This window comes from Pseudoalteromonas sp. MMG033 (assembly GCF_057197785.1).
In genome coordinates this window covers 4,685,560-4,743,230 of the sequence record NZ_CM170070.1, presented here as the reverse complement: position 1 = coordinate 4,743,230, position 57,671 = coordinate 4,685,560, and the positions used below count along the sequence as shown (strand labels likewise).

Genomic DNA, 57,671 nt, shown 5'->3' with positions numbered 1-57,671 from the left:
CAGATCTATTTGGTGAAAAGAAGCTGATTGTTATTGGTTGCTTGTTACGTGCAGTTGGCTTTTGTCTGTTTTTATTCTCAGACATAACCGCGTTATTGTTTCTTGCTGCATTTTTAACGGGCTTTGCTGGTGCGCTATTTACACCAGCGGCACAGGCTTATTTTTCAAAGCAACAAGTGCTCAGCCGCGCGCAAATGTTCTCTTTAGTGGGGGTTGCGCGAAACGGTGGCGAGCTTCTTGGCCCAGTTTGCGGTGTGCTTCTACTCAACATTAGCTTTGATATGTTATGCATTGTCTCTGCATTACCTTTTGCATTGTTTGCACTGGTATTCACTGTGTTGATCCCTGAGCGTCAAAAGCAAGATAAAAGCGGCAATGATGATAAGTCCTCTGCGACCTCTCAAAATGGTGGCGTGAAAGCAATGGTAGCTGGTGTATTGGGTAATCGTGCATTTTTAAAGTTCTCTGCGGTAATGGCAGGGTATTTTATGCTTATCAACCAGATCTCATTCGCAATCCCCATGCATATTGTTGACCAACAAGGTAGTGCGAAAGATGTCGCTTGGGTATTGACCCTATGTGCATTGATCTCGATTTTTTTACAATTTCCTGTCACCAAACTATGCGAACGTTGGTTATCACCAAAGCAGTGGATAAGTATCGGTATCGCATTGATGGGTCTGTCTTTTGCAACGCTCATCCCCGCTTGGCCATATGAACATGGGGTGTTGTATTACCTGCCACTGAGTGTGTTAGCTGTGATTTTTACCCTAGGTACCATGGTGAGCTTCCCGTTTATTATGAGCGAGATCTCTGAATTGGCAAAAGACAAGTCAGTCGCTACGCACTACGGTTTTTTCTATTTATTCGCGGGAGTCGGCTTAATTGCAGGCAGCAGCGTGGTCGGCGTCGCGTTTGATTTATCCAATATCAGTGAACATCTAGCATGGTATTGCCTAATCCTAATTGGCCTAATTACGGCAATACTGAACACAGTGTTGAGCGCTTCTGTAACCCAAGAATCGCAAAGCAACGCAACCAGCACATCTACCCAATAAGTAAGGAACTTTAAATGATTCATCTCACCCCACAGCAGCAACGTGCTTATATGTCAGACTATTTAGAAAATGGTTGGCGTGAAGAACGCATGTCGTTTAGCTCGGTGTCGTTAGAGCCGGGTTATATCGACGGTAGAATTAATGTCGAGCACTTTCAGATGCCAGGAGACGGTCAATTTCATTTCAGTGCGCAAAGCGCGATGATTTGGATTTCTCAGCTAGGGATTATATACGGTTGCTGGGACAATCAGCTTAGTGAAAAAGCTGGTGAAGTGTATATACGAGGTTTAGATATTAAATTTAAACGCACAATTAACACCACAGAAGAAGTCCGTTTTGAAGGTTTTTTCCCAAAACACTGCAAAAAACACCTTTCAAAAGATCTGGTGTACTACAAAAATGCACAGATCCATGTTGAAGGTGGCGCATTTACAGGCACGGCTAGTTTCTTAGTGCCGACAGGCTAAATGATAAATGTTTCTATTTAATCAACAAATGTTATGTTATAACTAAGCAATATTGACGTAGTCGTCTATTTTAAGTTCCGCTCGAGCGATGAGAAATGCCTTAATTATGGGCGGTTATCGCTTTGGCGGAATTTTTTAGTATAAGGAGTGTTTTGTGTTAGAAGCCAAAAATTTAAAAAAATCCTTTTCAGATAAGCAGGTAATTAACGACCTTAGCTTTAGTGTTGAAGAAGGCCAAATCATGTGCCTGTTAGGTGCAAATGGTGCAGGGAAAAGTACCACGCTGAATATTTTTCTGAATTTCTTACAGCCAGATAGTGGGCAAGCTTTGATTGATGGTGTGGATGTACACAGCAGCAAAGGCTCAAAAGAAAAGCTTGTGTACTTACCTGAGCAGGTCAATTTATATCAAGAGTTTAATGCCATTGATAATCTTAAGTATTTGGCGAGTTTATCCGATTTATCTGTGACTGAGGCGCAAATCAATGCTGCTTTGGACGAGACAGGGTTGGAGCCAAGTGCGCGCTCACAATCTTTAAAAAATTACTCGAAAGGCATGAGGCAAAAAGTCGGCATTGCCTTTGCGATCATTCGACAAGCAAAGGTACTTTTATTGGATGAGCCGACATCAGGCCTTGATCCAAGTGCGACCTTAGAATTTATCCGCATCATCGAGCAGCTTGCGAAAAAAGGCGCTGCGATTTTGATGGTAACGCATGACTTTTATTGTGCGCACACGTTAGCTGACAAAATTGGGATCATGGACAAAGGCACATTGCTGACCTTGCTTGATAACAAGCAACTGCCATTGCAGACACTTGAAAATACTTACCATGAGTTGATTTCAGGAAAAAGTGTTATCCGCGAAGCAAGCTAAGCAGTCGTCGTGATAGTAGGTTAAACACTACTGTGTTCATACAGGAAATATAATTACATGATAAATCACAGAGTAATGAAGATATTTCGCCACGAATTAGCCAGTAAGCGTAAAAGCCCTAGCTTGTGGTTGATCTTCATCATGATCCAATTGTTGCTGGCAATCGCGTTATTCACAGGTTGGCAGCAGTATCAACATAACGCGCAAACGCAGGCAAAAGCCCAATCACTTGTTGAGCAGCAGTGGGAAGCGCAACCTGATAGACATCCACATCGAGTGGCGCACTTTGGTCACTTTGCTTTTCGTACGCCCAGTGCATTGAGCTTTTTTGATTTAGGGGTAAATTCTTGGGTTGGCAACAGCATTTTCTTAGAAGCGCATAAGCAAAACAGTGCTAATTTTGCCAATGATCAAGATGGCGGGACCTTACTGCGATTTTCAGAGTTAAGCAGTGCCAATATCTTATTAACGATTTGGCCGTTACTCATTATTGCGCTTGGCTTTGCAAGCATCAGTGGTGAGCAAAAAAGCGGGACTTTACGCCAACTTATGTCTATGGGCGTGTCATTTCGAGATTTAGTCACGGGAAAAAGCTTAAGCTATCTATTCTTGTCCGTGATCTTTATTTTGCCTGTTTTTATTTTGGCGTTGGTATTGGCAGCAAGTACAGGTGCAGCATTTTCATCTGAAGCGCCACTTCGACTATTGTTGCTATTCACCGTTTATGTGCTTTATTGCTTATTTTGGATTGGCTTAACGTTGTTTGTTTCTAGTTTAGTGAAAGCGCCGAAGCAAGCTTTGGTATTATTAACGTCGATTTGGTTTATTTTGACTATTTTGATGCCGCGTATGCTGGCTGAAATTGCACATAATCAGTACCCTCATCAAAAGCGCAATGACTTTGAATTAGCCATTAAACTGGATAACCGTAAAGTCGGGGACAGTCACAATCCGAACGATCCTTACTTTAATAAGTTCCGTGAAGACACATTGAAAAAATATGGCGTGAGCACGGTCGAGGAGCTGCCAGTCAATTACAAAGGGTTGGTAATGCAAGAGGGCGAAAAGCTTAATGCTGAGATATATAAAAAGCATTACGAAAAACAGCTTGAGCAATTCTCAGCGCAGCAGCGTTTTGTTAGCCAGTTTTATTGGTTGAATCCTTATTTGTTCGTACGAGATTTTTCAATGGCGCTCACGCGTACAGATACGAGGCATTTTTTAGATTTTGAGCAACAAGCAGAAGCGCACCGTTATGCGCGTATTCAAAAACTCAATAAGTTGCATACAGAAGAAATTGATCATCACAATGACAGAGATCAGCGCATCGATAAATCGTACTGGCAGGAGTTTGAAGCCTTTACTTATAAATCACCTGTGCTTGGTTGGTCATTGAGCCCGTTTTCTTTGGCTTGGTTGCTGCCTTTATTGGTAGTTTTAGTGATGTTTGGTTCATTAAATTCTAAAGGGATGCAAAGGAGAGTTTATGCTGCTGTTTAAACTTGAGTGTAAGCGACTGTTCTCAGGGGCTATCAATAAACTTGTATTGCTACTTTTTGTGATAGCGGGTGTATTTGCAATTTATCAAGGTGCGCAAGGGTATAAAACGCTGCGTATTGATCAGTACAAATCTAAAATCGTGTTTCAAAAAGAGCGTGAACACGTTAATAAAAGGGAGACTCTGCCAGCTCCAGGTTCTTTGGCTTATTATGCCAGCGCACCAACAGAGTGGAAACTCAGTCCGTGGGCTGCGTTGTTTGTCGGTGAAAGTCATTCATCTATGGTTGCCTCTAAAGTGCGTGCTACTGCATTGCAAAGCCAAATATTTAATCGAGAAATAGTCAACCCTGCGCAGCAGCGAACAGGGGGGTTAGATCTTGGCTTTGTCTTAGTGTATCTGTTGCCCCTTGTTATAGGTATCTTAACCGTTACTTTGATTTCTGATGAGCAACATGCAGGGCGCTGGCGAATGTTAAATGCACTGCCAAAAAGTGCATTTAGTCAGGTTGCAAAGCAGCTGGCGCTGCGCTTTGCTGTGATCTGGTTATTGGTGATCTTATTATTGGTTAGTGCGGCGATGCTCTTATCATTGCCATTTGATGGCATTTTTTGGACTGTGCTACTGGCAAGCACCTTATACATGGTGTTTTGGTTTGCCATTGCTACCTTGATCATGAGTTTTGGTAAAACGAGTGTGTTTAACAGCTTGGCTTATCTAAGTAGTTGGGTGGTTTTTGCCATGTTAGTACCAAGCGCTGTGCACTTATATTTGTCTAACCAGTACAAGACTGATGCTCCCCTTGAAATGAGTCTGACACAGCGTGTCACGCTAAATGATGGTTGGGATAAAGATAAGCAGCAAACTTTAGACACGTTTTTACAGTATGAGCCTAATTGGCAAGATACCGCGCCACTTGGCGAAGCATTTGATTGGAAATGGTATTATGCACAGCAGCATTTGAGTGATGTTGAGGTCGCTCAGTTATGGCAACAGTATCGCGACAATAATCAAGCGCGCCAGCAAACACTACAAACATTGAGTGCGTTGTCACCGGCCTTGTTCTTCCAGCTTAAATTAAATCAGCTCGCAAATACTAGCAGCGCTGATCAAGCTGATTATCGTTTGCAGGTGGCTGAATATCATCAACAGATCCGTCATTTCTTCTATGACTTTATGTTTTTTGACAAACCAGTCACTAAAAATGATGTTGAAAACTTCCCATTGTTTGAAGCCAAGCCACTTAATAAAGAAATCAATATTTGGCAAATATTGATCAGTGCCTTAGTCATTTTTGCATTGGCATTCTTTTCGGCTGTCCGTTTGAAGCAGTTACGTCCTATCTAAATTTATACCCCAAAGGCAGCTATCGCTGCCTTTATTTCTCTTTTCATATCTTTTGTCAAACTGACACAATACCGGGCTGGTTGAATTTTGTTCATTATTGTGGTTTTGTATTACTGGGTACATTTAATGCCAGAAGTCATGGCATCCATAAAAACTAGATGAGGGATCAATATGAAACGGCCTTGTTTCCTAAATATTTGAACTTCTGACCTTTTGCGTGATCAGATCAAAAAACATAACGCAACTCAAGCCACCATGACAAAGAAAATTAAGAACTGGTCTGCCTATAACCGAGCGTTGATACAGCGTGGCAATATTGCTATTTGGCTCAGCGACGACGCTATTCAACAATGGCAAACCGCAGAAAAACACGGTGGGCGTGGTCGTTCAAATAAATATACTGACTTGGCAATTGAAACTTGCCTGACACTTCGGTCTGTCTTTAATTTGCCACTTCGAGCACTTGAAGGGTTCGTTAATTCACTCCTCAATTTAATGGATGCACCTATTCACTCCCCTGGTTACAGCTGTTTGTGCAAGCGAGGAAAGACACTAGATGTTCAATATCGAACCAAGCCAACCACGCAGGGATTTATTGATATTGTTGTCGATAGCACTGGCCTAAAAGTTTATGGTAATGGCGAATGGCATACCCGAAAACACCGAGCCAGCAAGCGTCGGACTTGGCGTAAGTTGCATTTGGCTATAGATGCAGCCAGTCATGACATTGTCAGTGCAGAGCTATCAATGGTGAATGTATCGGATGGTGAAGTGTTAGGTGATTTACTACGGTCACTTCGGAGAAATGTTGACAGAGTAACAGGTGATGGTGCTTATGATACGCGTGATTGCTATGATGAAATTGCAGCCAAAGGTGCCGTAGCTCGTATTCCCCCAAGAGAAAATGCCCAATATTGGGAGAAAGGTCATCCGAGAAACAGCGCCATAATATTAATGCATCAATTTGGTTTAAAACACTGGAAGGAAAAGTCAGGCTATCATGAGCGTTCGCTGGCTGAAACAGGCGTTTATCGTTTTAAACAGCTTACGGGTGACAAATTAACAAGCCGCACCTTCAACAGCCAACACACAGAAGTAATGATTAAAGCCAAGGTGATCAACACGATGAACAGGCTAGGTATGCCTGAATATAGGTAAAAATAACAAGGCTGTCAGTAAAGGCCTATTTGATCAACAAGGCCACCCATATATGTCATCTCAATACAAATTTATGTGCCCCCTGCTCATGACAAGGTGCATTGAAAGTATGATACCAACAACAGACTTACTGAAGACGATTATATTTTTTGGCTGCTAACCAAGCACATGGTAAGGTGAAAGCTATTACTCCAATCAAATGCCAGCTCAAATCAAAACCTTGATGTAAAGATAAAATACTCAGTCCCAATTGTGAAAGGTGATAACTGGGTAACAACCATGCAACGAGCTGCAGTAATTCAGGAAACATGGTGATCGGTAACCACAAACCTGACAGCATTGAGATGGGTAAATAAACTAAATTCACCAGCGCTGGAGCGGCTTTTGCAGAGAAGCTCAACCCCATACACAGTCCCAACATGCAAAATGGAATTGTGCTTAAAACAGCCAAAAAATATAGCTGAATCCATTGCCCAAAAGCCATATTTACACCAGCAAGCACCACCGCTAAGCAGCTTAACAACACAAATATCAGGGACGAAAACACAATAGCGGTAAAGGTTTTGCCTAATAGATATTGGCTGGCAGGCATTGGCGATAACTGCTTGAGTGTCAGAAGGCCATTTTCTCGCTCGGTCGCAACATTCACACCGAAATTAAATAAAGCTGGGCCCATCACACCAAAAATTATGTAATTGACCAACAAGTAGCTGCTTGTTGTGGGGTCGCCCATCGCCACACCAAAAAATAAATAAAACGCACACGGAAAAGCAAGGGCAGGGATCACAAACCCTAAACTCCTAAATACACTTTTTAAGTCACACCATGCTTCTTGACGCAAGCTGTACAGGGATAAGTTGGTCATGCAGCTTGCTCCTGCTCTGTTAAAGTAATAAACGCCTGCTCTAATGAACTGGGTTTAACACTCAGTTGCTGACATTCAAAACCAGCATTAAACGCGGCTTTTAATAACTCATTAGGGGCCGGGCAGCACGTTTTAGCTATGCCCTTATCGAGCTGCCAACGCCACTTATACAGGTGTTTTTGTAACGACTCTAAACTATCGTTATAACGAAAACTTACTTCACTCACCTGCATGCTTTGACTAAGCTCAGCAGCACTCCCATGCGCTACAATATGGCCTTCATTTAGAATGAATAACTCATCACTTAAGGCTTCTGCTTCTTCCATATAATGTGTGGTAAGTAACACTGTTTTTCCTTGAGCTTTAAGTGCACCAATAGTTTGCCACATCTGTTTGCGTGCACTCACATCCATCGCTAGGCTTGGCTCATCTAAAAACACAATTTCAGGATTGCCAATAATTGCGATAGCAAATAGCAGTCGCTGCTTTAATCCGCCTGACAATTGGTTAAATGCTTTGTCACTATGCTGATTTAAGTCACACAAACGCAGTGCTTTAGTAATCTTCAACGGGGCACTATGATAGCTTGCAAATAGGGTTAGTTGCTCCTCTACGGTTAAATTACCAGGTAAGCTGCCTACTTGTAACATGGCGCCTACTCTCGCTTTTGCTTGCACAGATCCAGCTTGCATATTTAAGATACTTATCTTGCCTGCTGTGGGTTTTAAGCGGCCTAATAAAAGATTTATTAATGTCGTTTTACCAGCACCATTAGCGCCTAATATGCCATACACTTTGCCTTTGTCTAAGGTAAATGAAAGGTCATTTAGCACCGTTTTACCTCCGTAGCTGTGGCATAGCCCCTCTACGGTAATGGCAGTGTGTTCAGTCATAGTCTATCCCCTCATCATGGTTGCTTTTTCATACTTTTTATTGTCTCAGCAAGAGCCTGTATGTTTGCTTCTATCAGCGTCTTCTGGCATTGGCAGTTCGACCCAATTAAGTGCTTGAACTATATATCCTCTGGCATTCTGTCATCTTGTTGGTAAGGTTAGTGTGGCAATATATTTGCAATGGGGTTAGTGAGCATTGTCATTGATTTTTATGACAAATGTCATATTGAGGTAAGAAATAAACACTCCATTTATGTCAAGGTAAGGAAATCTCTCGGGGCAGCTTTTACTGCCTCGTTATCGTTATTTTATTCTCTACCAGCTGCATTTTGATGATTAACCACATGCAATAAAGCATTTTCTATCCTAGTTGTAAAATTGCTCACATACTGACTGTTTTACATAACCGCCACATTAAAGTAGCTATTCAAGTGTGGCAGAGGGGTCGGGTAGAAAGCGCGAGTGGTATGTGTTTAGCATTGATAATAGGAGAGGGGGAAAGCTCACCATAATGCTCTATACTGAAAATGTGTTGCTCGGCAAGTTTGTCATATGATCGAACATTTTAACCTCCTTTTTAGCAATTTTATCAATATTGGTTGCGACAAAGACGATGTCTATGCGCATAAGATCCGAGTGTGTAACATTTTCGCGCTCTTGTCTTGTACCATCGTTGTATTGGATGCCTGTCTGTTTGTCTTCTTTTATACATCTATTACAGCCGTTTTAATGATTATGCTGTTGGTAGTCGCTTGTTGCGTGGCACTGACTTTACAATTTTACAAGCATCACTACTTCGCTGGGCTACTACTTTTTCTCAGCGTTATAAGTTTTATTTTTATTCAGGCTTATTGGGTTATTGGAAACGAGGTTGGAATTCAAAATACTTTTTTGACCCTCTTACCTATGCCATGGCTGTTACTTGAAGGAAGCCGGCGAAGCACAAAAATACTCTTGTCCGTTCTTTGCTGTAGTTGCTACTTTTTTATTGAGTATCACCAGCCGATTGAGCCGATAATAACTTTACAGAGTGCACATAAAGGCGCTTTACAAATACTGTATGAATTGCTGGCTATGTTTGTGTTAATTTTAATTGCAGTTACATTTGATAATGATCGCTATAAATTTGAAAACGAGCTGAAAAAGATGGCGATGACAGATGGTTTGACTGGCATTGCCAATCGAAAAAAGCTTTTTATCGAGGGTGCCAAGGCACTGTGTGCGGTTAAGCGACACAAGTTGCAATTTTGTGTTGCACTCATGGACATAGATCACTTTAAAAAAGTAAATGATAATTATGGTCATAGCCATGGAGATGCTGCGTTGAAAATAGTGGCAAAATTATTAGCAGAAACTACACGAGAAAGCGATATCATTGGACGATATGGCGGTGAGGAATTTGCCATTATATTTCAAGGCACAGATATAGCTTCAGCAATCGATAAGTTGAATTTAATACGTAAAAAAATAGAAGTAGAGCAGATTTGTTATGGTGGCGTTTGTATCAATTGCACTGCAAGCTTTGGGGTTACTCAACTGAAGAGCTCAGGTCAAAGTTTAACCGAACTATTTGACCAGGCAGATGCTGCATTATATGACTCTAAAGATAAGGGGAGAAATTGCGTATCTGCTTACTAATTCCCTTATAAACACTAAACGTACCTATCATCAGCTGCTGTATTAGTTGAGTGTAAAACACAATAGATGATATAAACTGAGTGTATATATGTTAACTAACCTCCTTTTAAAATATATTGCTAGCTGGGGTAAGTAAAAACTCTGGTTGGTATTTGCATTGGCTGCTTTGCTGTTGATGAGTGTTCACAGTGCTCTAGAGATAAGCTAGCTAGGGGAAAAGTAAAACCACATATTGGTATAAGGTTTTAAATGAGTAAGGGAATATAAAGTATTGTGAGTATTAGGGAGAGCTTCCTCAGCCCTAATACTTAAACTTTGAAAAGTTATACTTCGCCAACGGCCTGACAAGTGACTACACCTACTTTGTAAGCTGGTGGGTATGTTACTCTAAAGCATTGCGCGATACGTACATTTCTAACGTTTGGGTAGCGACGCTTTAAGTTGAGTATGGCACTGCCTCTGGCAGTATCATAGTTTAGGTACTCAGCTCCACCCCAAGCGCTAACAGTCGCTGCTTGAGCCGCATAGCTGGCTAGCCCAAGCATTGAACCAGCAATAATAGATAACAATTTACGTGTCATTCTTACTCTCCTTGTTTGATATCTGAAGATTATATGTAGTACATTTTGACTACTCGTTAATTGGATTGTATATGTTCTTCCATTTCTCATACGAGGCTTGGAGGTGCAACCCAACCAAGCCCTAAGTATTTATTTAACAGTCTCGATGAAATCAACTAAATCTTTCTCTAAAGATAAGTCAAGTAAAGAGGATTTAATGATGCGAGAAGATAACTTTGATGTGGCAAGTTCATTTTTATTTGTACTTAATACTTTAATCGTTCCTTCACTAATTAATACTTGGTCGCCGGGATTAAAGTACACACCTTTAGTGTCATTGATCAATAAACCTTTATATCCCAGTATACTTGGCACAAAGTCTTCTCCAGGCTGCGCTAGTTCTTTACGCAGGATTGAAGTTTCTTGTAATTTGGCAACTTCAGATATGCGATATTGCAAATAATCACTTAACTTTTCCAATGGCAGAGAAGGGTTTTCACGTCCAGAATACTTGAGTACCGTGACTGTTGAAGTTGTACTGTCTTGTTCCGCTATCTCTGTCTCAATATTTGAGTTTGCTGATTGAAATGTACCGGTGACATAAATATTTCCTTTATTTTGTTCTATGTACGGGCCAACAAAATCAGCAGGAACAAACGAGTAGTTTTCAAAATAACCACAAAACTGGGTGTAAACACCGCGATCAGCACGTTGAGGATCATAAATTGTTCTGTTTGAATTGTCTAAATTAGTCGCATTTGTTGAACCTGGCTTATGTGACCACCTTTGATTGCTATCTCGGCGATACCAGTGATAGTCATAATGGGGTGCTAATACCAGTGCACTCAAAGTCAAGCTATTGCTAAAGTTAGATTTTTTGTAATTCCATAATGAACTAGGTACTTCCCTAAAACCGTCTGCTTTGGCACCTGCGATGACACCCGCACAACTCGCCCCATTGTCAGAATTGAACCCTCGGTGGCCCTTAGCATAGCCAGGTTGAGATTTGGCATTTGTTGGAGAGATACGATTAGCTGCATAATTGTAGCAGTTATTGTAACGCTGGTGGTTGCCTCCAGTGTTCCAATAAGTTGGGTGATATCCAGGGATAAACGGATATATCCTAGAAGATGACTCTGAAACTAATTCTGCCAAATTAAATTGTGTACTACTTACTTCATTTGCACTGACTGCTTGGGCTGCAGCGCTACTAAGCAAGGGGATCAAACAAAGACCAATAAATTTATTCATAATTAAATATTCCTTTTTCATTGAATTTAAACTTCGATTTGAGCATCAATTATCTTTTATGTAAATGATTTGTGTGTTTTTTGATGTGAAAAAATTTCTACTAAATTTTTCTTATTTTTACCACAGAGTTGAAAGTCACCCAGTTATCACTTTAATGTGAATTTAATAACACGTGGCAAGAGTCAAAATGTTGGTGAAAACTTAATCTCAATATTGATTTGGCACTATATTGTAGTAATTTCGGACTGTGTCTTTTAGCAGAATAATAATATAGGGAAGTGAGATCTAGTGATACTAGGGCAATAGCGAGTATGAATTCGTTATATTGTCAAAGTAGTTGTAATTAATTTTACAGTTCAAATCTGCATCCGGTGAGTAAAATATTAACGTCATAATTGGCTTGAATTATGCTTTGAATAAGTATATTTAATAGACTATGTAGGAATTACATGTATATCCAAGGAGTGGGGCAAAGTTATGCCGCAAATGAGCATTACGCCGCTCAGAATAAATCAGACCTAAAAGCCAACACTCGCGTAGTTGGTACAGAAGCTAGTCGTGATGAAGTGATTAAAACTGAGCAGCGTATCGATATGCGCAATATCTCACCTAATGAATATAACGAATTAGTTCGCACTGGCGTGGCGGAGTTACCCGTTCCCATGGTGTTGCCCGGCGGGCGTATTTACCTTGACGGTCGTCAGGCTGATATGGGGGACGTTAAAACAGACTATATCGGTCAAATTGAACAGTCTATTGAGTTTAATCAGGGGATCGGCGACTTTGATCAGGTTGCGTTTTTGAAGGACAGATTGGCAATTGTAAAAGGATTGCATGGTCAAACTTTTATCCCTTCAACGTTTAGCCAAAGCGTAGACATAACAGCATGAATTAAGTCTTTTGAGTGAAATATTGAGTCGGACTTGGCGCAACTTTGTAGCGGATATTGATAGGATTGAAAAATGAAATTGTGTCTCAATCTGCTTTTTATAACGTGCCTTTAGCGCTTTCTTATTCTGGCTCTTTTGTATTGCACCCTCCTTATATCAATAGTCATAAAAAGCTACCTTGTTCTTAGTTAATAGCCTTTCCTGGCATATTAACTTTTCTTAGTACTTTTAAAGGCTTACTATTTTATGAGTGCTGATGTCATACTTTGTAGAACTTGTACATCACAATCTACAGTTACAAGATAAGATATAGCCTCATCATTAATTATCCTCGAGATAGATTATCTATTCGCTAGCCTTCGATGCTAGCTGTCATCGTTGGAAGAGTCCAAACCTTCTAAATGATGTACCTATGATGAGTTTTTTAATTTGATGTTTAATCGAATACATGATTTTGGAAAAAAGAAAATAATTTATCAACTGAAGTGGATTTCGGTAAACTTTTAGTTGAGTTACTTTTTAATAAAAACCATCAAGGAAACGTTTTTGTAGGAGTACCTAAACGTGGATATCTCAAGAGTTTAAATTCAATTAATAATTACATGTATAATAAAGATTCGGTGATAAAATTTTTTGTTCAATAAGGTTGTGAACTTAAGGTGGCATATAAGGGATTTTGAATTTTGGGTGTTCTTAAATCTTTTTATGGATTAGATGGCATTGTTATAAACTTAAAAATGTATTTTAAAGGGGTGATGCAGGCCGTAAAGATAGAGCTAGGGGAGAGGTTAAATTTGTTTGTATTTTTATTGTTTATAATTCGGGCTATATAAAATATATTTTAATTTGGGCGGTGATACTACCGTGACTAACATTTAGAGTGTTAATGAAGTTGGTTAGCTTCCATTTTACAGTGATTGGATTTTAACCTTCATTTATAGCGATGGACGGTATGCCAGAACTTACCCCGTACATGGACGCAGATATTACTGAGGATTTAGCTCAATTTGAGAAGTAAAAATATAAATATAATAAATTCAGTAATTTGATGGTTAACGGTGTTTATATGGTGGGTTGGTTTTTTATATTTTTGGTGGGTTAATTGGTTTTGCTTTTTAATGTTTTATGATGTTATTAATGTGCGATGGTTCTTTAAGCCCCATTTTATCAATGGGGCTAGGTCAATATTAATGAGGGTCTATTGGTACTGGGCATTGATCACTGGGGTTACCACCGGTACCACTGCAAGAGTAACCATTTCTTGATAACCTATATGATGAACCACCTGCGATATTTGGGGTTTGTTGAGAGTTTATAGAGAAGTCTTCATTTAGCTTTTTAAGCTTTTTCTTTTTTAATGCTAGATTCATTTTTTTTCCTTAATTTTAATATAACGCTCCTAATGCGTTGAGATTAAATTACATCAGATTTTATTGGTTGTAAATATTTAATTTTGTTTTTTAAATTTCGGTTTCTTATTTGTGTGTTTTTTAAGATGTGGTGGGGTGTGGTTGATTTGTTTATTTAATGGGTTTTACTTATTTTTAATAGTTTTAGGAGAGTAACTTTAAATTAACCTTATCATCTTGACTAGGGTTTTAAAACAATCTTCTCAGAAAAAGGTGATGTTTATGAAGGGGTGGGATAAGGGAATTTGACTTAATATTTTTTGTATTAAATGATAATATATAGTGTTTCTGGGTGGATGAAGTTCAGTGAAAGAAAGTGAAGAAATGAGGCGTAAGTTTTATGGTCATCTTTATAATTAAATTAACCTTTCCATATTTTTATGGCAGTGGATAGCGTTTACTAAGATTGCCGCTTACATAGCTTTGTCCAACGCGTGTGTATATGATTGAAGAACCTTCAAAAATGTTAGGTGATTGTTGAAGGTTTATAGGTGATAATTGATTTAATTATTTAAATATTCTCTTGTTTTCTGGAGAGTGTTTGGCGATGTTTGTGTGAGGTATTTAGGATTTTTATGATTATTTAAATAATAAACCCTGTCATGCTAGTCATCAGTTTAATCATTTTTTTACAACCGAAGTTATGGGCATACCGAGTCGCGCTTGTGTGTTACTTGAGCCTTTACACTCTCCGAGTCTGACAGAGGTTACTAATACAGGTTTGCCAAAACTGAGTCATTATGTTGATAATTTTTGGGGACAAAATGGCGACTTATTTGCCTCACAGTTTTGTAATAAAGGTGTACGTCTAGCGAATGGTGGCCCGGGATCTGCTGAGTGTGATTTCTTATTTGGCGATAAAGGGCAGCAGCCTAAAGCCTATCTGGAAGAAAATCACGCGTCACCATTTACCAAGATGGTGGTTTACCCAGTTTGGTATGAAGAAACCGTGTCTATCCAAAATACGCTCATGATGGGAGTTTGTCGAGATACGGCCCCTGGTCAGTTTGTAAAACAGTGTGATGGTACGTTTGGCTTATCATATCCACAGACACTAGAGATTGATGGTAAGTATGAAGGGGGTATGGGCGATTCGATCAATACAGCATTAAATGCTTGGAAAGAAACCAATACTGCCAACTTGAGTGAAAACGACCAACGCAAACTGGCGCGTTTTAAAGGGTATTGCTGTCCACTACATTGCAGTAATAATACGCAGCGTACATTGGTTGCAAACTCGAATGTTGAAAACGAACATTTTGATGTAACTTATGGCATGACTCCGCATCCATTAGGCGGCTGTGTGCTAGGTAAAGCATGTAATAACTATGGTGCACTTAAAGACGCTAGGGGCGCTGTTACTCCTGGGTTGTACGTGGTTGATGGTTCACTCATCCCAGGTAGCACTGGTGCTTGTACGCCAGCTTGGACAATCGCAGCTGTAGCTGAGCATTGTATGGCTGAAATTGCGCCGGAAATTAAGCAAAAAATTACCCGTTAACACTAAGTAGGGTAAAAACATGACTGTTGATTTTGAAAATTATACTAAGCTACCAAGCAAGCATGGCTATGACGGTGATTACGCAAATGCACTGGCTTAATTGAGAAGTGGCATTAATCAAATAGATAAGCAACTTATCAGTTTGTCGCAGAACGCTTCTCTAAGATATCAGAAATCGGCGATTAAAAAGCCATTTTTCATCAGCCTGTTGAAGACAGTAATCGTGAGCATTGGGTATTAGCTCAAGCGATTGAAAATGCAAAAGAAATGGCGTATCTGGGTTTTTAACAAGAGAGCTAATGGGTGTATTGCTAAAGCATTCAAAAGCCACGCAAGCTAAACGCGTTCGAGGTTTGTAATTACCTTACTCACTTTATGCTACCGCCTAAGTATTTGGGCGGTTCACACCATGTTAGCTGCTTTCATTTTAGGGATTTTAATTATAAACCTTGCACCATTCGCCTGATGCTCATAGCGGATCTCGCCATTTAAAACATGGACAACTGAGTTATAAGCGATATTCAGACCCAGCCCTAAATTTCCTTCGCTGAGTTGGCTAGTATAAAAGGGGTCAAACATATGCTTTTGATCGTCCTCAGAAATACCTATGCCATTGTCTTGATAGGTAATCAGCACATAATTACCATCATTCTTGACCTTAATATCAATGTACTTAGATGATTGCTGTATAAAACCGTGCGCACAAGAATTGTTTACAAGCTGAGAAATGACCTTTATCAAGGTTTCTGGGTGAGAGTGAATATCAACGGTATCGCCAGTAACTGTCAAAACAATGTCAGGTTCGATGCTTTGTGAAATGAGTGTGCACCTTTGAGTCAAAAAGCCAAATACTTCAAAGTTGGAAGCGTCACTGGTATCTAAATTCGCTGCGATTTGTTTAAAGCGAGCGATCATATCAGCAGCGCGCCCTGAATTGTTAGCGGTCAAAGCCAGCATTTCGGATGCTTCTTCTAAGAAGATTTTTAATTGTGTTGCACTGAGCGTTTGATCCGACAGCAGTTGACGTATTTCTTTTAGCTTTTCTTCAAGGCATGAGGCTGACGTGACAACAAGCCCTAACGGTGTATTAAGTTGATGAGCCATGCCTGATACTAAAGTTGTCATTGCTGCCATTTTTTCGGCTTCTAGTAATTGGTTTTGGGTCGCTTTCAAATTGTCTAGCGTTTCAATTAAGATGAGGTTTTTTGTTTTTATTCGCCGTACAAAATAGCCAGTGAGTAATATAATTATCACCATGGCGATGAGCATGATGATTAACTGTGTTTTAACCGCTTGGGTATTGAGCTGGTGAATCGCATTTTCTTGAGTCAGTTTGGCAATATCACGTTCCTTTATGGCTAAGTTCATTTGGGTCGCATGAAAAGCAACGCCTATTTCAGCCTGTCCTTGTAAAAACTTGAGTTTGCTTTGCATCAGCAAAGCGGATGTGTCGAGTGCACTTTGTAAGTCGTTGACTTGTTGATAGTACATTTTGAGCAGCTGATAGGCTTCTGACTTTTCTTTGTGCCTGATGTGTTCGTCACTTAATTTGATGATTTCTTTTAAGTGTGTTTCCGTGCCTTGATACGCTTTTTGTGAAAGCTTAATCTTCATGAGGTCTATTTGCGGCCCAATGCTATCAGCGATGGCATTGCTGTTCTTGCGTATTTTTGTCGCGCGTTCTAAGTGTTGTTTTGCAAGTTCAAGCTCACCCAACGCGATATAGGTTTTACCTAGATTATGGTGAGACCAAGAGCTATGGTATGTGAACTCGTTTTGCTCTCTAAGGTTTAAGCTTTGCTTATGAAATGCCAATGCTGTTTGATATTCGCCTAAGCCAAAATGCGCTTCTCCGAGATTGTTCAAACCAACAGCCATTTGTTGAGCGAGGTCTCTTTGTTTGGCGTCTTGATAAAATCGTTGAAAATAGGCCTTTGCATCTTCATAGCGACTTAATTTTAAATAGACATTACCGATGTTGTTTTCGGTTTGTCGAAGAAATAGCTCAGTGTCCATTAAGGCCGCAAGTTTGTAGCTTTCTAGGTAGTTCTCAAGGGCCCTTTCATATAACCCCATACGAGTTAATGCGCCTGCTGTGAGGCTATAATAACTGTATAAAATGGTGGGGTCTGAGACTTCAATACTCATTTTTTTACACTGTGACAAAGTCGATATTGCACTGTGCATGTCATCAGTTTGAATTTGAAACCAAGCCTTACCATATAACAAACGGATTTTTTGTCTGGTACTCAGCTGTTTATCAAACTTAAATAAAAAGTACTCGGTGGTCGATATCGCTTCTAATGGGGATTGAGAAGATGCACTGCGTATTTCTGCTCTGATTTCTTCAAATTCAGCCTCGGTGAATGATGCAGCGAGGGCATTGAGACTAACAAACAACAATATCCAAGTAATACAACGTAACAACATCAAACGTTGGCTCTCTAATCAACTACTGAACACTAAGCATAGCAGCTAGGCTTTTTTTAACACGTGTCTATTTGAAGAAAACTCATTTAATAAAAATATTAATTTATAAGTACTTATACTTTGGATTAATTAAGCGCTGAAAGTTACTCAGCGCTTTTAATGATGACTAGGCTATGATTTTTTTTAATGCTGCGACATGGGTGTTAAATGCCGTTCTGCCATATTCTGTGAGGGATACCCAAGTACATGGGCGGCCTTGGTTGCTGCGTTTTGAAGTCACAATATACTCAGCTTCTTCTAATACTTTTAGCTGCTTTGATAACACGGAATCGCTGACATCTAGCTGTAATTTAATCAGTTTAAAGTCGAGCTCTGCGCTGGTGGCCAGCATAGCGCAGATCTGTAAGCGGTTTGGCGCGTGGATAATGGGATCTAGTTCACTCATTAGGGCGCTCCGCATTGACAACTTCACCTGTCGGATACATTCGTTGTAACCAAACAAGCACACCACCACACATTAGGCCGCATACCCAAGGAATAAAACTCAACTCAGTAAATAGCGTAAGCTCGCGGCTTATAACAACCATTACTGCAAAAAATAGTGCGCTATAAATGTTGAGTTTTTTACTGGCATTGGAGCGGGGCAGTATGACAGGCTTGATCCCTAATAAATGACAGCGGTATAAGTAAATTACGACAGAGAACGCAAATACGGCCCCGCCGACGATCATCATGAGTGCCCATTGATTTTCGTGTCGCATTAAGCCATACCCTGCGACAATCGCGCCATAGCTCAAACCTGTAATGGCACTTAGCCACATTGGCGGGCGGCTATGTTCAATGGTTTCTTGCTGCGTGGATTGAATGCTTGCAAGCGCTTGTTTCGCTGCATCTTTATCTATTTCTGTGATGTTATTTTGTGTATTTTTCATTGTTCGCTCTCCTTAACTTTCCACAATGGAAACTAAAACTTAGCCTACACTTTCCAACTTGGCAAGTAAAAGCTTTCCATAATGGAAAGTTTAAAAAGCGATATTTAATGAATCAGCTATGAAAGTAGATTAGGAGCGGTTAAACCTTGCATCCAAAGCATACGCAATTTTTCAGGGTCCATTTTTACCGGCTGCTGAGGTATGTCAGAGAAAAATTGCTTAGCCAAATGCCGACCTATTGATTGTGCTGTCGTAGTTTTGTTTATTCGCGTTTGGTAAAAGTGATTTAGTGCGTCAGGTATCGCTTCATGCTGATTGAGCAAGTGGGTTAAATGCCACACATCTTCGAGTGCTTGGCTCGCTCCTTGGCCAGAAGTTGGCAGCGATGCATGGGCAGCATCACCGATCAGCACCACGTTGTTTTGATGCCAATAAGGGAGTGGCTCTAGATCGTGGACAAAAATATGATTGCAACTATGTATATTTGCCGTATGCAGTATTGTGTTAATCGCCTTTGGCCAATGTTTAAATCTGCATTGTGCTTCGTTGAACCACTGTTTTGTTGTGTAATTTTTATTTATGTCACAGGCCCAAGCAGCAGCCCAATAACATGAGTCAGCTGTTGCTGGGACAATGCCAAAGCGCACGCCATTTTCACGAAATTCCTGAATAGGGTTGTTCTTGACACTTGCTGGGGTCGCACTGGTGCCAATGAGGTTGATAAACCCTTGGTAAATAGGTTCAATGGGTGTTTGAAAAATCGCAGCTCTTACTTGAGAGTGCATTCTGCCATCGGCACCGACCACAAGGTCAAACTGACTAGAAAGCTTAGCTATATCTTGGCTATTAATTGGTGTATTAAAGTGACACAAGATGTTGAGCTGCATGACCTGATCATACAAGCAAAGCATTAAGTCTTTGCGTAAAATACTGATGCTTGGATAGCCACATTCTTGGCTGAGTTGTGAAAGATCTAATTTTGAGAGTACTTGCCCTTGCTGGTTCATTTGCTGGACACCGCATGGTTGCACTCCAATTTCAGAGATGGCCTTAGTTAACTTCATTTTATCCAACACAAACATGGCATTAGGCCATAGCGTCACGCCTGCGCCAATTTGCGATATTTCACTGCGTTTTTCAAACACCTCTACATCAAAGCCTTGTTGTGTGGCAAAAATAGCCATGCTTAGGCCTGCGATACCTGCGCCAATAATTGCTATACGTCGAGTATTTTGCATTTTACATATCTCCATTTAAATCTTAGCCAGACTTTGACAAATATAAATAGTGGGATAAATTGGCAGTTATGATTTTCATAATCCCAAATTATGAGTGAATAGTGCTGGATAAAATTGAACTAAAATGGCTAAAAAGTTTTGAAGCTGTGTTTTTACATTTAAGTTTTAAACAGGCGTCTGAGCAACTGGCATTGCCAACGTCTAATGTTAGTCGTCATGTTGCGTTATTAGAACAGCAATTAAATGTGCGCTTATTTGAGCGTACAACCCGAACAATGCGCCCTACAGAGGCTGGAAAAAAACTCTATGACTCTACCAGTTCGCTGTTGGATTCCTTACAAAGCGCTTTACAAGAAACGTCTTCGCAAACAAATCATGTGTCGGGTCATCTAAAAATCATAACGCCAGACCTTCCGTTTATGGGAGAAGTACTCGCAAGCTTTGTCGCTCAATACCCCTCAATAGCGCTAAGTTGTGATACGCAGTTGGAGGCGAAAGAAGGCATCGTTGATGGCTTTGATATTGTAATGAGCTTTAATCGTGGCAGCATGGCGGACTCGGGTTGGGTGGCAAAAGAGATAATCCGATGGCCAAGTTGTATAGTCGCTTCTCCAAAGCTGTTGGCGCTTTATCCGAAACCGAAAAGTTTACAAGAGTTGAGTTCACTGCCTTGTATAACCACGCTAAGCGTGATGCAAGGGGCGCCTTGGCGTTTTAAAGGGGATTATTTATTAACAGTGCAATCAAGTTATAAAGTGAATAGCGGTAATATGGCCAGAGCGGCAGCTATTCAAGGGCTTGGGTTTGCAATATTACCTTTTCATGCGTGTGAAAAAGCCATTGAGCAGGGCCAACTCATGGAGGTAAAATTAGACCGTGAGCCTGAAGATTTAGTATTAAATGCTTTTTACTCGGGGCGGAAATATCCGCTTGAGAAAGTGAAATCTTTTATATCGCATATGAGTGAACATTTATTGCGTAGTATATAAACAGGTTGAGGTTAAGTAAAAAGTTAACTTTTATGAGGATATTGCGATATGCGTTGCAAGTGTGCAGTGTGATTTAAATATCTCTATTGAATAATTAGGGGCTTATACAGTATAAGCCCTTTAAATTAATTTAATCGATTATGGCTCGAAGCCACAACGAAAGACTCTCGTTACACGTCTTTCTGTACGGCAATTGGTCTCAACTTCACGTGTACGAGTTTCAGTACGGCTTGTTTCCAATACTTTGTTCAGCGTACCGCTGTAATGCACAAAGTCAGTTCTAAGAACCCCATAATCATCTCTATACCAATATACTTGTTGTTCCGTTTTAGTTTTACTGCTTGGGCAGCTTGAAACGGAACGTGCATATTCAGTAACCGATTTTGAAAATGGCACTTGAGAAGGATATATAGGTTGATTCCAAAGGTAGCCTCTATGAAGTACGCCATCGTATTGACAGTCTTTTAATGTCACTGTGTAGGTTTCTGTTTTTTTATCACACACGCGGACATTGCGTTCAATCTCTTCCCAATATCCCATACCACCAGGGCAGTTTGGCCGAGCATTTGCTAAGCCACTCGTTAAAGTTATTGCTGCAACAGAAAGTGCTAATATTGATTTCATATTTTTTCCTTAATTATTATTTATCAATCAGAGTTAGAATCTGATTTTGTATTCAGGCATCTCAAGTATTGGAACAATACAGAAAGAACAGCGATGAATTTTTTACTTATTGCTTTTAAGAGCCAAAGAATAATTATTATCCGCTCTATGTAAGTGACTTTTGTATATATCTATAAACTATCGCCTTGAAGATAAATGTTGCTATTGAGTGTCAGTTTCGGTTGTGTATAAATTAATCCAAAATATCGTCAAGTTATCTAAACCAACCAATTTGCTGCTTTAAAAGTAACTAAAGACATTCATCTTATGAGTGATTTCATCTTTTTAATTATTGTTTAACAACTTTTTCATTATTAAATATTGATATATAAAAGTTATATTTTCAATAGTGTTAAATGTTAAAATATCTTATTTTAATAAAAGCAATATAAATCATGCTTTTACTTAAGAATATTATTGGGTAGGGATTGATAATTTCGATAGTAACAAGAATTGGGGGAATTCTTGTTGCGGAAAAGTCTGTTGGTTTGGTGGTTCTGCACTTATGTTTGTTGAACTGTAACCCTTGCATTGTGCTTTAGCTAATAACCGGACTTTCAGTTATTTACATTACAATACAACATAGCAGTAAGGATAAAAGCATAAGTTGTTATCATTTTTATTGGAGGGCTTTGAATCTTTGGTATTAATAAAAAGCAAACCCTGATTATCTTTGTAAGCTGAATAGGGTTTGCTCACTTTAGCTTTAACGTTCTACATGCCAATATACTTTTTCAACGTCTAAATAACCGTTTGCAGCACGGCATCTAGGCACCCATGCATTATCCCAGTACCTTGAGATATCGAACCACAATTGTGTGTGAGTTGTTTTATCTAAGCAGGTAACAAAGTAGTAGCGAAAATTAGGATCACTGTGATCAGAGGCACTCACGTTTGCGCTGATTAACATAGAAGCGCTAAATAACGACAATAGTATTTTTCTATTCATTAATTTTCCTTTTAATTTTTGAACACAAGTAGGGTAGAACCCAAGTACAGGTTAATATGTATAAAAAAAGTAAGTCAATAGTGTTCTTGCTCTACCAATTTGCAGCTGACAATGTGGATTGAAATTTTGTTATTTATATTTAAACCTTTTCGTTTTTATTAGCGTCAAATCTTAATGTAGTTAAAGAATAATAAGGATAAAAATGAAGTATTTATTTTCTCTACTGTTGTTATTGTGTGGTTTGCTATCTTTTGATGTATTGGCTGACGATAGAAAAAAAGTACTAATTATCACGTCTAATTTGGTACATATGGGAGATCCAGACAAAAGTGATGCAAGAAACAATTTATGGGAAGTGGCACCGCCATATCATGTTTTTGTAAGTCATGGAGTTGATGTTGATTTTGTCTCCCCAAAAGGCGGTAAAGTCGAGTTTCAAATGGAAGCCTATGGTATCAGTGCCTATACCATGAAATATGAAGGCTTTACTGAAAAAACCAATAATACTTTGAGTCCGTCTCAAATTGACCCAAGCCAATATTGGGGCGTGTACATAGGTGGTGGCTACGGCCCATTATTTGACGTAGCAAGCAATAAAGATTTGCAAAAAATCATCGCCGATATCTATGAAGCCGGAGGCATTGTTGGCTCAGCGGGACATGGTGCGGGTGCATTTTCAAATGCAAAGTTGTCTTCAGGTGAATTTATGATCAAAGGTAAAAAAGTCGCGGGCTTTCCAAATTCGACTGAGCGACGCAAAAGCTGGGCAAAGCAAGGGACCTTATTGCCATTCTTAGTTGAAGATCAATTAAATAAAAATGGTGCGATTGCGCAAAACAAAACCACGATGAAAGATAAAAAAGCAGTGATTAAAGATGAGCGTATTGTCTCTACGATGTTTATGTATTCTGCTGCGATTGTGGCTAAAGAAATGATGTTGTCTAAGTAATGACCGATATTATAATGCTCAGCAGCATCTATGTTGCTGAACATTATATCGTTGTTTTAGTTTACGGTGATAAATTGAAAGGTTTCATTGTATAGCCCGTCATTGTCTCTAACTACAAACGCCACTCTGTATTGCCCTGCTGCTGGGAAGGTAAAGGTCTCCTTCACATTACCCGGTAGGTAGTGAGCATCGATACCGAAGCGCCATAATCGTTCAACAATGTGACCGTCAGGATCTGATGCACTAGATGAATCAAACTCACATGTGAGATTGCTGCACTGATAGGTAAAGTTGGCAATTGGTAGATATTTACCATCCAAGTCGAATACGGCATGTTTTACTGCGGAAATATCATTAGCATCTTCTACGACGAGTGTGACGTAATAAGTGCCTGCCATTTCATGAACATATTCTATCTTTTCACCTGAGTACTCTTGGCGGGATGTTTCAGCGCCAATAAACCAACGGTATTTTAAGCCTGGTTTATCATCCGTGCTTTTTGATGCATCAAATTGGCAAGTACCATAAGTGCAAGTCGGGGTAAAATCGGCAACTGGCGCTTGGTTTTGTGCACTTGCATCATCGTCAATCGTCAAGTACTTCGCATATTTAACGCCCCATTGACCGGTAACATCTTGGGCTTTGAGTATTAAAGTGTAACGACCATCACCCCAGTCACTTGTATCGAGAGCGTAGTTTAACTGTTCTTGCGGTGAGTCATAAATACCATCGGCTGCAGGGAGTTTAAGTCTTTGCACAACGCCTTCGCCTTGCTTTTTAATTATCAGTTTAACTTTTTTGACCGCTTGGCTTGGTGGTAATGGTGATAAAGTTTGGTAACCAAAAAAGTCATCATAAATGCCTGCGGTTAAATTGATGGGGGTGCCTGGTGGTACTGCAACATCGCCGGCTCCCTCTAGTTTATAATCAAGTATCTGAGGGCCGCCAGATATTTTATAAGGTGCTTTTGCAACTTTTGCGGCGTAAATCAGGGACTTTAATGTATTTGGGAAGATCTCACCTTCAAAGTTGCCACAGTGCTCAAAAAACTCTCTTCCCAGCTCATAGGTAAAAGATGCAACACCTAATTGACCATAGGCATAGCCTCCGGCAGAGCCGCCAACATGAAAGCGGTTGCCTACCTGATAAGCCGTATAGCCATTATAGGCAGCCAGTCGATGTCCTAACATGGACAAACCCGCTGAATTGGGTGCAGGAGTGCGCAAGTGTGACCATGGCCACATGATCATACCGCCATGACTATGAATATCAATAAATAGCCCTGCGGTATCCAGCGGTGCTGCGTCTGTGTCTAGCTCTCCGCGATTATCTTCAAAAATACTGTTGATATAGTTTTGTATAACTTGTGTTTCTGGTTCTGATGCTGCTACAGGACCTTGGTATGTATTGGAACATTGTTCATCTGAGGAATAGGGTGTTGAGTTCCAGGCAAAGTCGAAATTACGATTTAAGTCTGCGCCGATTTGCTCTTCGTTCGTGGCGCAATAGGCGGTGTTGGCGTTCTTTCGCCATTCCTTACCAAGCTCTGCATATTTTCGACCGTCAGGGTTGGCTATCAATAAAATATGGATTTCACGCTGGTTTAAAATCCACTTGATGTCAGGGTTTGTGCGTCTATTTTCTAATAGATGCTGTGCAAACTTGATGGTTGTTGCCCCAGCTGTATATTCTCTGGCATGCAGAGCACCTTGCATGTACATGGTGGGGAGCTTTTTATTTTTGTTTCTTTTTTTATTTTTGATCACAAGTACAGTGAGGTCGTGGCCGCCAAGACCTTGTTCTTTTTTCCATGACTGTCCAATCTGCTTTAACTCGACAAAGTTTGGATATTTTTCTGCGAGTTGTTCGGCAAGTTCATATGTTTCTTCAAGCGTTGGATAACATGGAAAATTAGGTATTCCAGATTCTTGGGCCGTAGTTGGCGTGCTTTGGCTCGCTTTAATTAATGCATTTGCAGCACGGTTTACCGGTTGAGGTGGTGTGTGTTCTAAAATGATGGCACCGGAGGAGCGGGCGGATAAAAATTCTGCTTCGCTGAGTGAAACAATAAGCGCATTGTGTAAGGTATCGACAATTTGTCCATGGTATTTTCTTGCATATTCAATCCTTTGCTCCTCATTGGCAAAATAGACAGAATAGTCTTTATACATGTGTTGAGATGTGCTGACACTATCTGTTGAACTAGTGTGCGCATACAAGGGGAATGTTACAGAGCTTAGTGCTAGCAGCATGCTTGTTGTTATTAATTTTTTTAACATTTTATCTCCTTCAATTGTGAGCGGGTAGTGTAATTACTTCAGGTAAATAGACCTCCTTTTTGATTTATTTTGTTACATACATTGATGGGAGTGTAAAATGTTATTTTCTATTCGCTTGGAATGTGTTGATTAAAAATACGCCTTTTTAAGGGCGGTATTTTATCTTTTTTAAACGGCTGTTTAATTTTTATATCTCACTTTATCAACATATTGCCGTTTTTACTTTTCCTTTTTTTATATCATGTTCATTCTGTGGTATGTCATAATTTCAGCTGTGTTTTTATTAATATATTTATTGGTATGGCTGCTCTTAAATGTACTTTAATTGATTTTTATCTTTTTTTATCGCGATAGGGTACATGGTTTTAGACGGCGAGGAGGGCAGATATCGAAGTTTATTTTTGGATTTACCTAATTAGAGTGATTACTCAATTATGTACTTTTTACCTGAAAGTAATGCTTAACTCATTTATAATCTAGAACAACTTTCTTGTTAGGCGTAACCTAGTCTATTGTTACCCTGTTTTGACGGATATTCAATTTTAGTGGTGGTTAAGTATGCTCAAGGGTATTCATCATATAGCAATTATTTGTACTGATTATGCAGTTTCTAAGGCTTTTTACACAGAGGTACTTGGTTGCAAAGTACTGGCGGAAAACTATCGTGCGCAAAGGCAGTCGTATAAGTTAGATCTAGCATTACCCGATGGCCGTCAAATAGAGCTATTTTCATTTCCTAACCCTCCCAAACGCCCAAGCCGACCTGAGGCCGCAGGGCTGCGCCATTTGGCATTTCAAGTTGAAGACATAGATGCTGTGATTGCGCATTTACACGCACATGATGTTGAAACTGAGCCGGTTAGAGTAGATGAATATACACATCAGCGCTTCACCTTTTTTCAAGACCCTGATGGGCTACCATTGGAGTTATATGAGGTGAAAGCTTGATTGGTCTGAAGTGTTAACAGTACTGCGTTTGTCGAAAAAGATAGAGGGCAAAGTTTAGACCTCTATCTTTTAAGCGCAGATGTATTACCTAGTGCGGTGTTTTAACATGTTCAATGCGCTATTTGTTGATCTTAATCCAAGCTTGCTCGCCGATATATTTACTTTTCCAGCTGTCGTTTAGATCGGGTTTTATGGCGGTGATCTGTCCCATTTCATTACGCACGATTTGAAATGTTTCGCCTTCCTCACCATCTAATAACCTGAGTGTGTTTTGTGATATTGCTTTGAGGCTGAAAATAAAGTGATTTTCACTTCTTGCAATTACGGTCTCTCCTTGAAGAATGAGCTCAAACGTGTGTCCTTGCTGGGTTTTGTAAAAGCCAAGTAAGGCACTTTTGTCTTGTTTATTCAGCTCGTACGGAGCCGCTTGTATAAAGTTTGTGATGGCACGAATTCGATGGATCGGGTTAAATGCTCGGTTAGGAAAGTGCAGCTTGAAGAACGAAGTAATTTGCTCGTGTTGCGCAATTTTCTCTGGATTTAATCCTTGATTTACTAACTCGGTCACTAAGCCTTTGAGGGCATAACTGTGCTGTATTTGCTCAACAATATGTGCTTTGTTAAAAAGCAGCTCGTTTTTATAGGTGCCACCTGGAACGATCACCGTGTTTTCGTCGATGAAGTTGAGTGTTTTTTGCAGGCCATTTATGTGACCACTTATACCTTTAGGACCCAAATAAGTGAGCCAATCATGCCTAAAGCTATCGGCGGTAAACATAACGTTAGCTTCTTCTAAGAGAATATTTATCTGGCCATAAGAATGTCCCTCACTTTTGATCGTCCGTATATTTTGCCCGCCAAAATACATACTAAACTCATCTCCAATGAGCATTTGTGTGTAAATATCGCGATATTTCAACGCTTTGTGCGAGATGATTGTGGCCCCTTTGTTCGCAAAGTGTTTATTTAGTTGGGTATTGTTACCATCATAGTTACTGTTGATAACGTATTTAACGGGTAAAGGGGATATCTTTTTTAGCTCAGCTTCAAAGTTTTTCACGTCATAGGCAACCATACTGTTGATCAATAGCAAACCATCTTTGCCGGCGACGACGCCAAATCCTAAATTCATGGTTTTCCAATGTTTTGTCAAAATATGTACATTGTCGCTTAGTTTTTTGTGCGAATAACTAGCATGTGCTTTGACCCAAGGTGCGATCATAAGCGATGCCATAATTGCCAGTTTGAAGAATGTATTTCTCAAAGATGTGTCCTCTATGTTATCTCGTTGCCACTATTTTCAATATGATGTTTAACAGTGCAATGAAGGTAGGCTGATGCTTTGCTGTGGAAAAATATTTATATTTTTATCATGGGCTTATTGATTATTTGTTTAAGCATTTAGGGCGCAAAAATGATGACATAGAGGTACAAGCGTGTTAAAAAATGGTCGGTATTGGGCCGCAGTGGGATCAGGTTGGCTAGCGGTTAGGGATATGATTGAGTTAGAGAGAGCCTTGCTTTGAAAGAGTTTTACATTAATGAGTTCCACGTAGATATGTACCGCTCTCAAATTCGTGTTGACGGCAAAGTGCATAGTGTCGAGCCAAAAGTCTTGCAAGTGTTGGCTCTTTTGGCAGAGCATCAAGGCGAGGTTGTCACACATGAGCAATTTTTAGCGCAGATATGGCCAAACATGGTTGTTGGCCCAAATGCCATCCAACGCTGTATTGCACAGTTACGCAAAGTACTCAATGATGATGTCAAAACGCAAGCCTTAATTATGACTCACCCAAAAATTGGGTATAGTCTAATACCAAGTGTGCAATGGACTAAACGAGCCGTAAAAAACGACTTATTAATGAATGCGTGTCCAAGCAAACAAGCCCTATCAGAAAGCACAGCTGGATCTTCGTTCAAAAAATGGGGGTTGGGAGTCGCGATTTTATTTGTTGTTAGTCTACTTACTTGGCAGTTAATGCCACCGATGAATAACGCAGAGCGTGTGCTTAGGATCAATAAGCTTGAGGCGATAACCGCAACAGACTACAGAGAGATCAAACCCAGCTTTTCACCCGATGGCCGCTATATTATTTTTCAACGTCATTTAGGTGGTTGTCAGAATGAACTATGGGCGAAAGACCGAAAAACCAATCGAGAGTATCGATTAACCAAAGAAGTTGGTTACTATGGTTCGCCAAGCTGGTCGCCAGATGGTCAGCAAGTGGTTTTTTCAAGTGTTGCAGCGTGCCAGCAAACGCAGCAGTTAACTGGCTGTAGTGAACTTCGAGCACTGTCGTTTTCAGTGGCGAAAACACAAGCGCAGCAATCTCGGCGTTTGCTAGCTTGTGATGGTAAAGATTATGATTCTCCTGTTTGGATAGCAGATGACAAAATTGCATTTATTAATAGAGGATCTGAGGAAGAACACGTTGGTATCTTGTCGTTAAAAGATAATAAGGTAAGCGTTCTTTACAAGCCGGAAGATAAAACGCTTTATTTTCTTGATTATGGATATATGCAAAATAAGATTGCGATATCAGAGCGCGATGCCATCAATCGATTTAGCTTGGTTACGATAGACATGGAGACACAGGCACAAAATCGCATTGAACTTGAGCCAAACCCCCAACACAAATACGCTAAGTTTTGGCAGCTGAGTTGGCATCCGAGTGAAGAGTCACTGATCACCGCTGCAAATAACGGTTTGTACAAAGTTGATATGAAGGGGCGGTTTCATGCTTACACCCTGCCAATGGCCGAGCATATTTACACTCCCAAGTTTCACCCTAATGGCCATACTTTAGTCGCCTCTATGGGGGCGTTTGATTACGACCTTGGGTTTGGCAATATTCATCATTCTGAGCCAACAAGGTTTGCGCGCAGTACTCAAAACGAGTTTAGTGCGAAGTTGCAACCAAATGGGGAGCATATTGCATTTATCTCTGATCGCAGTGGGTCGAGGCAAGTATGGCTGGCGGCAAAAGAGCGAGCATCAGACATTATGCCTTTACAGCTTAGTCAGTTTACTCAAAACCAGTTTTTACAAGATTTTGTTTGGTCACAAGATACCAGTGTAATCATTGCCGCAGCGGGACATTCGTTACATTTATTGGATTTAAATGGGGAGCATACCAGTATTGCGACCCCGTTTGAAATTGTTGACGTTTATCAGGCGCTGAGTGAAAACCGCGTGTTACTAAAAGCGGTCGTGAATGACGCGTTTAAACTGGTTTTGTATGATTACAGTAGCCATGAATATAGCTTGTTTACAGCTAATAAAGTGAACAGTGCTCGAGTTGGTAGTCAGAAGCAGCTTTATATACTCAATGAAAATGGCAACATTTATGTGAATCACGGTTCTGATTTGAGCTCGCTGTTCGATACAGCAACATTAGGTTTAAATCAACTTCTCGATGTGCAAGGTGAGCTGATTTTTGCTGCTTCAAGAAATGGCAAAATTTGGCAGGTTAATATGCAAACTCAAGTAAAAACTGTGCTGTATGAAGGGCCAAGAAATATCGATATATTCTCAGATTTCAATCCCAAAACTGGCGATGTGTTATTTTCACACTTGGCGTCCAGTAAAAATGAGATAGTGATATTAGAGTAGTCAATCGCTGGTGACTTGTGACACTATAAAATGCAAATTTATAAGGAAGCTAAGACGACTTAAAAGGAATAAGTAAAATGGCGATTATCCGCATGGCAACGCAATCTGACTTAACAGGGATAGTAAAGCTGTTTAAAGAGCTCAGGCCTCATGATCCTGATCTATCTCATGATGCTTTAATATCTGGTTGGAAAACATTGAACAAGATTCAAATAACCACCTTATTGTTGCTGAATTAGACGGTGAGATAGCATCCACTTGCCAGCTGGCGATTGTACCGACACTAACAAATGGTGTGCGGCCGTTTGCCGTTATTGAGCATGTTATTACTGGGGCGCTATTTCGGCGCAGAGGGCTGAGTGAAAAGGTCATCGAGGCTGCTGTTGAGCTGGCTTGGCTGCAAGGGTGTTATAAAGTCATGTTGTTGTCTGGTGAAACTCGAGCCGCCGCTCATGGGGTATATGAGAAAGTAGGCTTTATTTCAGGGACTGAACGCGGCTTTGTGATTAAAAACCCTCACCTCGATAAAAATTAATGCTTTATATTTGAGTTTGAAAAGGGAGAGATGGTGCTAAAGCAGCTATTCAAGTGGCAAGTTGGTCGACAAAAATCTGGCTATCATAAAATGCTGCTTATGGGCGCACATTGGCCTGTTAAGTTTGATGTTTATTTACTTAAGTTCCCAGAAGGCTGTGAAGTGCCTAAGCATGTTGATGAAGTCTCTTCAGGCCGTCACTTTAGATTGAATCTCGTATTGAAAAAAGCCAACAAAGGTGGCGAGTTTGTGTGTCAGTCGCCACTTTATGAATCTGACAGAGTAAAGCTGTTTCGACCTGATCGCTGTATACATTCTGTGTCTAGGGTAGAGAAAGGAGAGCGGCTGTTACTCAGCATCGGTTGGATCCGATGCTGAGCACATATGAGTTAGGCACCAATACGGCATATCTCATCTGGGATGAATAAGTTGGGGCTGTATGGGTCGAGCACAGGTGTAAGTAGCTCGTTGACTTGACCTTCATAGCTATTATTGATGACCTGATTGTCTGAGCTGATGGTGACCATATCTAAGCACTTCACTGGCTCATTAAAATCAAATGTATGTAGGTCCACCCAAATGGTGTTGGCGGTACGAGCATTACTAAAGTAATATTTTTGCTCGCTGTGATTGACTAACGTTGTCCAAAGCGTATTTGAAATGTTTGGGCTTTCAGTCATTTGCACATTATATCCAAGCGGTACACAGGCATTCGCCACAACTGATTTTGCTTGAGCGAGTGCTTCATCATGGCTGGTCGGGGCATTCATATGGCTAATATAGAATAATGCGCGTTCAAATCTGTCTGCAGAAAATGGTCCACCCGGTATGGTGTGACTGGCGGCAATATTTTCATCTGACCATTGCCACTTCCAATATGCATCAATTTTTAATTGCTGGTCATAACTAGGGTCGTTGGTCATCACGACATACTCATCTTTGCTGTGAATGTAAAACTGACCGTTGTACACTTCGATGATAGCAGAGTTACCTGTTACATCCGATACAGATAGGTGTAATGTTGCAGGTTTGCCGTCACTGTTTGGCACATCTGCTGACACCAACTCAATTTTTTGTTGCTCGAATTCGCTGACAACTTCTTTTACAAAAACGAAATTATCTAAAACATATTGCACCCAACGCAGCACGCTCAGTTGTCCTTCTTTGCAAGGCTGGTCTTTCGCATAGGTGGCATTGCAATCGTAGAGTACGTTTGCGGCCAGACCCATAGAGTTCATGCCATCAGAAGACGCCCAGCCACTTTGCTCGTCACCGACCATTGCAACGACACTGGCATATTTTGAGCACCATTTTAGCGCTTTTTCGTTATCTTTTTTGTTATCAGAAATGGGCATGCCTATTTTGTTTAGGCCTTTATCAAAGGTAAATAAGCTAGTAGGTAAAGGGAACATCCAGTCCATGTTTCTAGCTGTTGCAATGTACTTGCGATTGAGGTTATTTAGCACTCGAGTACACATCGACTTTCTCCTTAAACACGCTTGATACGTGATGAGTATGGGTTAATATCGTCTTTGATAGTAATCCTGAGTGCCAAGAAAAAACATTACACTTTATAACAGCTTAATCAGAGCATGGTTGATCAAAAGTCTTGAAAATGTTGCAGTAAATAGTCGATGGCCAAACGCGCACGTAGCGGCTGAAATTGACGGTTTTGATATACAATCCAACTCGTTGCGCCCGAACTCCAAAATGGCTTTAAAATAGGCGTCAGTTGCCCTGCCTCAATGGCGCTGTCAAAAGTACGTTCTGGCATATAGGCGATACCAAGCCCTTGCATGCAAGCAGACACTACAACGTTCGCATTGTTGCTGCGCCAGTTTCCCTTTACCTTGTACCCTTGCTTTGTGCCATCCACTAAAAATGACCATGTATCGTTATTAGCAATAATACAGTTATGGTGTTTAAGCTCAGACGGGTGACTGGGTGTCCCGTTTTTGGCTAAGTATTCGGGGCTTGCCACAGCCATCATTGAGCGGCTGATGAGCTTGCGAGCAATTAAATTTGAGTCATGGAGCTCACCATAGCGAATGGCGAAGTCGATGCCATCTTCAACAAAATTAACCATACGGCTGTTAAAGTCGATTTCGATGGACAGTTCAGGGTGAAGCTTGGCAAATGCCATCAGTGCAGGGGCGATGTAATTTTCAGCAAAACCGCCTGCGGCACTGACGCGTAAAGTACCACTTAAATTAAATTGTTGCTGTGCGAGTTGCTCATTGGCTTGTTGCAAGCCAGTGATCAGATGCTTGCATTGCTGATAATAAAAGACGCCATTTTCTGTGAGGTTGATTTGTCTTGTTGTTCTGGCAAACAGGCTACAGCCTACACGTTGCTCGAGTCGAGAAATTTGTCGACTGATATGACTGGTGCTGCAATTAAGTACTTTTGCAGCCGATGAGAACCCGCCGCTTTCAGCAACCGCTACAAATTCAAAAACACCATCAAAGCTATCCATCAAAAAACGCCTACTCTTAAGTTTAAATTTGATAAATGCGAGAACTATTTTTGCTAAATAGCAAAAGAGTTTCACTGATTTAGCTAATTATCATTTATTTGGAAAAAATATACAGTACTAATCAAGATAACTTAAGCCAAAGGATAGTAGAGATGAAAAAAGTTCTGATCCCAGTTACTAATCATGCAACGTTAGGAGACACTGATCAGCCTAACGGAACGTATGCTCCTGAACTCACTCACGTTGTTGCAGTGCTCAATGCCAATCACATTGAGTTTGATATTGTATCACTGAAAGGCGGTAAAGCGCCGTTATACGGCACAGATGCAGAAGGTGACCAAGTAAATAGTGATATTCTGGCAGATACGGCATTCATGCAAAAAGTTGACAATACGCAACCGGTTAGTGACGTAAACATAGATGATTATGACGCTATTTTTTACCCAGGTGGTTTTGGTTTGTTAAGCGATTTAGCCACAGACACAACCATGAGTAGTTTGGCAGCAAAACACTATGAGTCTGGTGGCTTGATTGCGGCGGTATGTCATGGACCGGCGGCTTTATTGCCTATCACGTTAAGTAATGGCAAAGCGTTACTGGCAGACAAAAAAGTCACGTCATTCACGCGAGAGGAAGAAGTCGATTTTGGCACCATTAATGACATTCCTTTTTTGTTAGAAGAGTCACTAACGAGATTGGCGGCGCAGTTTAATAAAGTACAGCCTTGGCAGAGCTTTACAATCGAAGACGAGAGAGTGATCACAGGGCAAAACCCGGCCAGTGCGCACGCAGTCGGCGAGTTACTTGTGAAGAAACTGACTGGGTAAGGAGCCAAGTAATGATTACCGTTCACCATTTGAATGAGTCTCGCTCGACACGGGTTATTTGGTTGCTTGAAGAGCTCAAAATGCCTTTTGAGGTTGTGCATCATCAAAGAGATGAAAGTACCAAGTTAGCACCATCTAGCTTAGGTGAAGTACACCTACTAAATAAAGCCCCTGTGATTGAACATAATGGTCACGTATTGTGTGAGTCAGGTGCCGTATTGGAGTACATTCTAGATCAAAATAATGAAGGTCTGCTTCGTCCCGCTAAAGACGACGATACTTACTATGCGTACTTAGAGTGGCTGCATTTTGCAGAAGGCTCGCTCGGGCTGCCAGTGATCACCTACTTGTTGATGCAAATGGAAACTCGTTCGGGTGACGCGCCATTAGATGGATATATTGCGAAAGAACTGAATTTAGACCTTAGTTACATTGATGAGACCTTGGCTAAGCGAGCGTATTTTGCAGGTGATGAGTTTAGCGCTGCAGATATCATGATGACGATTTCACTAGAAATAGCAGGCAGCTTAAAGCTACTGGAAAATCGACCCCATATTCAAGCTTATTTAACTCGTGTTCAAGCACGGCCTGCCTATCAAAAAGCGCGCACTTTTGGATAAATAAAAAGAGCTGAGTTCAGCTCTTTGTATTTAGTGTATTGATGCAATGCTCTGGCTTATCTTTTTTGAGCGTTTGGTGCATTGCTCAATATTATGCATGACGACGTTCAGCTTTTCTTCGAGTCCCTCAATGTGCAACCAAGTATTAAATAACTTACTAACAGCCTGCTGCTGCGCCTTAGAGCAGGATGTAATGAAGCTATATGGAAACCACTGTAATGAAGCCGGCGCAATTCGAGCAATGATTTTATCTTTTCTTTTTGCGATTAAATCAGCAGCAATGACTCTGAGAGCAGGATTGAAAGCCGGATATTGAAAGTTCACGTCTATGACCATGCCTTTTGTCGCATCGCTAAGAAGTAAGTCATAGTACAGTTTCACTTTCTCGGCATTATTCACATATCCCAGTGCTGGTAACATGCTGTCTTTTACCTGACTGGGCATTTGTTTAAACTGTGTGACTAACTCTTGGTACTGAGCATTGGTTGTGCTGCTTGCAAGCACGGCAATCATTTTATCTAAATGCGGATGCTGGTGACTATTTGGCCTGTAGTAATACTCTTTTGCTGCTTGTATTGCATCAGGTGCTTTTAAGTAAAGGCCAAAAAATTGCAATACGTCTCCACCATATGGCTTTTTAAGCAGAGTCTCCCAGTCTGGTTGGTGCGTGATCTGTGCACTTAAATAGCGAGCGAATGGCTGTTGATGGCCAAGTTGTATATGGTCAATAAATACGTAATGCAATTCGTTGATGAGTGTATTGGCCTGTTCTGAGTCTAGTGGCAGTTGGTTTAATTCCCGCACCACACTGTCAATATACGCCATGTATTCAATGTGGCCACTGATTGCCATAGATTGTTGATTATCCCGATAGGAGGCCTGCTCGGGTGGGCTGAGCTTGTCAAAAGGAAACTCTTTAAGCCCTGTAGCATCAATATAACGAAAATAGCCAGCACCATTTGTATCTAGGAATATGCTTTGGGTGTTGGCGGGGAGAGTAATCTTAAGTTCAGCGTCTTCTAATATCAGCTTTTGTGTGGAGACTTGTTTTCCATCCCATAACTTTAGTGATACTGGAACTGTCCAGAGCATATCGTTTCTATCTAATAAATCGTTTTGCGCTAATACATAATGGTCATCTTTTTTGGACATGGTTACCAGTGGGTAGCCGGTATTTTGGGTGAAGCTGGTGATCATGTTTTGCAGTTTAGTCTCGGGTAATAGGGCTAAAAACTGGTCCGTACTGACATTTTTACCGGCAAACTTTTTCACGTAAAGTTGTAAGCGCTGTTGCAGTACTTCAGCGCCATAGGCTTGTTCAAGCATTTCTAAAATAGCGCGGCCTTTGGTGTAATAAAGTTGACCATATGCCACTGTATCTTCACGTGTTTTAACATCAAAAATCAGTGGGATTGCATGCTGGTTATCGTCATTGAATGCCTTTGCTTGCGGCACATGTGTGCAAGAAGCGGTGTCTGGATAGAGGGTCTTAACCACCTTCGCGGCGATAAACTCAGTAAAAGATTCATTAAGCCAATAATCATCGTACCATGCCATGGTTATGTCGTTGCCAAACCAACTATGGGCAATTTCATGGGCAATGAGCTTTTTAAACTGACAATGTGCACGTAAAGTTGCATCTGAGGTGGGGACTTGATTCTCATTTAATGCCACTAAACCGAGATTTTCCATCGCTGCAATACCACCAAAGTTGCCTATTACAAAGTCGAGCCTTTGAAAAGGGAAGGGGCTTTGTAAATAATCTTCGATAAAGGATACGGAATCTACAACAACTTTATCAAAGTAAGGAGGCAGCATAGCTTTATGACTCTCAGGGCTGTATACCGTGGCATTAAGATTGTTTTTAGTTAGTTTCTGCTGTGCAAATTGACCGACTGCCAGTGCAAGGATATCGGTATTCATTTTTGGAGTTTTATTGAACTGAGTGACTTTTGCATCACCCTCGTACGTGACAGAGCTTACTTGGGTGTTGTGAAGTACCGTATATGATTTTGGCGTTGTAACTTTAAAGCGAAATGTCGCTTTTTTATTTGGTTCATCTAGCGTTGGGAATACTCGGCGCGCTTCCATCGATTGGAACTGCGACAGTAAATACACTTGACCTTTGTCATTTTGAACTCGATACAGTCCCTCCACATGATCAGATATCGCAGCTCGGTATTTTATTTTAAGCGTTGCATCGCCTTTGATTTCTATGGGCAATGCATGGGTGACAATTTCGTACTGATCAGGCTTTGTTATATTGAGTGGCCACTTTTTACCTTGATAAACAAGTGAGACCTGTGTGATATCAAGGCCTTTACTGTGATATGCGAGCGATTTAGTGGGCATTTCGAGTATCAGGTTGAGTTCAGTCGAGCCTGAAAAAGTGGGGTTGCTTGGATCGATTTGTAAGTTTACTGACTGGTGCTTTAGGTGGACATGCGCTGGTAATCGATAATCGACATCTGCTGTCGCGATGGCGAGCCACGAATTTATTATCAGAGTCAGTGTAAAAATATACATTTTCAAACGCATTGTATCCCTATTAAGTTTTATTATTGTTGTGCGTGAGAGAGGCTTTAGATCAAGCCTTGCCTGAACTAGTGTACAAGGCCTAGATATAACTAGTACATAATGAACGGTTTTTAAAGGTTAATTTAATACTAAAGGCTGTAGTTTATAACTTTGAAAGACGCTTGATCTGTCGATATTTGTTTTGTCATACATGGCGAACTTAACTAAGCTTTCTATAAGAGCGATTTATTTAGGCGGCAAAATGGTCCTATTGTTGCGAGCATTGACAGTTGTATGTTTCACCGTTGGTTTTGCTTGCCATGCTGCGCTTAAGACAGTGTCGGTTATTACCTTACCTGATTATGCGCCATTTGGTTTTTTAGATAATGGCGATACGCATGTTGTGCGAGTAGCACCGGGCGAAGACAGCCCTGTATTTAAAGGCTTTGCGTGGGATGTGGTCCGTGAGAGTTTTCATGAAATGGGTTATACCGTGGAGCTATGGGTTGTGCCTTGGGCCAGAGCACTGACTTACCTCGATAATGGCCGTGTTGATTTGATATTCCCCGTTAGCATCAGTGAAGAACGCCTCAAGATATATCGATATTCAAAAGAGTATGTTAATACAGTCTATTACCGTATATATGTGTTAAAAGAGCAACCTATTGAGTGGGACTCGCTCGCTACGTTCGATGGTAAAACCATTGCACAAATGCGTGGCTTTAATTACGGTGCTAAATGGGCTCAAGCAACGGACATTAAAAAGTATGATGTTGGTGGCATATTTCAAGGTTTTGAGATGTTAAAAAGTAAACGAGTGCATGGATTTGCTGGATATGAAGGGGTATGGGATATTGTATTGCAACAACACAACCTTGAGGATGAAATTGTCAAACTCCCCATGTTTGATAGCAATAAAGAGTTTATCGCTGCGTCATACGGCAACCCGATGGCAAAAAAACTTTTAAAACAGTTTGATTTGGGCAGGCAGCGGATCACAGAAAACGGCACCATGACGAGGATCAAGCATAAGTGGTCAGCTGTACTCAGTGAACAAGTTGAAGCACCTGTACAGCGAAACTAATGTAAACTTTGCGATTTTCTATTAAGTATTCTAGAAGCTTGCCGATACCCTAAGATGATTGAATAATAAGGATTATTATGAAAGTGTCGTCTGCAAATGGTGTATTTAGTTACGCCTCTGAACCAGTGATCTCTTCTTTAGAAAAACCACACAATAGCGCTGTGAGTGCGGACACGGTGTCTTTGTCAAAGCAAGCTATCAATCGCCATCCACTTTTAAGCAAACCTGCGTTTATTCAAGGTGCCGCAGATTTATCAGGGGGCGCACAGCGCAATGAATCCGGTGAGGTGACAAGTTATAGTGGTTTGTCATCACAAGCGCAGGTGGAAGATTTTATGGCAATCTTTGAGAGAATGTCATCCTCGCATCAAACTAAGTTACGTTACCTGCCTGTCGATGAGTCATTTTTAACATTGGCTGATAAACTCACTGACCAGCAAATTGAAACTGTGATAGACAGCGCCTTTGCACTGTCAAAGCAATATGTGTCTCAGCAACAGAGCGGCCAAGAGCCTGTCAGTGATTACATTAACAACCTCAGTGTTTTATCAGATGATAAATTGGCAGTGACCTTGGATTTGTCCAAGTCTGTCTTTGATTTGGGAGAGCAAGAGTTAGCTGATAGGGCGCTTAGCAATCGCTATCCTGTTGGGGTTATGTGGGGCACTACAGAAGATAAGCGTTTATATAAACCCGATCAGGCGCACCCTACACATGCGTTTATCACACAGGAACCGCTTGGTGCAAAGATGATAGAAGATTTAACCCATGCGGCTCAAGCGTTTACCATGGGTGAACTGACTCAACTGAAACAGGGTATAGAGGGAAGAAGTTACTTGGCGACGCGCGGTATTTTGGATATGGCCGCGCTGGTGTCTGACAATGACAAAGAAAATCTATTTATATTATTAAGTGAAGAACATGCCCACACGGATGCGCTATTTAGCTTTTTTGGCACTCAGTCAGATAAATTAGCGTTTACGTCTTTTTATCATGCAAAGCAGGGCAGTGATATTGATGATGAAAACGTGGTTAAACTTTATTATACCTACAATACCGATTCTGATATGCAGCGCACAGCCATGATGGGGGATATGTTCAAATTGCATAGCCAGCAAGGGCTAGAGTTCGTCAATGATGCAGTCAATATGTTGCAGCAAACGAATGCGTCACAAAGAAGTGATGTATGGCAGCAGTGGCAGGGCGAGGCTACTGGTGCTGTGTCTTTAGATGATTTAGCACTGCAAATCGAGGCGAGTAAAGAAGATGAAGACGATAAAAAGCAGCAATTGCGTAATGAAATACGTGAAAGCTTTAAATGGAACTTTGCTAACGGATTTGATAGCGCCCTAGATGAGATTAGGGTTTCAAAAACCAATAAACCAGAGCAATGATTTGTTGGTTTGAGAGCGCAACATTTGGTCTAACATGAGCAGACCAAATGTTTATTTTCTTCGATTAGTAGGATTCAGCCAAATTTGACAGTCACTTAAGTGCCAACAGCGGACTTTGAGGCGTAACTCGTTTCTTCCCCAAAACGTGTTTAGAGCAGTGCCTCTGGGCGAGAAGCGGCCATTAGAAAATTATTTCAAAAGCACTGTTCTTATGTCCAGTTACTCTGTGTTTCTCCTATAGTCAAGAAAACGACCAATTAGGTCGTTTTTATTCTTTCCGTAATTTCTATAATAATTAAAAATATACCTGTAGTAACAAGTTAGTTAGCATGATAGAACTGGTACAATGACAAAAACGACCCAACGGGTCGATATTAAATTGTTATGTGTAAAATCTAGTTTGAATTTGTCAATAAGTTAAAGAGAGGTTGCATTAATGAATGATGTTTTGTGCAAAGTTATATACTTTGACCAACATTTAGTCTTCAAGAAAAGTTTATACGAGAAAGTGTCTCATGACGAACTAAGTGTTGTTTTTAGAACTAATGAAAATGTACTTTGTCATCCGTACATTTATTTTCGTCCCATCAATGTGACTGATGTTATCAAAGAATATGAATTTACAGAGCTAATATTTGAATGTTATGAAGGGCATGCCCATGTTGTTTCGCAGTCAGTTGAAGAAAACGACGACGAAGTTCATATAGTCACGCGTTATTTTATGCCGCACGATGATGAGTTAGGTAGCTTGCGAGGGAATAAATTTATATATCAAACAGACGATTACACTTTTGAATATCAGATCGAAAGTTCTCTAGTGCCTCTTGACAGAATATGTACTCCTCTCAACCCATTAGGTTTATCAATTGAAGGTACTCTTAAGTGCTGGGTAGTTGAAGAGCCTTTGGATACATATCTTTCTTTATACAGATGAGCATGGTTTTACACATAACCCCATTTTGTTTTATTTATATGTATATATATACAGTTTTCAGTGTTTGTCACATATCACTGTTATGCGACAAGTGACGTATTTTAACCATTTCTAATTTGGTGACATCGGCTTAACTTATTGTTATGGTTGAGGGTATTAATGTACGTATATAAATGGCAGTTGTTATGCGGCAGACATTACGCCGTTGTTATGCGACATTTGTCGTAGATAAAAATGTTATATGCCTAGGAGGGAATCATGCATATTGCCATTAGTTTTAAAACATCTATGTTTGATGTCTCAAAGGAAAATAAGAATCCTGTTAACCCAATCTACGGCGAGTCACTCATAAAATGGTTAAAACAAGAGTTGGATTCAGAGTTTGAAATTACAGAGCCTGATGCAGAGGATTGGGGCTGGTATAGCTACATTACATGGAATAACCGCCAATATATGATTGGTGCATCCACTTACTTCGAAGAAGGTGATGATCCCAGTTCAGAATTAGAATGGGTTTTCCAAATAGATAAAACTCGCTCCCTTAAAGAAAAACTTCTTGGTAGAGAAAAGATATCAACTGCTGACGACTGTGTGTTATTTTTTAAATCAAAGTTTGAGGCACAGCTAGACATAAACTCTGTAGCCTTTGAGTAATAGGCATATAACAAATTAATTAAACAATGGACGCAAAACAGCAGGCTTGCGCTCATTCTTCGCTTAGTTTAGCCTGCTATTTTTCGCCGTTTATTAAGGCGTTGGTATGACTCCCTCTGTCAAGTTATACACACTGATCCTTGCCTAACTTTAAGCCATAATTTCCTAACTCGAATTAGAAAGAGTTAATGAATAGGATGAAGCAAGTAATTTCGTCGGTTTTCTTGCTGGTATTCGTTGGTTACTCACTTTTATGAGCAGAGCAGACTTTACTTAACTCGACGTGGCACCTGTCTTCAGTCTATGTTCGTGATTCAATGTTGCGGTAACAACATTACCATCCTAACGCCGTCGGTGGTTGTGCCACCCCCGATGCTTGAACCAATGCATTAACTCTAATTCGTTCATATTAAGCTGGTACTCTTGATAATCTTAACTTAGGATTTATCGGCGAGAGCACAATCTGTTTTGCGATTGCCCAGATATAAGCGATCATTTCACGGGCAATGGCGGTGACAACGAGGTTGTAATGCTTGCCTTTATTAATGAGCTTTTTATAACGTTTACAGAGCCTTAATTGTGCTTTCCATGCGATATCAACAATCTGCTTTGGTAAACCCTCTTGTCGTTTTTGTAACTCGGTCGATATGTTGGCTGCATGACGGTAACTATGAGCACCCTCGACTAATAAACGTCTAGCACGACCATTGCCACATTTAGTAATTGCACCAATGTGCCTTTTACCGCCACTCGAGTGTTCGCTTGGTACAAGACCTAGGTAACTCATTAGTTTTCGAGGATGGTCGAAGCGGGTTAAATCGCCAAGCTCAGCGACAACGCCAGCGGCTACAAGTAAACGAACACCTCTCATAGCCTGAATGGCTTTAACAACAGGGTAGTAACGCCATTGATAAACATGGTGAGAGAGCTCATTGTCGAGTCGCTCTAATCTAGCCATTCGCTCATTTATAGTTTGAATAAACTCTTGTAAAACGATTTGCTGTGCGGGGTGTGGCAATACCAGTTCGGTGAGCCAGCGTAAGTGTTTGAGAGACCAGTTTGCAGTGCCTGCATAGTTTATATTGTTGCGAAGAAGCAGTGCCTTCAGCTGATATTTGGCATCTTTTAAGTCTTTCATCGCGACTTCTCGAGCACGAGATAAATCACGAATAGCTTCATCTTCAGGCTCAGGCACATAAATAGGTGTTAAGTCTTCAGACTTAAGTAATTTAGCTAATTTAAGTGCATCACGCTTGTCAGTTTTAACACGTTCACCAGGCTTTTTAGGGATAAGCGAGGGGGCAACTACGTAACAGCAATGCCCAAGAGAAGTAATTAAGCGATAAATCCAGTAACCACAAGGGCCAGCTTCATAAACGAAATGTATAGTTGCATTAGGGTATTTAGATTCAAATTGCCTGATGAGCCTTTTTATAGCTACTTTAGCAGAAGAAATACGACCGAAATGAATGGGGTGTGCGCCGCGATTATCTTCAATGTAGGCAACCTCAATGAATTCTTTATGAGTATCTAAGCCAATGAAAAGTATGTTATGTTTAGTCATGCTAGCCTCTGCTATATAGTTATTTGACAAACTAATTATGGCTCTGGCTTTAAGCTAACCCACAAAAATGCGGAGGCTAGCACCGTGTGGGAGTCATTATGTCTAGGTATTCCATGGAGCAATGTGTAATTTCGTACCAGCAAAGCACAAGAAATAGAGGTTTATTTAATTTAATAGCTCTAATTGTGGTTTTATCAATTGCTACTTACTTTGCTGAATTTGAAGCCAAATTAGCTTCACTAAAAGAAGCTACATTAACAGCTCAAATTTTCGTAACTATTATTGCTTTGTGTATGGCTTTGATAATTACATACTTGCTTGTTATCTCAATCAGAGATGCTTTATTAAACTCTAAATTTAGCCTCAAACTTTATGAAACATACCTTGTGTTTTCAGAGCCCAATAATTGGATGAATAAGTCATATAAATTGGATTACAAAGATATAGTTGAGATTCACAAGGAATATTGGGTCGGAGAAAGCAACGAGTTTTACGTCAAAACTAGAGGAGGAAAGAGGTACGACTTTCCCAACCTAAAAGACGAATCGGCAGAACATGCTTTAGATTATTTGTCTAACAATTTAAAGCATGTAAAAGTTGTAATTGATGGTAGTAAGAATACCTAACAAGTTACTCAAAAGGACGCAAAACGCTTGGCTTGCGCTCCTTCGTCGCTAATTTTAGCCAAGCATTTATGCGCCCATTAGTAAGGCGTTAACTTGCAAGGATACACCATGGCATATTTAGCTGGGATGAAGATAGTATTAGATATTGAGTTTTCTGAAATTAATGAAAAAGAGTCAGAAGAATACTTATCTGATATTGTAAAAAAATACGCTGAGCTAATTTTTAATCAAGAGCTAGAACTATCGATTCATCTAGTTGAAGGTAGTTTGAAAATCAATATTGCTATTATAGGTGCTTTGTACTTAGCAATCGGTCAGTATGGTTCCTTCCGTTCAGGGGTAGATTATTTAATTAAAGACGCTAAAACACTTAAAGAAATAGTTGTTAGTCAACTTGTGCGAAATGGTGTTAATGATTCTGACATTATTGAATCGACTAAACACCACTGTGTCCCTGATAAGATACGTAGAGTATTGTTAGCAATTGATAGGTTAGAGTCTAAAAGCAACCTATTACCAAGCGATATTCAGAAAGAACTATCAAAAATAAAAACATCAGTAAGAAACATTTGCGGTCATTTGAAGGAAAAAGACATAGGTTTATTTGCCACTTCAATTCCCGCTAAATATCTGCCAGAAGATAGTGAAATCCCCCAAATTGCAACAGCATATAAACTAGCGGCAAGAGAAGAGGATATAAACTTTTTTCCAATTACTAGTTTTGATAAATTGCAAGTTAACAAGCTAATAAATAAGGACTAAAAACAGTTTGCTGTTTTCGTTCCTCAACATTTTAGCAAACTATTTTTAGCTCATTATTAGGGCGTTATACGTATCGAAGGATCGGTGTAGTAATATGAAATACTTTTTAATTTTTTTGATTCTACTTTCAATTGTTGGCTGTAAATCTACTCGAAATACCATCGAATACACTGACCCTGGTTTTTATCTTCAACCAGTCTTAAAAATGAAAGTAGTACCTACTTTTTCAAACCCTGTTATCTATGAGGTTACAAGGCACAAACCCTATCAGTTAATAACTACAACTTATGAGGGTGCTGGTGGTTATGACTGGAAAGGTATTAAATCAAAGAAAAGTATTGAATTAACAGAAGAACAGTACTCAAATTTGGTTAGTAAGTTAGAGAAAACACTGGTGTTTCCGAAAGATAAAACTCGAGGAATGGATGGAGATACTTGGATGCTAGAAAGCTCCTTGTATCAATACACTGCCGTAGCGTATTGGGAGCCAGAATATCAAACAGGTAAACGTGGGCTTGAAGATTTTGTAAGATTAAAAAGTTACCTTGAACAACTAAGCAGCAATAAATAGCTGTAAAATACGTATAACAAACAGTTTAAAAGCGGACATAATTCAGCTGGCTGTTTTCGCTCCGCTTCACATTGTAGCCAATCAAATCTTGCCTTTTAACTGAGGCGTTAGCACACTAAAAGAAGCTTGTGCCGTTTACGGCAAGCGTTATACGCAATGAGAAAATTCGCGTTAGCATTAATCATATTTGTTAGTAGCTGTACTTCAATCGAAGATGTATCTAACAAGGGGGTTGTAAAAATTAGTACAGGTATAGTATCTACAACTAAACCTCTATTTTTGTGTGCAAAAGATTTTGATGCTGATTTGAACACACAGTTGGTGATTAATTATGGGTTTGAAAAATGTCAATCTGGTAAGCATATTACGAATATTCCAGTTAATTCAATGCTTGAAATTAAAAAGGTAATTAAACACAATAGTACTGCCTTATTTTCTATAAATAGGTGGCTTGTGTTAGGACAATTTAAAAATATAAAATTTTATTATCCACTAGAGTGGGTTGAGCAAACTGACGGCACTTTTTATTACAAAAACAATGAAGTACCGTGGAAATAATTACGTATAGCAAGCAAATAACAGTTGGTTTTTGCTCCTGCGTAGCTTATTTTAACCAACTGTTATTTTCCCATTATTTGGGCGTTATAAGCGACTTTATCTGGCACATAGCTGCCCCTTATCTCTAACACGTTTATGTCTAAAAACGAGCTAGAACGACAGTCTGCTTTTCGCTCATAGCAGACCTAATCAACTGTTAGATCAGATATGAGCTACTACAAATAAGTATCAGAAACTAAAGCGTTTTATCTTTGTTTGCCACATTGAGTGTTTGAAAAAATGCATAAGCGTCAAACTCTGTGCTTTGAGATAACTGAGTCATTGAATTTACCAGCTCGCTCGATAAGTGTGGTTGTATGCCATTTATAAACGTTGCCACAGATGCGGGTTTACCTGATTCTATTTGTCGATTAAAACTCTGCCATGTATCAAATATATCGAGTTGCTTGCCTTCTTTTACAAGGGCGTGGTTGATTTCGTTTATAAGTACAAGTCCGCAATTATAATGTAATCGCGAGTTAGATTTTACAGCGCGGATGTAGTTGGGCTCTTGTTTTAACCCTTCAAGACAATGACGCTGTGCAATCACTATTTTTTCAGATAGCAAGCTAGTATTGTTTGCCACGTTTGCTGATGCGACCCCCGCTAAGAATTCAGCAGCGCCTTCATGTAGCCATGCTTCTGATGGGTTTTCAATGTCAGATCCCTGCTTTTGATAAAGGTGTGCTACTTCATGGGCAAAAAACCAAAAAATAGACTTGCTATTCACTTTTTCAATGGCTTTTTCTCCATACCAATGCAGAAAAATTTGATCGGATAAGGTGCCACCTTGATGGCCATATCTACCGTCATTGGTTTCACTAAATGAAGCGAATAAAGCAGGGCGATAATCTAATGTGCCCATTTTATCTGCAAAGAAGTCCATCAATTTAGGCAAATCTTTTTCAATGTGCTTCTTTAAGGTTGGAGGTAAACGGCCATCAATTAAACTGACAAAGTGCGTATCTTCAATGGGGGCTTCATGACCAACATAGATCTTTTGACCACTGTCTTTGCCTATCCACTGCACGTTATTTTTATGCACTTTGCCATCAACAATAATATGATTGAAAGGCGCTTTAATCGCGATTGGCCATGTGTTGGCATTGTCAGCACACATTGATGCACAAGCAAAAAAGCGTCCTGAATGAAGTAACATGCCTTCATCTGAAAATGGCGAGAATGGTGCATATTCCTTTGGTAATGGCGTATAGGTTGGTGTGAGTTTTATTTTGACCTCAGTGAATGGGCGGCCATCTTTTCTGGAGATACTTTCTTGACCAATCTCTTTGTTAAAACTTATTTCATAGTGTGAGTTGTTGGGCTGCCATCTTTTTACTCTTGAGTTATCGGGTGTTCTATTGAATACCAGCTTATTTATTGGTGTATCAACGTGATAGGTCACAGTCCATGTGTTATCTCGATGCTTTTCGATGTGTGTAAACACTTCGGCACCAAATAGCAGTGGAGAGAATATATAAAGTATAAATAATATGCACTGTTTAAACACGGTAACGGTTCCTTCATTTTACTTATTGATGTGGTTTTTATTTTTGTATTTTTAAGACATTATTAAGGATAATGAGTGTATGATAAATTAACCCTGAATATTATGAATTTTCACTGGCTTCCTGAAGCGAAAACCTTCACGATAAGGCCGAATAAGCCGACCTTATTTTATCTCTATTAACCAGTGTTAATTATCTAGGATGACATTACTTTTTTGACACACTGGAAAGTAAAATGGCAACGGTTTTGAATAATGTGTCGACAAGTTCTTTTTCCTTGCTCCCGCATATTATATTGTAACTATCAATCTCTTTACAAATACCGAACATTCCTTGATTGCTTGCGTCCTGATCGAACTCAAATTCAAAGCCGTAAGGCGTGTCTTTACCATATTTAGTATTGAGCTGTTGAGTTATGCCCTCCCAATCTTTTTTGATGAACTCAAAAGTGTAAAAAAAGAGGTTGATTTCAAGCCTAAAGTCTTCTAAGTAAAAATCTTCTTCCCTATACTCATATCCCTCTGTTAACTGCTCACTTGATGTATTACCTGTAATTATTCCATCAATATCTGACTTGGGTTCGTGTGTATCATTCGTTTCATTAGCACTGTCTGTGTCATGGTTTTTTTCTTGATTATCAATGCAGTCCTCATCATCAAATTGAAAATCAAAAGTGAGTGTCCAAGAAAATTTAATGTCTAGGCCTTTCACCCTAACATCAACATCAAATACACGATAAAAGTCTTGGTCAGCTTCCCATTGACGTTCTTCGAACTCTAAAACTAATAAGTCGACGTTTTTAAATTTCAATCTATCACATAGTCGTTCAAAGGCGGTTTCAATTGTCGTTTCGAAGGTATCTTCATGAGTGTTGATGCTTTTACTATATAGCTCTACATCTGGTGGGTTATATAAAGATAGCCTTTTAAATGTGGCAGTGATTTTATTGAATTCTTCGTCACTGATATTCCCGCTTTCATCTTTATCAAGAATATCATGAAAGGTAGTGAAAAAGCGGATCATATCTCGCTCTCGGCCAATCAATTCATTACTTGGCTCTCGGATGATGGAAAGAAACTTTTCTTCGATGAATGATAGCTCTTCACCTTCTTCTGGAAAATAGTGGTAGTGCATATGAAGAGAAAAGAAAATCCTTTTGCTCAAGTTAGCTAGCAGAAACTGATATACCGGATAAAAGGCACTTTGCAGACATGACATTGCAAAAATAACCATATAGGTATCTTCAGGCGTTTCTGTCTCGTTATCTTCAGTCGATGTTTCTGAATATAGAATAACATACAGTGAAATAATATTGATTAAACGCTTAATCGATCTTGGATTGAGGCCGACTGAGTTGAGTACCAACATTTCAAGGTGCTGCATGTTCTTTTCACTCAGAGGTTGCATATTAATGCTACCAAGCAGCTCAGTTAAAAACGCTCGAGTATGTGTTTTATATTCAATAACAGGCATTTGAAAAGGCAATTGAATGAGCTTGTCGAAAAAGCTTTTACCGCTTTGCGATGAACTGATATTGGTGGTGCCATATTTTAGTTCTACTCCCCGTTTTACCACCTCAAAATCGAGTGCAAGTACAAATACCAGATGCTCAATGTCGGTAAATAGCTTAATTGTTTCTAAAAGCTCGATGGCGTTTTTCGGAGGAATACGGTCTAAATCATCGATATAGACGATGATCCTGTCAAGTTGATGCGCCTCTATTTTATTTTTTACTTCTATGGCGATTTGCTCTTTTAAATTCGCAATTGCTGAGGCGCTCGATATCCCGGATTCTTGTGCATGATTGTCTTGTTGGTTGTTTGCGTGGTTTTCAGATTCAGCAAGGATTTGTGAAGAAATGCCCGCCGTGGCGTAGTTCGCGGCTACTTTTGCAGCGCCAAAAGCCAATGGCTTTATTGTCGATAGGAACATTGCAGCTTTGCTTGGGGCATTTTGTTCACCTTCATCGTGGTCTGAGAGTGAAGATATAAAGGTTTCTAAAAACAAAATAGGCAGGTCTTCACTGCAATTGAACTGTGAAAAGACCCAAGTATTAAACCAAACCTGATCGACTGGCACGCCTGATTCAATCAAATCATGTTCTATCATGCGCATTAAGCTTGTTTTACCGGTTCCCCAATCACCTTGAATTGCGATGGTCATTGGTGTAGCACAGTGCTGTATAAATTTACCAAGAGATTTTGCGTATGGGCTAAGGCCTAAAGCATCATTAATTACATTGGTGTGTTCTTTGAGTGGGATATCTTGAATGGCAATTGACATATACTACTATACTACTTCCATGATTTTTATATAGATATTATATGTTTAAAGTCTATGTGTCAGCCGTGATTTTTCATTATTTATTTTAAGTATATGCATATTTTTGGCTAATTATATTTATCTTTGTCAAGATAAAGTTAATCCTGAACATGTGAGTCATGAACATATTTATAGTGAGTTATGATTGAGCGGTATAATGGGGAAAGCGGCCGCAGCCGCGAGCCATATTATTTATTGAGTGCTAGGTTCTCAAAAAAGTAGAGCGTATTGCTATCTATCATTGATTTTGCAGCATCTAAGTATTTTTGTTCAAGTATGCCGTTTGTTGACCATGTCGCAAAGTCATCATCATTAAGTACAGCTAAGCGACTATTATCGATTAACCACATGCCTTCAAGCTTATCATGAGGATATTGGATTTCTTGTATGAGATCTAACACCAGTGACTTACTGACGGGGGTTATCCCGTGTGTCGTCAGTGTTTCCCAACCTGATGTTAATACTGTTTGCTCCAAAGTTTGTCCAGCAATGAGTAACCCTAAATTATCGTCCTGTACCAGAGTACTGTTCGGTGTAATTTGCTCTAAATTGGTGGCGTCGGTTAAGTCGATTTTGTAGATGCGTTTCATCGCGTCTGGCGTTTGTCCATAAAAAGCACTGTCACGCTCAATCACTAAAAACTCGGTATTTGACAGCGCTACAATCCCAGAGTTTGAATTTTGCGCTTTTTCTTGTTGGTAGAGGTATTGGCCAATTTGTTTGGTTTTTAAGTTAATTGTAACAATGCGAGTAATATCGAGCGCTTTGACCGCTTTGACCGCGTTGTCAGGGTTGTACATGGTTGATTGCATAATACCGACTAGGGTGGTTTCATCAGGGGTAATTGTGAGTCCTTCCATACCACGATTTGCTCTGCGCTTTGCATACTCGTTGGGCAGTGTGATAACTGTACGCTCGTCATGAGCAAATGCATTGATGCGCTCTATTTCCTTACCCTCATTATCAAAATGGACAATGTGCGGACCGTATTCATCACTCACCCAAAAGCTACCATCAGATAGCGCCACAAGGCCTTCGCCATCAAGTCCGTAGTTATCTAACTTTATAGGATTTTGCGTTTCATGATATGGTTTAGTTTGATCTACTAGGATAGGGTTTCCATCTACTGTATAAGGTGTTTCGCCAGTGCCGCCTAGATCTGACGCGTTTGGTAGTCCGGAGATTGGCGTGCCATCAGGGCGCTTAAGCAAAATATCTCTCAATTTGACCACAGCTCCAGTGGTTGTCAGCTCAAATAGGCCAATCCTAGGTGTGTAGTCAGGTGTCGGAAATGTTTTTCCTTTGCCATAATCACCGGTATAAGTTGCATTAGGGCCGCGGTCGGTCAGCGCGTAAAATTGGTGCTTGATACTTGGATGAGCCACCATGTCTGAGCCATAGCCTCCATTTCGGATCTCGAAGCGACTTCCTGCAATACTGCCGTTTTGTAAATCTGTTCTGAGCGCGGAATGAGGCAGTTTACTACCTTGAGCGTTAATTGGTGTAGGGGTACACACATAGTTGGATTGGTGTACTTCTGAGTCATCCAAAAGACTGTTACTGTTTATATCAACTCCTGAGTGTAAGGCGATGCCTCCAAAAAAGCATTGGCTATCTGCCATGCTCAGTTTTTGTTGATTTACGAGGCTGACAAGGCCTGCTTTACCATCTGATCCTGACGTGCCATCCGCGCCATTATTACCAGCTAGGTCGTCTAACCCATTTTTACCATCGTCACCGCTACAAGCGCTAAGAAATACCATCAGTGAGCAGGCTAATAGGCTCAAATTCACCTTCTTCATTTTATACTCCATGTTTAATTATGTGCGCAAAGGCATCGTTTGATTGAGACTGGCGCTAGCATATATTCGGTACATCAAGAATTTATGACATCGAAAAACAGAAGAAGACGGAACTGTAAGCGATAAAGGGCATCAATAAGCGTAATCATAATGACGTTATAAATGCCGTTTAATATGTTGTTTAGTCGGGAATTTTGACAGGGCTGGGCTTATCGAAAAAGTAACCTTGGGCTAAATCAACACCAATGGATTTTGCGATGGATAGTTGATTTTCATGTTCTATGCCCTCGGCGAGGACCTTTCCTCCATACTGGTGTACAGCTTGGATCACTTGTTTTAATTCACTGATGATATGTTGATTGTTGGGTAGTTGACTGATGATGGTAATACACAGTTTTGCGACATCCGGTTTTGCGATATTGATTGTCTCTAGTTCAAAAAAGCCACAGCCAACATCATCAAGCCAAATTTGATAGCCAAGTTGACGTAAAAAGGTCATTTTTTCTTGCAAAGATGCCCAATCATTAACGGGGACATGCTCCGTTAATTCGAGGCAAATATGCTCTGGGAAAGCGTGGTTGTGCAGGAGGTGGGTGACATGTTCGCTAAAAAGTAATTTTGGCGATATGTTAACCGTGAGCATGCAGGGTTTTTGTGTACTGCACACTGCTGTGTGTGTATTAAGGTGTGTTTGTAATGCGAGTAATTCAACCTCATCTTGTTGCCCATTGGCTAAGGCTGCGTCGAAAAGCTTGTCTGCTCGATGTAAGCTTGAATCGAATGGGCCTCTTATGAGGGCTTCATAGCCAAATAGACCTTCGGATTGAACATGCTGAATGCTTTGCCAGTAAGGCTCCAATCGGTTGTTTGACAAAATATCGTTAAGTTCAGTTGCACTGTCTGAATAAAGCGTTTTCATTACACAGTTTTTGTTTGCTCGCATCACTTCATGGCTAGAGCTTGCATGAGGGACAGTTTGCGCACTCACTTGAATGTCTGAGCAACGGACTAATGAAGTGTCTACAAGCTGATTTAATTCATTACATAGTCGTTGGCTAATATGGTGAGCTGCATCATCACTATCATCAAATTGGTTGCTCTCAAACCATAATTCAGCTTGCATGAAATTGTCTTCTAATACTGTCACATGACTCGTTTTTTGAAGGTTATTGACTAGTGCTTGCCAAATACTCTTGCAGGTCTGTTCACCTAATCGGTCAATGATAAAATGCCACCCACAAAGCGTGATTAAAATTTTTGTCTTCAAGGCATGCTCCAAAGGTTACATCGTAATTATTATGCTTATTTAATCTGATTGTATCTTGCAGTTTCAAAAAAATACATTGTGGACTGCATAATTATTCATGATTTTATGATGCCTGTGGGAATGAAATTACGAATATAAATATTTATCCTGTTAACGGGTGTGTAAGGCTGTTTACATAAATCTACATGGTGGGGTTTTATATTATAAATGTTGCATATATGTGTGGTTGTTCTCCCTGTGGTTATGCTGCTGTAATGGATATGGTTTTTATGTGTTTTTTACCTCTATCTTAATGAAAATACTTGAAAAGTTTTAATCTTTTTTATCTAATGCGCGGCCATGGATATGGGCCATAAGTACAGGGATAGAGTTTTTGCTTTAGGTGGTGATTTTCGAACGCTGCAAATTTTGCATGTCCAATATTCCTTTTACTTATTACAGCTCAGTTCCCTCGTAATTAATAAAACAACATGAACGTTGAATAAATGCTATCGGGAAACAGCAATGAAATACTCTCTCGCTTTGTTTGGGCTATTTAGTAGTGTCGCAGTGAATGCGAATACGACAGTGAATGTAGAACCTCTTCCTTCTTTCAGTGAAATCAGACTTGGGTTTGAAACGATAAATTATAATGAGTCTTTGTCTGACGTGGCAGGATTCGGTGAGCTTTCTCAGTCAGTGTCAGTGACAAACCCAACTATCAGACAACTTTCTTATACAGGTATTGATGATAAATGGGGATATTACATTGGAAGTGCGGCGACCATCGCAACGTCTATTGACTCAGAAACCTGGTCATTGAAAGGTTTTGGCGCTATTCAAAGCAATGACTTTAAAGTAAAAGCAAATGAAATAGCCTTTACGGGTGCATACAACTATACGCCAGCTATGCAAATAACCATGGGGATGCGAATTTATACTTCAAGTTTTACGCGCTCGAACTTTAAATTTGTTAATCCAGGCGCCTCGCGTTTTGATCAGGCGCTACAGGATTTACCCAGAGATGAACATGATCCCGTCGCTCGTTTCGATTTACCTGGACAGGCTAAAGATGGTGACGACCTATTGCAAAACAACCCAGCCTCCATTGTTTCAGTGGTATCCGTAACTGAAGATCAAATGGGCGTACTTGCCTCTCTGGGTGCACGATACGACAGTAAATTATCAAAATCATTCGAAAACTTGAGCTGGTATGCGGAAGGCGAAATAACGGTCCCAGTTTATAGCCATGTACAAAATACCAAATTTGAGACAACCTCCCTTACAGATAGTTTCAATGGTTGGGGTGTGATGGCCAGAGCAGGTGTGCGATATCAAGTTGTTGAGCATATCGCGTTAATGACTGGTATCGATACTTACTACAAAGAAAGAAGCGCTGTCTCAGAAGAAGTCAATGGACGTAGATATCGCGTGCCAAATACTGAGTACTCGAACATTTCTATTACTGCAGGTTTGCAGTGGAGCTACTAGTTCTAGAGTAAATTTTAGACTGGTTCATTTTGACTAAGTTACACAGTTTATGGATGTGACTGCTGACAAGCATACGCTTGTTAGCAGCTGGAAAAACAAAATAACAATTTACATTAAGGAAGTAACATGCAATTGCATGCGTTTAGGAAATCTCTTTTAGCAACATTAATTACCTCTTCACTGTTAGTCGGCTGTGGTGGCAGCGACTCTGAATCTTCTGCTCAAACAAATGATAATGTTGCATCTGATTCAAATAATACTAATAGCTCTGTTACAGATACTGGAAGTGCTGAAACGGGTAATACTGAGGGTAATACTGAGGGTAATACTGAGGGTAATACTGAGGGTAATACTGAGGGTAATACTGAGGGTAATACTGAGGGTAATACTGAGGGTAATACTGAGGGTAATACTGAGGGTAATACTGAGGGTAATACTGAGGGTAATACTGAGGGTAATACCGAGGGTAATACTGAGGGTAATACCGAAGGTGATACTGATCCCGATGTTGTCGTTGAGCCTACTGAGCCTGAGGTACCTAAAGTTAATGAAGCTCCTGTTGTAGGCATTAATGGTGAAAATGAGGCTTTGGAGCAAAAAGTATTCACGTTAACTGCAGAGGCAACAGATCCAGATGGAGATGAAATCACTTACACTTGGTCTCATGATTCTGAGCTTGCAATCTCTATGGAAGGCAGTGACGCTGCGACGTTGTCCGTAACTGTCCCAGATATTGATAGAGACCATTTAGTTAACTTTACTGTTTCGGCAACTGATAGCAATGGTGCAATGACGCAAAGCTCGATTGCTGTGACTGTAAAACGTAAAGTCTCCAGCGTAACTATTACCGGTCTAGTTACTGATAAGCCGATTGTGAATGCACAAGTTGAAATTAAAGTTGGTGATGAAGTTTTTAACACCTCTGCAGATGCTCAAGGGGCATATTCTGCGCTGGTCGAAGTTGATGAGAGTCAAGTTGATAAGCTAGTGACTGTATTTGCCAAAGGGGTTGATACGCAGCAAAGTGTCAGCTTTGTATCACAGCTTAATTCTATCCAGTCTTTGATTGAACAAGCTGGCGAAGACGCAACGCTTGATAGCTCAGAAAACTTTTCTGTAAACGTCACTAACGTTACGACGGCTGAGCACGTACTTATGGCGTCGTTTGATGATTTACTTGAGTCTGATGAAGAGTATTTAGCAGCACTTGCAAGTGTCGATGTTCAGAAAAAGATAGAACTGGCAACCTTAATTAAAGTGTTCGTCGACAATGATGATATTGATTTACCTGAAGGGGTTGAGTCAACGTTAGATCTTATTGACGATGACTTATCAATTGATCAAGCACACGCTATTATCACAGAAAAAGATCCGACTCTGTTTGATAAGACAAAAGAAGCGCTTGAAAATGATGAAGACCTAATTGACCAAGATGTCGAGTCACTTAGTGGTGAATTCGTCTTACAATATTTACATAACTACGATAGTCCTGCGACGCACATTAATTTAACTGAAGATGGCAAAGGTCAGCTTACTGCAATTAATACAGTCTCAGTGGAGCACTGGGAGCAGACTGCAAATGCTGTCACGATAGAGCTTTCGAGTTCATTAGCAACCCGTAAAGTTAGCTCTGATGAAGGCATTGAGTCCATTTATGTCAATACCCTGAACTTAACTGTGTTAGGTGAAAATGATGCCTATAAGACAGTAGAAGTGGAGGAAATTGGCGATAAAGTTTTAGGTAACGGTAATCGAGTTGCTCACCATAACAAGTATATTACTAACCTAGTCTCTAAAAGTGACATGCCGTCAATTGATGTAGAAGATTTGACGCAAGGTATGTGGTACTTAGACCGCTTCCAAAGTGATGAGAGTGAAGGTAACGAAGGTTATGGTATTTTCGAGTTCGAGGCTGATGGCAAAGTATTCGAAAACTTCCCTAATTCAGGAGAGCGTGAAGAGCTAGCTTGGCGCATCGCAGATGATGGTGTCCTTGAACTCATGTACCCAAGAGATGACTCAGATGAAACCGGTACTGTGCGTTTCTGGTTTACCAAAGAAATCGCTGGTGGTTATGCATTCGTCTCGTCAGATAATGAGCACCCTGATTATTCGCATACTGAATACGGTATCTTCATTCAAGAACAAACAATTGAAGAAGAAATAGACTTTACAGGGCGTTGGACTGGCGAAGTCGGCAGAAATACAGAGAACTTCGTTTTCGATTTATTTGAAAATGGCACGTTAAATGTCAACTATGGTTCTAGCAACTTCACTTGGGCTTCAAGCTTCATTGCAACTGAAGGCCAAGCATTAGACTTTACTTTAAACAGTGCACCACAATCTGTGACATGCTCAGATGCAGAAAGCTTATGCTTAAATGTGGAAAGCTTGTCTCAGCGTGTACTTGTTGCTGAAAACGACATGGTTGTACTTGAAAGAGAGTTTACTGAAAACCATGCGAGTGGTTATCAAGAGGAGAAAAGAGAACTGGTCATCTTAAAGCAAGAAGATGATATGGAATTAGATGGATTTAATAAAGAGTTCTTCAGTTATACTCGCACTTACTTCCTTGATCCATCGATGCAACGTGAGGACGATAAAGTAATACTTGAGCCGAGCATTGTTGATGGTGAAAAAGTATATACACTGGGTATATTCGGTGAAACACATCAGGTTACTCTTGTTGACGGACAAATGCGTTTTAAACTAGATGACAAAGACTGGACCTTCGAGTTATTAGATTATTCACAGCAGGGGATTACAGTTTGTGAATATGAAGTAGGTCAATCTTGTGAAACTGAAATGACGTGGTTATTTGCTAAACCAGAATAAAGGTTTTTACAGTATTCTTATGTAATACGTGTATACCAAGAAAAATTAAAAGCGCGCTCTAGGTAATAAAGCGCGCTTTTTTGTGTAGTAATATTTTCTGCTTTTTAGCTTACTCGCCAACTAAATCCTTTGTGGATGCTGAGTATAAGTTAGACCTTAACAACCATAAATACCACCCAAGCTAGTCTCTTAGCATCTAACTTAAACAGGGTCATATCAAAAACGCCAAAGTGTTCGAGTAGTGTCATTGCTCCAAATTTATGTCCAGAATATTATACATAACAAATCACCCACCTAGATAAAAATATTAAGGTGTGCCGAGTACAAAAAATTGGATATACCATTGTTATCAATTGTTTCGATAAATGAAATTTTAGGATCTATAAATATCAAAAAATCGACGCGGAAATTAGGTGATTTTATATTTGCTAACTAACGGATTGTTTAAGTCTGTCAAGAGAAGAGCTTTAAATTTATCAGTAAGCATGATTGATGATAATTAAATAAATCGATGTTTAATTAATTTTTTAGAGTGGTTGTATTTAATTTCATGGTGCTTGTAAAAAGTAAAATAATAACTTAGTGGTTTTTGTTATCTTTTGATTTGTAGGCTTTTTTATTATGGTTGCGAAAGGTTGGTTTTTGTTACTGGTTAAGCTTTAGTGTTAATTTTTACCAATGGGTTTGTTTGTTTTTTGTTCTTTTTTTGACTTTTTAATTTTTTTAAATTATTGTGGATTTGATTTTTAATAAGGAGAATTAAAATGATAAAATCAAATAAACTAATTAAGAGTCTCGCTGCCTCATCTCTATTAACTTTGGCTTCTTTTTCTAGTAATGCCAGTACTGGTTTAGTTACTGAATCTACTACTCCAATAGTTGAATCTAGTTCTTCAGAAAGAGA

General features: G+C 40.0%; 49 protein-coding genes (1 of these 49 running past the window's edge). 28 read left to right on the top strand and 21 right to left on the bottom strand.

The features are described from left to right. From AC2CZC_RS20610 to AC2CZC_RS20585, 6 genes are all read left to right on the top strand, one after another. On the top strand, positions 1–1,058 hold the 3' portion of the coding sequence (locus AC2CZC_RS20610; protein ID WP_247686941.1) for an MDR family MFS transporter. 214 nt of this gene lie to the left of the window's left edge; only the last 1,058 of its 1,272 coding nucleotides appear in the window; its start codon lies off the left edge, out of view; it ends in the stop codon at positions 1,056–1,058. A gap of 14 nt (positions 1,059–1,072) precedes the next feature. After that, positions 1,073–1,525 carry a hypothetical protein gene (locus tag AC2CZC_RS20605; protein ID WP_063363560.1) on the top strand — a complete coding sequence of 151 codons (453 nt, stop codon included), beginning with the start codon at positions 1,073–1,075 and terminating at the stop codon, positions 1,523–1,525. Between the two features lie 154 nt (positions 1,526–1,679). Continuing rightward, on the top strand, positions 1,680–2,402 hold the full coding sequence (locus tag AC2CZC_RS20600) for an ABC transporter ATP-binding protein (protein ID WP_211036841.1): 723 nt from the start codon (positions 1,680–1,682) through the stop codon (positions 2,400–2,402). Between the two features lie 57 nt (positions 2,403–2,459). After that, on the top strand, positions 2,460–3,902 hold the full coding sequence (locus AC2CZC_RS20595; RefSeq protein ID WP_211036842.1) for an ABC transporter permease: 1,443 nt from the start codon (positions 2,460–2,462) through the stop codon (positions 3,900–3,902). After that, positions 3,889–5,247 carry a DUF3526 domain-containing protein gene (locus AC2CZC_RS20590; RefSeq protein ID WP_484583222.1) on the top strand — a complete coding sequence of 453 codons (1,359 nt, stop codon included), beginning with the start codon at positions 3,889–3,891 and terminating at the stop codon, positions 5,245–5,247. The genes AC2CZC_RS20595 and AC2CZC_RS20590 overlap by 14 nt, the downstream gene beginning before the upstream one ends. A gap of 255 nt (positions 5,248–5,502) precedes the next feature. Next, complete coding sequence (locus AC2CZC_RS20585; RefSeq protein ID WP_484582065.1) at positions 5,503–6,405, top strand: IS5 family transposase; 903 nt, start codon at positions 5,503–5,505, stop codon at positions 6,403–6,405. A 127-nt stretch (positions 6,406–6,532) separates the two neighbouring features. On the opposite strand, the gene AC2CZC_RS20580 is transcribed toward AC2CZC_RS20585, so the two are convergent. Continuing rightward, a complete protein-coding gene (locus AC2CZC_RS20580) occupies positions 6,533–7,270 on the bottom strand; it encodes an ABC transporter permease (RefSeq protein WP_484583221.1) in 738 nt (245 codons plus the stop codon). Continuing rightward, the gene (locus AC2CZC_RS20575; protein ID WP_484583220.1) at positions 7,267–8,163 is read right to left on the bottom strand and encodes an ABC transporter ATP-binding protein; all 897 of its coding nucleotides are present in this window, start codon (positions 8,161–8,163) and stop codon (positions 7,267–7,269) included. The genes AC2CZC_RS20580 and AC2CZC_RS20575 overlap by 4 nt, the downstream gene beginning before the upstream one ends. A gap of 552 nt (positions 8,164–8,715) precedes the next feature. On the opposite strand from AC2CZC_RS20575, the gene AC2CZC_RS20570 reads away from it, so the two are divergent. Then, on the top strand, positions 8,716–9,801 hold the full coding sequence (locus AC2CZC_RS20570; RefSeq protein ID WP_484583219.1) for a GGDEF domain-containing protein: 1,086 nt from the start codon (positions 8,716–8,718) through the stop codon (positions 9,799–9,801). A 323-nt stretch (positions 9,802–10,124) separates the two neighbouring features. Here the strand turns inward: AC2CZC_RS20570 and AC2CZC_RS20565 are convergent, their stop codons facing one another. Further along, the gene (locus AC2CZC_RS20565; protein ID WP_484583218.1) at positions 10,125–10,382 is read right to left on the bottom strand and encodes a hypothetical protein; all 258 of its coding nucleotides are present in this window, start codon (positions 10,380–10,382) and stop codon (positions 10,125–10,127) included. Between the two features lie 129 nt (positions 10,383–10,511). Continuing rightward, the gene (locus AC2CZC_RS20560; RefSeq protein ID WP_484583217.1) at positions 10,512–11,612 is read right to left on the bottom strand and encodes a hypothetical protein; all 1,101 of its coding nucleotides are present in this window, start codon (positions 11,610–11,612) and stop codon (positions 10,512–10,514) included. Between the two features lie 449 nt (positions 11,613–12,061). Here AC2CZC_RS20560 and AC2CZC_RS20555 point away from each other — a divergent pair, with 449 nt between their 5' ends. Next, a complete protein-coding gene (locus AC2CZC_RS20555) occupies positions 12,062–12,502 on the top strand; it encodes a hypothetical protein (protein WP_484583216.1) in 441 nt (146 codons plus the stop codon). Between the two features lie 1,187 nt (positions 12,503–13,689). Here the strand turns inward: AC2CZC_RS20555 and AC2CZC_RS20550 are convergent. Further along, a complete protein-coding gene (locus AC2CZC_RS20550; protein ID WP_484583215.1) occupies positions 13,690–13,872 on the bottom strand; it encodes a hypothetical protein in 183 nt (60 codons plus the stop codon). A 682-nt stretch (positions 13,873–14,554) separates the two neighbouring features. Between AC2CZC_RS20550 and AC2CZC_RS20545 the strand changes: the two genes are divergently transcribed. Continuing rightward, positions 14,555–15,412 (top strand): GMC oxidoreductase, encoded by an 858-nt coding sequence (locus AC2CZC_RS20545; protein WP_484583214.1) that lies wholly within the window; start codon positions 14,555–14,557, stop codon positions 15,410–15,412. A gap of 402 nt (positions 15,413–15,814) precedes the next feature. On the opposite strand, the gene AC2CZC_RS20540 is transcribed toward AC2CZC_RS20545, so the two are convergent. The 4 genes from AC2CZC_RS20540 to AC2CZC_RS20525 form a co-directional block, all read right to left on the bottom strand. Further along, positions 15,815–17,842 (bottom strand): tetratricopeptide repeat-containing sensor histidine kinase, encoded by a 2,028-nt coding sequence (locus AC2CZC_RS20540; RefSeq protein WP_484584911.1) that lies wholly within the window; start codon positions 17,840–17,842, stop codon positions 15,815–15,817. 166 nt (positions 17,843–18,008) lie between these two features. Next, positions 18,009–18,287: a transcriptional regulator gene (locus AC2CZC_RS20535; protein ID WP_484583213.1), complete on the bottom strand. Its 279-nt coding sequence runs from the start codon at positions 18,285–18,287 to the stop codon at positions 18,009–18,011. Beyond that, positions 18,280–18,774, bottom strand: coding sequence for a hypothetical protein (locus tag AC2CZC_RS20530; protein WP_484583212.1), 495 nt, complete (start codon positions 18,772–18,774; stop codon positions 18,280–18,282). Before AC2CZC_RS20530 ends, AC2CZC_RS20535 begins: the two co-directional genes overlap by 8 nt. A 116-nt stretch (positions 18,775–18,890) precedes the next feature. Further along, positions 18,891–20,012, bottom strand: a complete 1,122-nt coding sequence (locus AC2CZC_RS20525; RefSeq protein WP_484583211.1) for an FAD-dependent oxidoreductase — start codon at positions 20,010–20,012, stop codon at positions 18,891–18,893. 101 nt (positions 20,013–20,113) lie between these two features. Here AC2CZC_RS20525 and AC2CZC_RS20520 point away from each other — a divergent pair, with 101 nt between their 5' ends. Further along, complete coding sequence (locus AC2CZC_RS20520; protein WP_484583210.1) at positions 20,114–21,001, top strand: LysR family transcriptional regulator; 888 nt, start codon at positions 20,114–20,116, stop codon at positions 20,999–21,001. Positions 21,002–21,139: 138 nt separating this feature from the next. Here AC2CZC_RS20520 and AC2CZC_RS20515 read toward each other — a convergent pair whose 3' ends face one another. Further along, positions 21,140–21,625 (bottom strand): hypothetical protein, encoded by a 486-nt coding sequence (locus AC2CZC_RS20515; RefSeq protein ID WP_484583209.1) that lies wholly within the window; start codon positions 21,623–21,625, stop codon positions 21,140–21,142. 745 nt (positions 21,626–22,370) lie between these two features. Continuing rightward, a complete protein-coding gene (locus AC2CZC_RS20510; RefSeq protein WP_484583208.1) occupies positions 22,371–22,613 on the bottom strand; it encodes a hypothetical protein in 243 nt (80 codons plus the stop codon). A 202-nt stretch (positions 22,614–22,815) separates the two neighbouring features. Here AC2CZC_RS20510 and AC2CZC_RS20505 point away from each other — a divergent pair, with 202 nt between their 5' ends. Continuing rightward, entirely contained in the window at positions 22,816–23,562 is a 747-nt protein-coding gene (locus tag AC2CZC_RS20505) for a type 1 glutamine amidotransferase domain-containing protein (RefSeq protein ID WP_484583207.1), read from the top strand. 56 nt (positions 23,563–23,618) lie between these two features. Here AC2CZC_RS20505 and AC2CZC_RS20500 read toward each other — a convergent pair whose 3' ends face one another. Then, a complete protein-coding gene (locus tag AC2CZC_RS20500; RefSeq protein ID WP_484583206.1) occupies positions 23,619–25,841 on the bottom strand; it encodes a M14 family zinc carboxypeptidase in 2,223 nt (740 codons plus the stop codon). Between the two features lie 558 nt (positions 25,842–26,399). On the opposite strand from AC2CZC_RS20500, the gene gloA2 reads away from it, so the two are divergent. Beyond that, positions 26,400–26,789: an SMU1112c/YaeR family gloxylase I-like metalloprotein gene (gloA2, locus tag AC2CZC_RS20495; protein ID WP_484583205.1), complete on the top strand. Its 390-nt coding sequence runs from the start codon at positions 26,400–26,402 to the stop codon at positions 26,787–26,789. A 118-nt stretch (positions 26,790–26,907) separates the two neighbouring features. Here the strand turns inward: gloA2 and AC2CZC_RS20490 are convergent, their stop codons facing one another. Then, entirely contained in the window at positions 26,908–28,053 is a 1,146-nt protein-coding gene (locus AC2CZC_RS20490) for an MBL fold metallo-hydrolase (RefSeq protein ID WP_484583204.1), read from the bottom strand. Positions 28,054–28,311: 258 nt separating this feature from the next. On the opposite strand from AC2CZC_RS20490, the gene AC2CZC_RS20485 reads away from it, so the two are divergent. The 4 genes from AC2CZC_RS20485 to AC2CZC_RS20470 all read left to right on the top strand — a co-directional run bounded on the left by AC2CZC_RS20485 (position 28,312) and on the right by AC2CZC_RS20470 (position 31,315). Continuing rightward, entirely contained in the window at positions 28,312–30,402 is a 2,091-nt protein-coding gene (locus AC2CZC_RS20485) for a winged helix-turn-helix domain-containing protein (protein WP_484583203.1), read from the top strand. A gap of 77 nt (positions 30,403–30,479) precedes the next feature. Next, positions 30,480–30,641, top strand: a complete 162-nt coding sequence (locus AC2CZC_RS20480) for a hypothetical protein (protein ID WP_484583202.1) — start codon at positions 30,480–30,482, stop codon at positions 30,639–30,641. Further along, positions 30,590–30,937 carry a GNAT family N-acetyltransferase gene (locus AC2CZC_RS20475; RefSeq protein WP_484583201.1) on the top strand — a complete coding sequence of 116 codons (348 nt, stop codon included), beginning with the start codon at positions 30,590–30,592 and terminating at the stop codon, positions 30,935–30,937. The genes AC2CZC_RS20480 and AC2CZC_RS20475 overlap by 52 nt, the downstream gene beginning before the upstream one ends. A gap of 30 nt (positions 30,938–30,967) precedes the next feature. Next, a complete protein-coding gene (locus AC2CZC_RS20470; RefSeq protein WP_063363221.1) occupies positions 30,968–31,315 on the top strand; it encodes a 2OG-Fe(II) oxygenase family protein in 348 nt (115 codons plus the stop codon). A gap of 11 nt (positions 31,316–31,326) precedes the next feature. On the opposite strand, the gene AC2CZC_RS20465 is transcribed toward AC2CZC_RS20470, so the two are convergent. Continuing rightward, positions 31,327–32,415 carry a linear amide C-N hydrolase gene (locus AC2CZC_RS20465; RefSeq protein WP_063363220.1) on the bottom strand — a complete coding sequence of 363 codons (1,089 nt, stop codon included), beginning with the start codon at positions 32,413–32,415 and terminating at the stop codon, positions 31,327–31,329. Positions 32,416–32,537: 122 nt separating this feature from the next. Further along, the gene (locus tag AC2CZC_RS20460; RefSeq protein ID WP_484583200.1) at positions 32,538–33,413 is read right to left on the bottom strand and encodes a LysR family transcriptional regulator; all 876 of its coding nucleotides are present in this window, start codon (positions 33,411–33,413) and stop codon (positions 32,538–32,540) included. A 152-nt stretch (positions 33,414–33,565) separates the two neighbouring features. On the opposite strand from AC2CZC_RS20460, the gene AC2CZC_RS20455 reads away from it, so the two are divergent. After that, positions 33,566–34,240: a type 1 glutamine amidotransferase domain-containing protein gene (locus AC2CZC_RS20455; RefSeq protein ID WP_484583199.1), complete on the top strand. Its 675-nt coding sequence runs from the start codon at positions 33,566–33,568 to the stop codon at positions 34,238–34,240. A gap of 11 nt (positions 34,241–34,251) precedes the next feature. Beyond that, positions 34,252–34,860 (top strand): glutathione S-transferase family protein, encoded by a 609-nt coding sequence (locus AC2CZC_RS20450; protein ID WP_484583198.1) that lies wholly within the window; start codon positions 34,252–34,254, stop codon positions 34,858–34,860. A 30-nt stretch (positions 34,861–34,890) separates the two neighbouring features. Here AC2CZC_RS20450 and AC2CZC_RS20445 read toward each other — a convergent pair whose 3' ends face one another. Next, positions 34,891–37,398: a M1 family metallopeptidase gene (locus AC2CZC_RS20445; RefSeq protein WP_484583197.1), complete on the bottom strand. Its 2,508-nt coding sequence runs from the start codon at positions 37,396–37,398 to the stop codon at positions 34,891–34,893. A 241-nt stretch (positions 37,399–37,639) separates the two neighbouring features. Between AC2CZC_RS20445 and AC2CZC_RS20440 the strand changes: the two genes are divergently transcribed. The 4 genes from AC2CZC_RS20440 (at position 37,640) to AC2CZC_RS20425 (ending at position 41,443) form a co-directional block, all read left to right on the top strand. Then, positions 37,640–38,461, top strand: coding sequence for a substrate-binding periplasmic protein (locus tag AC2CZC_RS20440; RefSeq protein WP_484583196.1), 822 nt, complete (start codon positions 37,640–37,642; stop codon positions 38,459–38,461). Positions 38,462–38,538: 77 nt separating this feature from the next. Continuing rightward, positions 38,539–39,855: a hypothetical protein gene (locus tag AC2CZC_RS20435; RefSeq protein WP_484583195.1), complete on the top strand. Its 1,317-nt coding sequence runs from the start codon at positions 38,539–38,541 to the stop codon at positions 39,853–39,855. 436 nt (positions 39,856–40,291) lie between these two features. Beyond that, on the top strand, positions 40,292–40,789 hold the full coding sequence (locus tag AC2CZC_RS20430) for a hypothetical protein (RefSeq protein ID WP_211037487.1): 498 nt from the start codon (positions 40,292–40,294) through the stop codon (positions 40,787–40,789). A 258-nt stretch (positions 40,790–41,047) separates the two neighbouring features. Next, positions 41,048–41,443, top strand: a complete 396-nt coding sequence (locus tag AC2CZC_RS20425) for a hypothetical protein (protein ID WP_211037488.1) — start codon at positions 41,048–41,050, stop codon at positions 41,441–41,443. Positions 41,444–41,852: 409 nt separating this feature from the next. On the opposite strand, the gene AC2CZC_RS20420 is transcribed toward AC2CZC_RS20425, so the two are convergent. Beyond that, entirely contained in the window at positions 41,853–43,007 is a 1,155-nt protein-coding gene (locus AC2CZC_RS20420) for an IS110 family RNA-guided transposase (RefSeq protein ID WP_211037558.1), read from the bottom strand. Between the two features lie 98 nt (positions 43,008–43,105). Here AC2CZC_RS20420 and AC2CZC_RS20415 point away from each other — a divergent pair, with 98 nt between their 5' ends. From AC2CZC_RS20415 to AC2CZC_RS20400, 4 genes are all read left to right on the top strand, one after another. After that, positions 43,106–43,633, top strand: coding sequence for a hypothetical protein (locus AC2CZC_RS20415; RefSeq protein ID WP_484583194.1), 528 nt, complete (start codon positions 43,106–43,108; stop codon positions 43,631–43,633). A gap of 108 nt (positions 43,634–43,741) precedes the next feature. Continuing rightward, positions 43,742–44,395, top strand: coding sequence for a hypothetical protein (locus AC2CZC_RS20410; RefSeq protein ID WP_484583193.1), 654 nt, complete (start codon positions 43,742–43,744; stop codon positions 44,393–44,395). Between the two features lie 94 nt (positions 44,396–44,489). After that, positions 44,490–44,966 (top strand): hypothetical protein, encoded by a 477-nt coding sequence (locus AC2CZC_RS20405; RefSeq protein ID WP_484583192.1) that lies wholly within the window; start codon positions 44,490–44,492, stop codon positions 44,964–44,966. 156 nt (positions 44,967–45,122) lie between these two features. Further along, positions 45,123–45,524: a hypothetical protein gene (locus AC2CZC_RS20400; protein WP_484583191.1), complete on the top strand. Its 402-nt coding sequence runs from the start codon at positions 45,123–45,125 to the stop codon at positions 45,522–45,524. 235 nt (positions 45,525–45,759) lie between these two features. Here AC2CZC_RS20400 and AC2CZC_RS20395 read toward each other — a convergent pair whose 3' ends face one another. From AC2CZC_RS20395 to AC2CZC_RS20380, 4 genes are all read right to left on the bottom strand, one after another. Further along, the gene (locus tag AC2CZC_RS20395) at positions 45,760–47,073 is read right to left on the bottom strand and encodes a hypothetical protein (protein ID WP_484583190.1); all 1,314 of its coding nucleotides are present in this window, start codon (positions 47,071–47,073) and stop codon (positions 45,760–45,762) included. A 205-nt stretch (positions 47,074–47,278) separates the two neighbouring features. After that, positions 47,279–49,354, bottom strand: a complete 2,076-nt coding sequence (locus AC2CZC_RS20390; RefSeq protein ID WP_484583189.1) for a KAP family P-loop NTPase fold protein — start codon at positions 49,352–49,354, stop codon at positions 47,279–47,281. Between the two features lie 227 nt (positions 49,355–49,581). Next, complete coding sequence (locus tag AC2CZC_RS20385; RefSeq protein ID WP_484583188.1) at positions 49,582–51,195, bottom strand: esterase-like activity of phytase family protein; 1,614 nt, start codon at positions 51,193–51,195, stop codon at positions 49,582–49,584. 181 nt (positions 51,196–51,376) lie between these two features. Beyond that, complete coding sequence (locus AC2CZC_RS20380; protein ID WP_484583187.1) at positions 51,377–52,462, bottom strand: EAL domain-containing protein; 1,086 nt, start codon at positions 52,460–52,462, stop codon at positions 51,377–51,379. A 504-nt stretch (positions 52,463–52,966) separates the two neighbouring features. On the opposite strand from AC2CZC_RS20380, the gene AC2CZC_RS20375 reads away from it, so the two are divergent. Next, a complete protein-coding gene (locus tag AC2CZC_RS20375; RefSeq protein ID WP_484583186.1) occupies positions 52,967–53,932 on the top strand; it encodes an autotransporter outer membrane beta-barrel domain-containing protein in 966 nt (321 codons plus the stop codon). 126 nt (positions 53,933–54,058) lie between these two features. Continuing rightward, complete coding sequence (locus AC2CZC_RS20370; RefSeq protein ID WP_484583185.1) at positions 54,059–56,767, top strand: PKD domain-containing protein; 2,709 nt, start codon at positions 54,059–54,061, stop codon at positions 56,765–56,767. The last annotated feature ends 904 nt before the right edge of the window (positions 56,768–57,671 follow it).

Bases quoted from the DNA above. Each gene is read 5' to 3' on its own strand.
- AC2CZC_RS20605 (WP_063363560.1), top strand. From the start codon at position 1,073: ATGATTCATCTCACCCCACAGCAGCAACGTGCTTATATGTCAGACTAT.
- AC2CZC_RS20595 (WP_211036842.1), top strand. From the start codon at position 2,460: ATGATAAATCACAGAGTAATGAAGATATTTCGCCACGAATTAGCCAGT.
- AC2CZC_RS20590 (WP_484583222.1), top strand. From the start codon at position 3,889: ATGCTGCTGTTTAAACTTGAGTGTAAGCGACTGTTCTCAGGGGCTATC.
- AC2CZC_RS20585 (WP_484582065.1), top strand. From the start codon at position 5,503: ATGACAAAGAAAATTAAGAACTGGTCTGCCTATAACCGAGCGTTGATA.
- AC2CZC_RS20580 (WP_484583221.1), bottom strand. From the start codon at position 7,270: ATGACCAACTTATCCCTGTACAGCTTGCGTCAAGAAGCATGGTGTGAC.
- AC2CZC_RS20575 (WP_484583220.1), bottom strand. From the start codon at position 8,163: ATGACTGAACACACTGCCATTACCGTAGAGGGGCTATGCCACAGCTAC.
- AC2CZC_RS20570 (WP_484583219.1), top strand. From the start codon at position 8,716: ATGATCGAACATTTTAACCTCCTTTTTAGCAATTTTATCAATATTGGT.
- AC2CZC_RS20565 (WP_484583218.1), bottom strand. From the start codon at position 10,382: ATGACACGTAAATTGTTATCTATTATTGCTGGTTCAATGCTTGGGCTA.
- AC2CZC_RS20560 (WP_484583217.1), bottom strand. From the start codon at position 11,612: ATGAATAAATTTATTGGTCTTTGTTTGATCCCCTTGCTTAGTAGCGCT.
- AC2CZC_RS20555 (WP_484583216.1), top strand. From the start codon at position 12,062: ATGTATATCCAAGGAGTGGGGCAAAGTTATGCCGCAAATGAGCATTAC.
- AC2CZC_RS20550 (WP_484583215.1), bottom strand. From the start codon at position 13,872: ATGAATCTAGCATTAAAAAAGAAAAAGCTTAAAAAGCTAAATGAAGAC.
- AC2CZC_RS20545 (WP_484583214.1), top strand. From the start codon at position 14,555: ATGGGCATACCGAGTCGCGCTTGTGTGTTACTTGAGCCTTTACACTCT.
- AC2CZC_RS20540 (WP_484584911.1), bottom strand. From the start codon at position 17,842: ATGTTGTTACGTTGTATTACTTGGATATTGTTGTTTGTTAGTCTCAAT.
- AC2CZC_RS20535 (WP_484583213.1), bottom strand. From the start codon at position 18,287: ATGAGTGAACTAGATCCCATTATCCACGCGCCAAACCGCTTACAGATC.
- AC2CZC_RS20530 (WP_484583212.1), bottom strand. From the start codon at position 18,774: ATGAAAAATACACAAAATAACATCACAGAAATAGATAAAGATGCAGCG.
- AC2CZC_RS20525 (WP_484583211.1), bottom strand. From the start codon at position 20,012: ATGCAAAATACTCGACGTATAGCAATTATTGGCGCAGGTATCGCAGGC.
- AC2CZC_RS20515 (WP_484583209.1), bottom strand. From the start codon at position 21,625: ATGAAATCAATATTAGCACTTTCTGTTGCAGCAATAACTTTAACGAGT.
- AC2CZC_RS20510 (WP_484583208.1), bottom strand. From the start codon at position 22,613: ATGAATAGAAAAATACTATTGTCGTTATTTAGCGCTTCTATGTTAATC.
- AC2CZC_RS20505 (WP_484583207.1), top strand. From the start codon at position 22,816: ATGAAGTATTTATTTTCTCTACTGTTGTTATTGTGTGGTTTGCTATCT.
- AC2CZC_RS20500 (WP_484583206.1), bottom strand. From the start codon at position 25,841: ATGTTAAAAAAATTAATAACAACAAGCATGCTGCTAGCACTAAGCTCT.
- gloA2 (WP_484583205.1), top strand. From the start codon at position 26,400: ATGCTCAAGGGTATTCATCATATAGCAATTATTTGTACTGATTATGCA.
- AC2CZC_RS20480 (WP_484583202.1), top strand. From the start codon at position 30,480: ATGGCGATTATCCGCATGGCAACGCAATCTGACTTAACAGGGATAGTA.
- AC2CZC_RS20470 (WP_063363221.1), top strand. From the start codon at position 30,968: ATGGTGCTAAAGCAGCTATTCAAGTGGCAAGTTGGTCGACAAAAATCT.
- AC2CZC_RS20465 (WP_063363220.1), bottom strand. From the start codon at position 32,415: ATGTGTACTCGAGTGCTAAATAACCTCAATCGCAAGTACATTGCAACA.
- AC2CZC_RS20460 (WP_484583200.1), bottom strand. From the start codon at position 33,413: ATGGATAGCTTTGATGGTGTTTTTGAATTTGTAGCGGTTGCTGAAAGC.
- AC2CZC_RS20455 (WP_484583199.1), top strand. From the start codon at position 33,566: ATGAAAAAAGTTCTGATCCCAGTTACTAATCATGCAACGTTAGGAGAC.
- AC2CZC_RS20450 (WP_484583198.1), top strand. From the start codon at position 34,252: ATGATTACCGTTCACCATTTGAATGAGTCTCGCTCGACACGGGTTATT.
- AC2CZC_RS20445 (WP_484583197.1), bottom strand. From the start codon at position 37,398: ATGCGTTTGAAAATGTATATTTTTACACTGACTCTGATAATAAATTCG.
- AC2CZC_RS20440 (WP_484583196.1), top strand. From the start codon at position 37,640: ATGGTCCTATTGTTGCGAGCATTGACAGTTGTATGTTTCACCGTTGGT.
- AC2CZC_RS20435 (WP_484583195.1), top strand. From the start codon at position 38,539: ATGAAAGTGTCGTCTGCAAATGGTGTATTTAGTTACGCCTCTGAACCA.
- AC2CZC_RS20430 (WP_211037487.1), top strand. From the start codon at position 40,292: ATGAATGATGTTTTGTGCAAAGTTATATACTTTGACCAACATTTAGTC.
- AC2CZC_RS20425 (WP_211037488.1), top strand. From the start codon at position 41,048: ATGCATATTGCCATTAGTTTTAAAACATCTATGTTTGATGTCTCAAAG.
- AC2CZC_RS20420 (WP_211037558.1), bottom strand. From the start codon at position 43,007: ATGACTAAACATAACATACTTTTCATTGGCTTAGATACTCATAAAGAA.
- AC2CZC_RS20415 (WP_484583194.1), top strand. From the start codon at position 43,106: ATGTCTAGGTATTCCATGGAGCAATGTGTAATTTCGTACCAGCAAAGC.
- AC2CZC_RS20410 (WP_484583193.1), top strand. From the start codon at position 43,742: ATGGCATATTTAGCTGGGATGAAGATAGTATTAGATATTGAGTTTTCT.
- AC2CZC_RS20405 (WP_484583192.1), top strand. From the start codon at position 44,490: ATGAAATACTTTTTAATTTTTTTGATTCTACTTTCAATTGTTGGCTGT.
- AC2CZC_RS20400 (WP_484583191.1), top strand. From the start codon at position 45,123: ATGAGAAAATTCGCGTTAGCATTAATCATATTTGTTAGTAGCTGTACT.
- AC2CZC_RS20390 (WP_484583189.1), bottom strand. From the start codon at position 49,354: ATGTCAATTGCCATTCAAGATATCCCACTCAAAGAACACACCAATGTA.
- AC2CZC_RS20385 (WP_484583188.1), bottom strand. From the start codon at position 51,195: ATGAAGAAGGTGAATTTGAGCCTATTAGCCTGCTCACTGATGGTATTT.
- AC2CZC_RS20375 (WP_484583186.1), top strand. From the start codon at position 52,967: ATGAAATACTCTCTCGCTTTGTTTGGGCTATTTAGTAGTGTCGCAGTG.
- AC2CZC_RS20370 (WP_484583185.1), top strand. From the start codon at position 54,059: ATGCAATTGCATGCGTTTAGGAAATCTCTTTTAGCAACATTAATTACC.